A 57,671-nucleotide genomic window follows, 5' to 3' on the forward strand; every position below is an offset into this window, starting at 1 on the left:
TATGGCTGCCGGCAAAGAAAAGGGCCTTTCCCGGGCCCTGCTGGACCGCCTCCTGTTAAATGAGAAGCGCATCCAGGACATGGCCGTGAGTTTGCGGGAACTGGTAGCGTTACCCGACCCTGTGGGCGAAGTTACTTCCATGTGGACGCGGCCCAACGGCCTGCAGATTGGCCGGGTGCGGGTTCCCCTGGGGGTGATCGGCATTATCTATGAAGCCCGGCCCAACGTGACGGTAGATGCGGCGGGCCTGTGTCTGAAAACCGGTAATGCCGTTATCTTGCGCGGCGGCTCGGAGGCCTTTAATTCCAACCGGGCCCTGACCCGGGTCATCAGCCGGGCGGCAACGGCCGCCGGCATACCGGAGGGGGCCATCCAGTTAATTGAGACTACTGACCGCGAAGCTGTCAACCTGTTACTCCGGGCCAATGAATACCTGGATGTCCTGATTCCCCGGGGAGGCGCCGGCCTCATCCGGACGGTGGTGGAGAACGCTACGGTGCCGGTGATTGAGACGGGTGTAGGCAACTGCCATGTCTACGTCGATGCCGCAGCCGACCTGGAGATGGCCAGAAACATCGTTATCAATGCTAAGACCCAGCGTCCCGGCGTCTGCAACGCCATGGAGACCCTGCTGGTCCACGAAAAGGTGGCGGCAGAGTTCCTGCCTTCCCTGGCGGAGGCCCTCAAGGAAAAGGGGGTTGTTTTGCGGGGGTGCGAACGCACCCGGGAACTTGTCCCCTGGGCGGAAGCGGCTACCGAAGAAGACTGGGCTACCGAATACCTGGACCTGATCCTGGCCATCCGGGTGGTCGACAGCTTTGAAGCTGCCCTGGAGCATATCCATACCTACGGTACCAAACATTCGGAGGCCATTGTCACCAGCAATTACCAGACGGCGCGGGAATTCCTGGCCCGGGTTGACGCCGCCGCCGTTTACGTCAATGCTTCTACCCGCTTCACTGACGGTTATGAATTCGGTTTCGGAGCGGAAATCGGCATCAGCACCCAGAAGCTCCATGCCCGTGGCCCCATGGGCCCGGAACAGCTCACAACTTTTAAGTATATTATCTTTGGTAGTGGACAGATCCGTCAGTAATTGTTAAAATAACAGCGTGGGGACCGGTAGGGAATGATGATCATATTTAATAACGGCCGGCAGGTAGACGTCCGTGCCGGGACCTGTGTCCCGGCACCAGCAGGGGATGAAAAAGGCAGGAAAGCAGGCTTCAATCAAGAACTGGCTTCAGCCAGTTCCCACCAGCTTTCCACCTCCAACATCCCACCTCCTACCTCCACTTTGAGGGTAGGTATTATGGGGGGAACCTTTGACCCCATTCATTTCGGTCACCTGGTAACGGCCGAAGCCGCCCGCTGGGAATTTGCCCTGGAAAAGGTGGTCTTTGTCCCTTCCGGGCGACCTCCCCATAAAAAGGACTACCGGGTCAGTGACCCGGAACACCGCTACCAGATGACGGTCCTGGCTACGGCCAGCAACCCTTACTTTGAAGTATCCCGGAGCGAGATTGACCGGGAGGGCTATTCCTATACCGTCGATACAGTATATGAGTTTCGCCGCTTTTACGGCCCGGAAGTCCAGCTTTTCTTTATTACCGGTGCCGACGCAATCCTGGAGATCTTGACGTGGAAGGATGTCGACAGGCTCCTCAAAGAGTGCCATTTTATTGCCGCCACGCGCCCCGGTTTTCAGTTGAACCGGCTAGGGGAGTCCAGACCCATGTTACCGGTTGAGGGTAGGCACCGTATTCATCTCATCGAAGTCCCAGCTCTGGCCATATCATCTACTGATATCCGCTGGCGAGTACAAAATAAAAAACCAATTAAATATTTACTCCCGGAGGCAGTAGAAGATTATATCCACCGCCAGGGGTTGTACCGGCCCCGGGACTGTGGCGTATATGAAAAGAGCTAGGACTATATACTACTACTAACATCAAAGAAGAGGTGAAGTGCATTGGTGCGTACCCTGTACGTGGGCAACCTTCCCTGGGCCACCACCGAGGAAGAACTGGCCAGGGCGTTTGCGGCCCACGGCGAAGTGTTGAGCGCGCGGATTATTACCGACCGCCAGACGGGCCGGTCCCGGGGTTTCGGTTTCGTAGAAGTTAACGATGCCGATGCCGACCGCATGATCGCCGCCATGAATGGCGCCGAACTTGGTAATCGCGTCTTAACCGTCAACGAAGCCCGGGCCCGTTCGTAAGACCCGGAGTTGAGCCTGACCTCCTATTTTTAACAAATAGGGGGTTTTTGTTAGCTGCCCGGCGGAGGTTAAAAAAGTGAAAAAGTACCTGCAACTTTTGGCAGCACGGCTGCCCGCAGGGCGTTACCGCCATAGCCTGGGTGTAGCTGATACCGCAGCCGGACTGGCAGTAAAAAACGGTGTTGACCCGGAACAGGCCCGCCTGGCGGGCCTGTTACATGATTACGCCCGGGATTTACCGCCAGGGGAACTTCTGGACCTGGCCGGGGCTGCCGGGCTCATAACCTGCGACTTGGAAAGGCGGCTACCCGTTTTACTCCATGGCCCCGTGGGAGCCCTGCTCCTGGAACGGGAGCTGGGGATAACCGATAAAGCCATTCTCCAGGCCGTGGCCCGGCATACGGTAGGGGCGCCGGGTATGACGACGCTGGATAAAATTATTTACCTGGCGGATGTCATTGAACCCGGGCGCCAGTTTGCCGGTGTCCAGGGCATTCGTAAAGCAGCGGCAACTGACCTGGAGGCGGCTTTGTTGAAGGCCTTGGAAGCCAGTATTGTTTACGTCCTGGATAAAGAACAGCCCCTCCACCCGGCCACGGTGGAGGCACGCAACTACATTTTACTGGCCAGGGGAGGTTATTGATTAATGGATGCAGCCCGGGTAGCTGAACTGGCGGCCAGGGCAGTGGTAGAAAAGAAGGGACTGGATCCGGTCATCCTGGATCTCAGGGGGATTACCCTCATTGCCGATTACTTTGTTATCACCAGCGGTACCTCGGCAACCCAGGTCCAGGCCATTGCCGGCCGGGTAGAGGAACTCCTGGATGCAGCCGGGGTAAAGCTCTTGCACCGGGAAGGCTGGGATGCTGCCCGCTGGATCTTGCTTGATTATGGCGCGGTGGTGGTACATATCTTCCAGGAAGAAGAGCGCCGTTTCTACGACCTGGAGCGCCTCTGGCGCGATGCCGGGGTGATTAAGATAGATGCCGTTTAGCACAAGATAGCTATGCCGCTGATGCGGTACCAGCAGAAGGATTAAAATAACGGGCTGGCATTTGTTTGAAGCGAGCAAAAACAATGCCAGCTTGGTACGCAGTTATTTTAGGGTAAACTTTGGGAGTGACTGGTTATGGAAGCAAGGTATAATTTTAAGGAAATTGAACCTAAATGGCAGCGCCGCTGGGAAGCAAGCGACCTTTACCGGGTAACGGAAGATAGCGACAAGCCCAAGTTTTACTGCCTGGAGATGTTTCCCTATCCTTCCGGGAATTTACACATGGGTCATGTGCGCAATTATTCCATCGGCGATGTGGTAGCCCGCTTTAAACGCATGCAGGGCTACAATGTCCTCCATCCCATGGGCTGGGATGCCTTTGGCCTACCGGCCGAAAACGCGGCCATCCACCGGGGGATCCCACCGGCCGAGTGGACGTGGAGCAATATCGCCAACATGCGCCGCCAGCTCCATGCCATGGGTATCAGCTACGACTGGGACCGGGAGGTGGCTACCTGCCACCCCAACTACTACCGCTGGACCCAGTGGCTCTTCCTGCAGATGTACAAGCACGGCCTGGCCTACCGCAAAAAGGCCGCTGTCAACTGGTGTCCTTCCTGCGCCACGGTGCTGGCCAACGAGCAGGTAGTTGACGGCGCCTGCGAGCGCTGTCATACCCCCGTTATGCGCAAAGACCTGGAGCAGTGGTTTTTCCGCATCACTGATTATGCCGAGCGGCTTTTGAGCGACCTGCAGAAGCTGCCCGGCTGGCCGGAAAAAGTAAAAATCATGCAGGAAAACTGGATCGGCAAGAGCACCGGCGCCGAGGTTATTTTCCGGGTGGAAGGCAGCGACGAGGAAATACCGGTATTTACCACCCGCCCGGACACCCTCTACGGGGTTACCTATATGGTCCTGGCCCCCGAACATCCCCTGGTAATGAAGCTGGCAGCGGGGAAACCTCAGGAAAAGGAAGTAGCTCAATTTGTTCAGGCGGCCCGCTATTTAAGCGATCTGGACCGGACGGCTACCGAGAAGGAAAAGGAAGGCGTTTTTACCGGTGCCTATGCCATAAACCCGGTTAACGACGAGCGGGTGCCCATCTGGATTGCCAACTATGTCCTTATGGAATACGGTACCGGGGCGGTCATGGGGGTACCGGCCCATGACCAGCGGGACTTCGAATTTGCCCGCAAGTACAACCTGCCGGTCAAGGTTGTTATTCAGCCCCAGGGGCAGGAACTTGACGGCGCCACCATGACGGCCGCCTACGTCGAGGACGGCATTATGGTCAACTCCGGTCCTTTCAACGGCCTGCCCAACCGGGAGGGCATCGGGAAGGTAACTGCCTACCTGGAAAGCATTGGTAAAGGTAAGGCCAGGGTGAATTACCGCCTGCGGGACTGGCTGATTTCCCGCCAGCGTTACTGGGGCGCGCCCATACCCATGATTTACTGTAACCACTGCGGCCTGGTACCAGTACCTGAAGAAGATCTGCCAGTCATCCTGCCCGAGGGGGTAGAGTTTAAACCGACAGGGGAATCGCCGTTAAAGAACTGCCCCGAGTTTGTCAACACCACCTGTCCCCAGTGCGGTGGCCCGGCGCAGCGGGAGACGGACACCATGGATACCTTTGTCTGCTCATCCTGGTATTTCCTGCGTTACACCAGCCCCCACAGCCAGGAGCGGGCCTTTGAACGGGATAAAGTAGACTACTGGATGAATGTGGACCAGTATATCGGCGGGGTGGAGCACGCCATCCTCCACCTCATGTATGCCCGCTTCTTTACCAAGGCCCTGTACGACTTTGGCCTGGTAGGGGTCGAGGAGCCCTTCCAGAACCTGCTGACCCAGGGGATGGTCTTAAAGGACGGCAGCAAGATGTCCAAATCCAAGGGGAATATTGTTAGCCCCGAGGAAATAATTGACCGCTACGGCGCCGATACCGCCCGCCTCTTTATCCTCTTTGCTGCTCCTCCCGAGCGGGACCTGGAGTGGAGCGACCAGGGGGTGGAGGGCTGCTACCGCTTCTTAAACCGGGTCTGGCGCCTGGTAGTTGCTTACGCCGGCGCCGTGCGCCAGGCCGGCGGCTCCCCGGCCTTTGAGAAACCTGCCGACCGCGAACTTTGGCGGCTCCTCCATGCCACCATAAAGAAAGTTACCGAGGATATCGAGCAGCGCTTTAACTTTAACACGGCCATCAGTGCCATTATGGAACTGGTCAACGGCTGTTACCGTTACCAGGACGCCGTCCCGGCAAATGAACAAAACCTGCCTTTGATGGGTGAGGTTTTGCGGAAGCTGGTAACTCTGCTGGCCCCTTTTGCTCCCCACATCGCCGAGGAGCTCTGGCAGGGCCTGGGGGGCCGGGAAAGCGTCCACCTGGAGCCCTGGCCGGCCTATGACCCTGAGGCCCTGGTGGAGCAGGAGGTAACCCTGGTGGTGCAGATCAACGGTAAAGTGAGGGACCGGGTGCAGGTTCCGGCGGGGCTGCCTGAAGAAGAGGTAGAGAAGCTTATTTTAAAGCGGGAAAAGGTGGCCAGTCTCCTTGCCGGCCAGCAAGTGGTTAAGGTCATCGTGGTGCCTGATAAGCTGGTCAATGTAGTGGCCCGCCGGGCGAGCTAAAGGTGGCATTTTTTTACCCATACTGGTGGAAAAATGGTCGAACTTAGGATAGAATATTGAGCGTGTGGAGCAAAAACAGAGGAGGACGGATGGGATGAGTTTTAAAAGAGTAATGGTGTTACTGTTGCTCATGTTTACTTCTTTTTTTTCTTTGAGCGGGGTGGCCTGGGCATCTGAAGGGAGTGAACTGGGTTATCTTTTGCCCTTGTGGAGCGTATTGCCCTTTGTGGGTATGCTGCTGTCCATTGCCATCTGGCCGCTGGTGAACAGCCACTGGTGGGAGCACAACATGTGGAAGGTAAGTGCGTTCTGGTCCCTGGTTTTCTTTATTCCCTTCTTAATTGCCTATGGCAGTAGAACTGCCTTCTTCCAGGCTCTGGAAGTGTATTTGCTTGATTACTTTCCATTTATCATTCTTCTCTTTGGTTTGTTTGTAGTTTCGGGAGGAATTATTCTCCGCGGGACCCTGCAGGGGAAACCAGCCGTAAACGTATTACTCCTGCTGGTAGGTACCGCCCTGGCCAGCTGGATCGGGACGACGGGAGCCAGCATGCTTTTAATCCGGCCGGTAATCCGGGCCAATGAATGGCGGCGTTACAAGGCCCATATAATTATCTTCTTTATCTTCCTTGTATCCAATATTGGCGGCTCCCTGACACCCGTGGGCGACCCGCCCCTGTTCCTCGGTTATTTAAGGGGCGTACCCTTCTTCTGGACCATGAAATTGATCGTGCCCATGGGATTCAATGTTATAATCCTTCTGGCCTTGTATTATTTCCTGGATAGTTATTTTTATCGCAAAGAAGATGTCCCTGAGCTGAAAGCCGGGCGGGATCCCCTGCGGGTCGAAGGGCTGCAGAATCTTATTTACCTGGGCATCATTGTCGGTGCGGTTATTTTAAGCGGCATCCTGGCCAAGAATCCCGCCTTCGCCGACCAGAAAACAGGTGCCCTTTACGGCATCACCCTGTACCGGCACGGTGAGGAAGCAGTGGTGCTGCCCTATACCAATATAATCCGCGATCTGGCCATTCTCCTGGCTGCTTTCCTGTCATGGAAAACTACTCCTATGGTTATTCGTAAAGATAATCGTTTTACCTGGGGTCCTATCAAGGAAGTAGCCACCCTTTTTGCCGGTATCTTTATGACCATGATCCCGGCCCTGGCCATCCTCCACGCCCGCGGCGCTGAACTGGGCTTAACCCACCCGGCTCAATTTTTCTGGGCCACGGGAGCCCTTTCCAGCTTCCTGGATAACGCTCCCACGTACCTGGTATTTTTGACTACTGCTACCAGTCTGGGAGCGGCTACTGGTGTTCCGACTACACTGGGGATAATAGCCCCCAAGATGTTAATGGCCATATCCTGTGGTGCGGTGTTCATGGGGGCTAATACTTACATTGGCAATGCTCCCAACTTTATGGTGCGGTCCATAGCGGAGGAGAACGCCATCCGCATGCCCAGCTTTTTCGGCTACATGGCCTGGTCGGTTGGTATTTTGATCCCCCTCTTTATCCTGAATACCCTGATCTTTTTCCGTTAATTGTCTTACAGGGGTGCATGCAGGATAATAGCTTATGACAGGGCCCCTTCGGGGGCGTCTTTTTTTATCTTCTGTTGGTGGTAGAATTTGGTGGCAGTGGCAGGAATAAGACGAGACGAGTCGTATTGTATTTTTATTGGTGGAAATCTCTCTTTCGAGGTGATGCACATGTGGGAATGGGACGGCCGCGTACGCTGGCTGGCTTTAGGCCTGGTGGCGGCCCTTCTCTTTGGCGCCGGCCTCCAGTACGGCCGCTGGCAGGAGCGGCAGGTGGGAGATAAACTTCCCGCGGTTGTGGCGGGGGATGAAAAGGCAGCAGGGGCCACCAGTGGCGCTAAACCTGTTGCTGCTCCGGGGGAGGCGGCTGCTGCGACGAAGCCGGCTACCATCCAGGTCCACGTGGCCGGGGCGGTGCAGAGGCCTGGCGTCTATGAACTCCCCGCAGGCGCCAGGGTTAACGAAGCCGTGAGCCTGGCGGGGTTATTACCGGAGGCCAATCCTAATGCCCTGAACCTGGCAGCGCCTTTAAATGACGGTCAGCAGGTCATTGTCCCCCGCCAGGGGGAGGAGGCAGGGCCGGTGGGCGGTAATGGTAATTTTTCCGGGCCGGGAATTTCCGGTGGGGGTACTACCGACGGTACTGTTAAGACAGGGGGTAAGGTAAATATTAACACCGCCACCCTGGCGGAGCTGGATAGTTTACCTGGTATTGGCCCTACCCTGGCTCAGCGCATCATCGACTACCGGAACCAGAAAGGCCCCTTCCGGACGATTGAAGACCTGCAAAATGTCTCCGGTATTGGCTCCAAAAAATTTGCCGATCTGAAGGATTTGATAACGGTCCAGTAGGCAGGAGAATGCTTGACATAAGGGCAGGGTAAGGATAAACTTGCTTTGTAACGTGTATCGCCAAAGGAGAGTATTACGCAATGAATGTCGTGCAGGCAGTAATCCTGGGGCTGGTCCAGGGGCTGGGAGAATTTTTGCCCATTTCCAGTTCCGCCCACCTGGTTTTGCTTCCTTGGTTTTTTCGCTGGCCCGACCAGGGCTTAACCTTTGATGTTGCCTTACACCTGGGTACGCTAATTGCCGTGGTAGCTTATTTCTGGCGAGACCTTATAGAACTGGTTATTTGCGGTTTGTTTCAACCCAGGAGCCTGGACGGCCGCCTCTTCTGGTACCTGATTGTTGCTTCCATCCCGGGGGCCATCTTTGGTTATCTCCTGGAAGACCAGGTCGGGACAGTTTTCCGTTCGCCCCTGCTCATTGCTTTAACCCTTACCTTGATGGGTATCGGCCTCTGGTGGGCCGACCGGGTAGGCCGCAAAACCCGGCAAATGGAGGATATTACCCTGGCCGACAGCATTATTGTGGGTATTTCCCAGGCCCTGGCCATTATCCCCGGCGTCTCTCGTTCCGGTATTACCATGTCCGCCGGTCTCTTGACTGGGATGAAACGCGAGACGGCAGCCCGCTTTTCCTTCCTTATGTCGGTGCCGATTATTGCCGGGGCGGCCCTGCTGCAGTTAAAGGATTTAACCCCGGCTGCTATCAACCTGCCCTTTATCCTGGGGGTCCTGACGGCAGCCGTCGTCGGCTTTTTAGCCATCAAGTTTTTGCTCCAGTACCTGCGCTATGGGAGCTACCTCCTGTTTACCTGGTACCGGATTTTACTGGCCCTTCTGGTTGTAGCCGTTTTCTGGTGGCGCCGTTAAAAACGGCAGGTTTTGCTGTCCTCAGGCATCAATACCTGATTTCTCCACTTAAAATTTATTATTGACATCGGGATTGCCGGTGATTATAATAAAAACACAGTTAAATAACGTAAGCAATGGTGCTTACGGGGCGATGAAGCCGCTATCATTTTTAAGATAGCGGCTTTATTACTATCCTAATGTTGGGAGCAAGTAAAGGCGCTAATCAGGGTGGATTAAAAGCCCCCTGGGGTAGCGCCTTTTACTTTTTAACTCTTTAACACCAGGGAGGTGGTAGCCATGGGCAAACAGGTTAGGAAGAGCTGGTAATTTTGTTTAAAAAAGTTTTGGGGAGGTAAAACCATGCAACTTTCAGGACGTGGAATCGGTCTAGTTCTCCTCGTTGTAAGCGTAATGTTATTTCTCCCTTCTGTAGCCTGGGCCGAGGAGCCGACGGCTGCCAGCAATGCGACTGCCCTTGATACCGTCTGGACTTTAATAGCTTCTTTTCTAGTTTTCATTATGCAGGCGGGTTTTGCCATGGTCGAAACCGGCTTTACCCAGGCCAAAAATGCAGCCAATATTGTCATGAAGAACCTCATCGACTTTTGTTCCGGTTCCATCATCTTCTGGCTGGTTGGCTTTGCCATCATGTTTGGCGTTGATGCCGGTGGCTTTATTGGGACCACCGGCTGGGGTACAACAGGTACCTTCGAACACCTGGGGCTGAAGATCCCCCTCTATGCTTTCCTGATTTTCCAAACTGTCTTTTGCGCTACAGCAGCTACCATTGTTTCCGGCGCTATGGCTGAAAGGACAAAGTTTGTTGCTTACCTGATTTACAGCTTTGTGATCAGTGCTGTCATTTACCCTGTAGTTGGCCACTGGGCCTGGGGCGGCGGCTGGCTATCCCAGCGCGGCTTCATCGATTTTGCCGGTTCTACGGTAGTCCATTCGGTTGGCGGCTGGACGGCCCTGGTAGGTGCGGCCATGGTAGGTCCCCGGCGCGGCAAGTTTGGCCCCGACGGTAGTGTGAGGGCTATTCCCGGCCACAGCATTACCCTGGGAGCCCTGGGTGTCTTCTTACTCTGGTTCGGCTGGTTCGGTTTTAACCCGGGCAGTACCCTTTCCGGTACCACGCCGGACATTGCCCGTATCGCCGTCACGACTAACCTGGCCGCGGCAGCAGGGGCCTTTGGCGGCCTCATCCTGCCCTGGCTGCGTTTTGGGAAACCCGATGTCAGTTTGACTCTGAACGGTACCCTGGGTGGACTGGTGGGCATTACGGCCGGGACGGCTGCCGTCAGTCCCATGGGAGCTGTGATTATCGGTTTCCTGTCAGGTTGCGTAACGGCCCTGGGGGTCGAATTTATGGATAAGGTTTTAAAGGTTGATGACCCCGTTGGCGCCGTTTCTGTCCATGCTTTTAGCGGTGCCTTTGGGACCATTATGGTCGGTCTCTTTGCCGTCGAGGGAGGCCTTTTCTACGGCGGTGGGGTTTCCCAGTTGATCACCCAGTTAATTGGCGTGGCAGCAGTTTTTGCCTGGACTGTAGTTACAGCAGCCATCCTGTTTGCCATCCTTAAAGTTACTGTAGGTTTACGGGTATCTGAGGAAGAGGAAAGCGAAGGGTTGGATATTTACGAGCACGGTATCCAGGCCTACGGTGATTTCGTCCTGCGGGGTACGCAAGTTCACTGAGGCAGGATACTGTAGTTAAATGGAAAGGCGGGAAAAAATGAAAAAGATCGAGGCCATTATCCGGCCGGCCAGGCTGGAAGCTGTGAAAGAGGCCCTGGGTAAATACGGCATCAATGGGATGACCGTAACCCATGTTACCGGTTGCGGCCTGCAAAAGGGCAAAACTGAAGTTTACCGCGGCAGCCAGTATACTATTGACTTGTTACCTAAAGTTAAGGTAGAAATTGTTGTCCTGGATAAAGATGTAGATGAGGCGATTAACCTCATCTTGAGGGAAGCCCGTACCGGTTCCATCGGCGATGGTAAAATCTTTATTTATAACATAGAAAATGCCATCCGTATTCGTACCGGTGAAATGGGTGAAGCAGCTATTTAAGGCAGAAGCTTGCCCGTGAGTTGGAGTAACGTTTTACTTTGTTGCCAGCGGTCTCAGGTTATCCCTTCGACGAGGGTGGCCGGACCGTTTTTTTATTCCTGCCCGGATATTTAAGCCTGGCAGGCAAATGGTAAAATAAAATTATAACCGCTAAAATTAAAGAAGGTGAAGTAGTGCTTAGAGTTACAGGTATCAAGATACCCGTAACTGATAAAGTGCCGGATCTGCAGGCCGCCCTTTTGCAAAAGCTCGGCATACCGCCCCGGGATTTACAGGGTTTTACCATTTACCGCCAGTCCCTGGATGCCCGTTCCCGGGAGATGATCTACTGGGTCTATACCCTGGATGCCAGAGTAAAAAATGAAAGCCGCCTGTTGAAGAAACATGCCGGCGATAAAACCATCTCCCGGGCTGCCTACCCGGTATATCAATTCGTCAAACCGGGCCGGGAAAAACTCCCGCACCGTCCCGTAATTATCGGCACCGGGCCGGCCGGTCTTTTTGCCGGGCTGCTTTTAGCCCGCACGGGTTACCGGCCCCTCCTCCTGGAAAGGGGGGCTGATGTGGATACCCGGACCAGGGTGGTGGCCCGCTTCTGGCAGGAAGGCCACCTGGATCCCGGCTGCAACGTTCAGTTCGGCGAGGGCGGGGCCGGCACTTTTTCTGACGGCAAGCTGACGACTTTAATTAACGATCACCGCTGCCGCTTCGTCCTGGAGGAACTGGTGCGATGCGGGGCGCCGAAGGAAATCCTTTATTATTACCGGCCCCACATCGGCACCGATATCCTGCGGCTTGTAGTTAAAAATATGCGTAACGAAATAACCCGCCTGGGGGGAGAGGTTCATTTCAACACCCAGATTACTGATATCGCTACAGGAGACAATCGCCTGCAAGGCCTGGTTATAAATGGTACGGAAAAGCTACCGGCAACGGTGGCCGTTCTCGCCTGCGGCCACAGTGCCAGGGATACCTTTAAATTGCTGGTAGAGCGAGGGGTGCAGGTTGGCCCCAAACCCTTTTCTATCGGGGTACGCATTGAACATCCCCAGGACCTGATTAATGTTGCCCAGTACAAGCAATTTGCCGGCCTGGAGGGATTGGGACCGGCCGACTATAAACTGGCCTACCACGCACCCGATGGCCGCTCGGCCTATACTTTCTGCATGTGTCCCGGGGGTACCGTGGTGGCTGCCGCCTCGGAACCTGGCGGTGTGGTGACTAACGGTATGAGCACCTACGCCCGGGATGGGGAGAATGCCAACAGCGCCCTGCTGGTGGGAGTGACGCCGGAGGACTTTGGCGACGAGCACCCCCTGGCCGGCGTCGAGTTCCAGCGCCGCTGGGAACGCCTGGCTTTCCGGCTGGGAGGGGAAAATTACCATGCCCCGGTCCAGCTGGTGGGCGACTTCCTGGCCGGGCGGCCTTCGGAACAACTGGGCCAGGTGAGGCCCACTTATCGCCCGGGGGTAACCCTCCAGGATTTAAAAAAATGCCTGCCTGCCTATGTAGTGGCAACCTTAAGGGAAGCCATAACCGTATTTGACCGCAAGGTTTACGGCTTTGCCCTGCCGGAAGCGGTATTGACCGGCGTAGAAACCCGGAGTTCTTCCCCGGTACGCATCTGGCGCGATGAAAATTATGAGGCCAGTACCGGGGGCCTGTACCCGGCTGGCGAGGGGGCGGGGTACGCCGGGGGCATTGTCTCCGCCGCCGTCGACGGCCTTAAGGTGGCCGAAGCCATCATCAGCCGCTACCGGCCGCTAGAGTAGCTGCCCTTCGACGGCCTGGATCCCCGGTCGAAAAGGGAAAACATCCAGGGCGGGTATGATCCTGCTGCAGGGCAGCCCCCGGGAAATCTTTGCCCGGCCGGATATCTTACGCCAGGCCAACCTGGAACCGCCCCTCCTGGTGGAACTCTTTGCCCATCTTTCCCGGGAAGGGAACAAAAAAGGTCGCCTGCCTAGAAGGCTAGGAGCCTTTTTTACTGCAGCTCCTTATTGCTATCACTGCTTAATCAGGGGTCTGGCATGGTCAAGATAATTATCGGCGCTTTGCGACGTAAACGTTCCTGGACCCGGGGCCGCCGGGCGGTGATATCTACTGTCCGGGCCGGCTTTTGAAACCAGCAATTTTATCACTGTAACTATTAGAATAGCCAATAAATGGATTTAGTATTTAAATTTTACTATCAAAGGCTGGGGTACTATCATTATTGATAAAATCGGTTTGCAACAAGGAGGTTTTAATTTATGAATCAGGTATCCCAGTCCATGTCGACAGTACTATCTAAAAGCAGTAGTTTCAAGAGTTTTACAGTTTTATTGCCAGGTTTAACTCTTGCTGCAGCAGTGGCGGTGGTTGCCCTTTATTTAGGTCAATTCAGTATAATTATCAATGATGTTATTATTGCCATTATTGCTGGGGCATTGATACGCAATACAAAAGGAATTTCCTCAACGTTACAACCAGGTCTGAATTTTTGCCTTAAACGAGTTTTACGCCTGGCAATCATCCTCCTCGGCATGCAACTGAGCTTCCAGCAGGTTGTCAATACTGGTATCCAGTCGCTGCTGGTCATCATATTTGTAGTTATAATAGCTATACCCGTTACGTACTTTATCGGGCGCAGGCTAGGGTTAAAAAAAGAAATGAGCCTCCTTATCGGGGTAGGAAGTGCTATTTGCGGTGCTACAGCAGTCCTAGCTACAGGACCTGCTGTCCGGGCAAAGGAGAGGGATATCGCCCTGGCTGTAGGTACGATCTTTATTTTTAATACCATAGCTTTAATTGTTTACCCCATAATTGGCAATATATTACATTTATCTGATATCACTTATGGTACCTGGACCGGTGTGGCAGTCCAGGACGTTTCTTCGGTGGTAGCTACGGGCTTCGCCTATAGTGCTCAAGCGGGGCAAATTGCGACGGTAGTTAAACTTACCAGGACTGTGTTTATAGTGCCGGTAGTGTTTTTAGTAAGTCTAATATTTTCCTGGCAGTTGCACCAGACCAGTCGTAATGAAGAAGCGAAAAAGATTTCTTATGCTAATATTTTTCCCTGGTTTGTCCTCGGTTTTTTGCTGATGGCTGTCTTCAATTCCATGGGGCTTTTTTCCAGTAAGGTTACGGCTATTGTTAATCCCCTTACCCATTACTTAATCTTGATGGTCATGGCCGCAGTAGGTGCTGATCTTAACTTTGCAGAAATGAAAAAAGTAGGTTTCAATTTCCTTTATGCCGGCCTGAGTGGTATGTTAATCATGTCGGTGTTGAGCTTTGCACTGATCCGGAGGTTAGGTATATAGAAGGGTAGTTGAAAAAGGAATTACAGGCTGCCCGGAGAATATCTAAGGGTAAGAGGTGCATAGAAATGTATGACCCCCGGTTGAAAACTTTTGTTACTGTAGCTACTTTAAAAAGTTTTTCCCGGGCAGCCCGGATCTTGTTTTTGAGCCAACCCACAGTAAGCCTTCAGATTCAGAGTTTGGAGGAGCAATATGGTCTACCTCTACTTAACCGTGAAGGTAAAGAAATTACCTTGACCCAGGCTGGTGAATTGCTCTATCAATATGCCAGCGAAATAATAGGCCTTTCTCTGGAAGCAGAAACAGAAATTATTAAGCTAACTGGCCGTCTTAAAGGGAAATTGGTTATAGGGGCCACCATGACCATTGGCGAATATGTACTGCCGAAAATTGTGGGTAGCTTCAAACAACAATACCCTGAAGTAGAGATCCTAATGGAGGTTGGTAATACGGAACGGATAGTCCGCCTAGTGAATCAGGGGCGTTTTGACCTGGGGATTATTGAAGGGCCAATAAAAAATTATCACCTGGTGAAGGAAAAGTTTATGGAAGACGAATTAGTTCTGATTGTACCTCGGGGACACCCCTGGACGGAGTTAGAAGCGGTACACTTTGAGGAACTTTGTAATGCGCGCCTAATTTTACGGGAGCCTGGTTCTGGTACCCGCCAGGTTTTGGTGGAAGCGCTACTTAGCCGAGGAATAAAGTTAAGTCAACTCAATGTTTATATGGAATTAGGTAGTACCGAAGCCATTAAAGCCGCTGTAGAAGTCAATTTAGGAGTATCAATCCTGTCGAAAATGGCTATTGTAAAAGAGCTACGGTTAGGTAGTTTACAAACGGTAGCAATAAAAAATTTACGTATCATGCGCACCTTTGATTTTATTTACCAGGAAAATTATCTTACGGGACTGGCGAAAGAGTTTATCGAGTTTTGTTTAAAATGGTGCAGCAATTAAGGCCTGAAATATGAGTACCTGAATATAGAAAGGGCTTATAACATCAAGCTCTCGTTTTAACAGTTTTTCCAGCAGCCAGATCGGGAGGCCGCGGAACAGTATCTTAAGCTTTGGTATTACTGGGTTACCCATTCCAGGTTGACGCCCATAGAAGAGGTTGCTTATGCTATTAAAAACCATTGGGATGGCGTTCTTAATATGAAGCCAATGTCGGTGGTCTGTATCCTGCCGGGGAAGGGGCGGGATACGACGGAGGCATTGTCTCCGCCGCCGACGGCATGAAGGCGGCCGAAGCCATTATCAGCCGCTACCGGCCATAGAAATGACCTGTAGTAAATTAATTCCTAACACAGGCCAGTAAAAAGTGGCCATAATTAAAGTAATTATAATGGCCATAATTACCGTGGCCGTACCAGCTTTCAAGGTATCGAACATGGTATAATAACCGGTAGCATAAGAAACAAGCAGGGAGGGAGACTGGATTGGTAAAAAAAAGCACAAATCGGTACCCACTACAGAGAGTAGGCCGAGCCAAACAGGATTCATGTGTAATGCAGAAGCGATTTCAAAAGTCAATGGCAGGGTAACCGCCATGGCCCCTAAGACATTATTAAAACCTAGCCTGATTACTACGGCCACAATAATTATGGTTAAACCTGCAAGATAAGAATTATCTCCCATTACAAACACCAGAGCTATTTGCGCAAACCAGTTGATAACTCCGGTACTTTTTAAACTTGCGGCCATAGCCAGGCTTGAAGCAAAGATAGCGACCGTTCCCCATTCAACTTTAGCCATAGCTTCCTTCCAAGAATGAAGCTCCAGGCCAGGGAAGAAAGTAAGGGCGGCAATTATTAAAGCCGTTAATGCCACCGGCAGGTGATGGGTATTAGTGGTTATCCATAACAAAATCATGAAGGCGAATAAAGAAGCGACTTTTTTTTCAGCAACGGACAATGGCCCCATTGTTTTTAAACGTTCATCAATATAAGTAAGAGCACTTTTCATCTCCTCTTTTTCCGGTGGAAAGATCCAGAGAAGAACAGGCAAAATCAAAAATGAGATTAGAGCAGCACCGGGCAACATATATACCAGCCAGGTTATATAATTCCATTTGTATCCAGCCGCCTTTTGAAATAAACTTGCAGCATATATTATAGAAGGTGCGCCTGTTATTACAGCATTAGAAAATATTATTGAAACAAAAGATAAAGATAAAAAAATAGATTTGGCGATATTGCTACCCGGCTTTAAATGCATAGCTTTAACCATGCCCAAGCATATTGGCACCATCAACGCCGTACGTCCGGCCGATGTAGGGATTAAAAAGGTCATGATCATTGCCGTAAAAATCGCCATAAAAATGGTTAACCTGATCTTGCCTTTGGCTAAACGGAGCAAGCTAAGGGCTATACGTTGATCAAGACCAGAGTTGCTCATCGCTATTGAAAGAATAAAAATTGAGACCAGCAATATACAGGAAGAATCAGAGAAACCCGCAATACTTTCTTCAAAGGGAATAACACCCATTACAGGTAATAAAATTAGTATAAGAATAGATGTAAGTGCCGGAGGTAAAATTTCTGTTATCCATAGTACAAGTGCAAAAAAAACTATTAATAGACTTTTGTAACCATTTATGCTTAGTTCAAAAGGCGGGGGTAATAGCGAACTTAAATATAAGGCTATTATAAGAGGAATTAAGAAATATTTTTTCCTTAGATTTATAGATGATATAAGGGTTAATCTATTTATACCCATGATAAAAACCACCTAACAATTAAAAAATAAAAAACCAACTGTAAATCCCCTGGCGATACAGCTGGTTTTAATTTACGCTAAAATGGTATGGGCTAACATACCATAGTAAATTAACAGCCAGTATAGTGAAAAAAAGTATTTTCATTTTATACGTTAAGAAGGAATCTGCATATTTAACCCAGAGGTCGACCTTATTTTCCTAAATTTATCCTTTTTATCTTGATTGTATAATGAATATTTACGATATAGATCTTTTAAAGCAGCTATGACAGCATTTTTGGAAGTTCCAAAATACCTCTCGTTTATTTCGGCTACAATATCATCAATTCCTTGTTCCAGGCAGTAGCCAATTAACAGGGAACTAATAAATGCTCGACCGTGTTCGTTTGCTAAAGTACAGGAAGCCCGGATAATAACATTAGAATCTGGTTCGATTTCTACAGAAACTGTACATAAATCATACATATTTTTTGCGGGTACACCCTGGGGAAACTTGGATTGACCTGTGAAAAAGAGAAGTTGTTTCATTTAAGATAACCCTCCTTTCATTTCCCTGTAAAATATCCCCATTCTTTGTAAAAAGCAAATGAGTTAATCCTGTCTTTATGCCTTAATAAAAATAATATTCTACGGATGTTTATTAAAATCCTTCTTCTATTCAATATAAGAAGAAAAAATATTTAGAGGGAAAATTCGTGGCCTCATATCTTGACAGATAGCTTTATCTTTAATAAAATAAGTATTAGGTAAGGTAGAAGTTTGAATAATAAAAACAAATAACAGCTGAGTTTTTGCTTAGGGCATAGTAATTTATACTATGCAAAAACGGCAAAAAAAGCCAGCTGGTATCGGGGGATACTAGGTGGCTTTTTTATTTTAATTAGAGGTGCTAAAACTTATAGGAGCAGAAGGTGATGAAAAAACATGGAAGAAGTATTAGGAATTATTGGATTCGGGGAAGTGGGTTATAGTTTTGCTAAAGGTTTAAAGCAATCTGGTTTACAGGATATTTTAGCATATGACAAATATTGGAATCAACCACCATATAGTGAACTTATTCAGAAAAGAGCTCGAGAAGCAGGAATAAACCTAGTTACTGAAATAAAAGAGTTAGTAGAAAAAAGTGGTATTATCATTGCTGCCGTGGCTACTTCGGTGGCTAAAGAAGTAGCAATAGAAGTAGCTAAGTGGTTAGCGGAGGGGCAGATTTACATAGATGTAAGTTCTTCAAGTCCTGCTTTAAAAAAGGAACTTAACAATATAATACTTACAACTGGAAGTAAATTTGTAGACGTGGCCATTGTAGGTCCTATTCCTCTTTTCGGTCATAAAGTGCCTATGTTAGCTTGTGGTACAGGGGCTGAAATTTTTAAAGAAAATTTTTCTAAATATGGTATGGATATTACAGTTATTGGTAAGACGCCTGGCCAGGCTGCTATTATAAAAATGTTAAGAGGCGTTTTGACAAAAGGAATGCAAGCATTATTTTTGGAAATGTTACATGCTACCCATAAATATGGTATTGATGAACAAATGTTGAATTCAATTGCAGACACATTTAGTAAAGAAACATTTATCCAAACAGCCAACCGCTTTGTAACGACTGTTTCTATCCATGCTGCCCGGCGTGCAGATGAGATGGATGAAGTAATTAGAACGTTAAAGGAAATAGGGATTGAACCTATTATGACTGAAGCAACTAAAAAACGGCTGGAATGGTGTGCTAACTTAGGTTTAAAAGAATATTTTCAAGGGAAAACCCCAGCTTCTTATAAAGAGGTATTAAATGCTATACAGTTAAAAACCGAAGGGATATAAATGCAAGTGTAAGGGAGTCTATAATTATGGCGAAAAGCAATTATAGTTACCAATCAGTGAAGCAGTTTTGTATTGAAGCTTTTAGGGCTATAGGAGTACCAAACGATGAAGCTGAATTAGTTAGTGACTCTTTAGTTTGGGCAAATTTAAGAGGAATTGATTCTCATGGTGTCTTTCGTATACCCATCTATATTGATAGGATTAAGAATGGTTTAGTAAGGCCTGTAGCAAAGTTCATGGTTGTAAATGAAACAAAGATAGCGGTGGTAATTGATGCTGGAAATAGCCTTGGGCAAGTAATTGCCTGCAAAGCAATTAAAATTTGTATAGAGAAAGCGCAGCAGCATGGAATAGGTATAGCAGTTATTAGGAATACTAACCATTTTGGAGCAGCTTCGTACTTTACCAGCAAAATAGCTGCCGAAAACTATATTGGTGTTGCCCTTAGTAATGCTCCCCCGGCCATAGCACCCTGGGGCGGGTGTAAAGCTTTGCTCGGGACTAACCCTATTTCTGTTGCTATTCCGGCTGGTAAATATGGTATGGTGGTATTAGATATGGCCACAAGCAATGTGGCCAGAGGGAAAATCCGTATAGCAGCAGCTCAGGGGCAAAGTATCCCCCCTGACTGGGCTTTTGATAGCGATGGCCAGGTGACAACTGACCCCCACAGAGCTTTAAAAGGGACACTATTTCCTTTAGGTGGACCTAAGGGTTACGGCCTAGCCTTAATGGTAGATATTTTCAGTGGAGTTTTGAGTGGGGCTGCCTATGCTGACTTAATCACGCCTATGTACCTGGAAGAACCAATAGAAGAAAAAAGAAATATTGGCAACTTTCTTTGTGCCTTAGATCCAGGAATATTCCTTCCTCAGCAAGAATTTATTAAACGAATGGAGGATCTCTGTTTCAGGATTAAAGAATCACCCCTGGCGGAAGGGAAAGAAAAAATATATTTGCCGGGTGAAATTGAACAAGAAAAAATGGAAAAATACATGCGAGAGGGAATTCCCTTAGAAGAAACATTGGTCTCTAAGTTAATAACAATAGCCAGTCAACTGGGCGTAACAACCATACCCGTAAAAATTTTTAAATGACTTAGCATCTGGATTATATCATAGCAAGGAGGATAAAAAGTGACACAAACGTCAAAAAGGACAGCAAAAATTATGCAAGGAAATGATGCTTGTGTAGAAGCTGCATTACTTGTCGGTTGCCGTTTTTTTGCCGGTTATCCAATCACTCCAGCTAGTGAAATCGCGGAGGGCATGGCTCGGCGTTTACCATTAGTTGGGGGGGTTTTCGTTCAAATGGAAGACGAAATAGCTTCAGTGATAGCTATCGTTGGCGCTTCTTGGGGAGGTTGGAAAGCCATGACCGCTACAAGCGGGCCTGGTTTCTGCCTAATGCAAGAGGGGATAGGTATGGCAGCAATTACTGAGACTCCTTGCGTTATCGTAAATGTTCAGCGGGGTGGTCCAGCCTCAGGTCAGTCTACCGCACCGTCCCAAGGGGATGTTTTTCAGGCCAGGTATGGTTCTAATGGTGACTACGCAATTATTGCCCTTGCACCTTCTACTTCTCAAGAGATGTTTGATTTAACAGTAAAAGCCTTTAATCTTTCCGAGAAATATCGCGTACCAGTGATTATCCTTTCTGATGAAATAGTAGCGCACACGAGGGAAAAAGTTTTCATTCCGGCGGTGGAAGAATTGGAAATAATTAACCGCAAGAAGCCGACTGTACCACCAGAAGGATTTTTAACGTTTAAACCAGATACTGATGGTATACCTCCTATGCCAAAGTTTAATACGGGTTATAAACTTTGTGTTACAACGCAATTACACCAAGAAAATGGTTTTCGAGCTAATCCTCAAGTAGGTGCGGCCCTTATCCAAAGATTGACTGGTAAAGTCGAAAACAATGCCGATACTATATGTGAAGTAGATGAATTCTATACTGAAGACGCTGAAATGGTAGTGATTGCCTATGGTTCGGTTGCTCGTTCGGCTATTAGAGCCGTTAGAGATGCTAGGTCAGAGGGCAAAAAGGTTGGAATGTTGAAGCTTAAAACTCTTTGGCCTTTTCCTGCCAATAAGATACGTTCTATAGCTGCCCGCTCAAAGAAAATTATTGTCCCAGAAATGAATACGGGCCGCATGGTCCTCGAAGTAGAGCGTATAAGTGGTGGACTTTGCTCAGTAGAATCCCTACCGAAGCTTGGGGGTAGGTGCCACACACCGGGAGAGATTTATGCAGCTATAAAGGAGGATATAGATAATGCATAGTCTGGCGAAACGAGTTTTACGAACAGAACAATTTCCTCTCCTTTTTTGTCCAGGATGCGGTAACGGGGTCGTTTTGCAGATGGTAGCTCGTGCCATCGATGAGCTTGAAATTCTCAATCAAACATGTACAGTTGGAGCAATTGGGTGTAGTAGTTGGATTGCAACATACTTTAACGTTGATTTTATGAAAGTACTTCATGGACGAACCTTACCTGCTGCTATTGCTTTAAAATTAACAGATCCTTTAAGAAAAGTTATTGTTTTTACGGGAGATGGCGACTGCGTCGGTATCGGCGGTAACCATTTTATTCATGCGGCCCGTAAAAATATCGACTTAACCGTTATTATGGTCAACAACCAAATCTACGGTATGACCGGGGGCCAGGTAGCCCCGACTACCCCTACCGGCGCTACGACGATGACTTCTCCTTATGGCAAAATAGAACCCCCTATAGATGCGTGTGAAATAGCTAAAGCAGCCGGTGCTACTTTCATTTCTAGATGGACCACAATTCATCCCAGACAGTTACTAAAAGCCATCAAAAAAGCAATTCAGCATCCGGGTTTTGCTTTTATAGAAGTGGTCAGTCAGTGTCCAGTTCAAACCGGCAGGTACATTAGAGGTAGTGGTGACCCCCTTGAACTCGCAGGTTGGATCCAAAAAAATTGCCTTAGCCAGGCTAAAATGGCTAAATTAAGCCCTCAAGAAAAAGAAGGTAAAATTCTTATTGGTGACTTTGTAGAGGAAATAAAACCTGAATATGCTACTCAAACCTATGAATTAATACATCGACTTAAAAAGTATTCTTGTAATCAACAAGTTTAACAAGACCCTTCTATTTCATATCAGGGGGAAAAACAAATGCCAAGAATTACTATAAACATTGATCCCAATCTCTGTAAAGGCTGTAAATTATGTATTGCCAACTGTCATCGTGACGTTTTTGAAATGTCTACAGAAAGGGGTAAGCTAGGTTATCTTATGCCTATGGCACTTCACCTCGAGAATTGCACCGCATGTCTTTTATGCGAGCTTACCTGCCCAGACATGGCAATAGAAGTATTAAGCCAATCATAAGGGGGAATAAAGATGCGTCAAGAACTTGTAGCTGCTGGCTTTGGCGGCCAGGGCATAATTTTATTGGGAATAACTGCTTGTGTAGCCGCTGGCTTATATGATGGAAAAATGGTTGCCCAAACTCAGTCCTATGGTCCCGCTTCCCGAGGCGGTGCCTGTCGTACTGATGTGGTAATAAGTGATGAAGAAATTGATTATGCTAAAGCATTGTCACCTGATGTCATGGTTCTTATGTCTGAACAGGCCCGAGATAGTTATCTTAGTGAAGTTAGGCCCCAGGAAAGTATAGTAATTATCGATAGCACTTTAGTAAAAGAAGTACCTAATGAAATCAGGAATGTCTATTATATTCCAGCGACAGAAATTGCCGAAATAAAGTTCGGTCAAAGCATGGTAGCCAATATGGTAATGCTAGGAGCTATTTCGGCTATCACGGAACTTTTTAGTTATGAGGCCCTCAAAGGAGCTATTAAAGATGTAGTAAATAACAAATTTATTGATGTTAACCTTAAAGCTTTAGCAGAGGGTTATGAATACGGCAAGTCTTTAGTAGGAGGCACAGTTTAATGCGTCTTTTTGAATATGAAGGCAAAAAAATCCTTAAAGATTATGGTTTAAAGATTCCTAAGGGGGAAATAGTTACCACGCCCACCGAAGCAGAAGCAGTAGCTAAGTATTTAGGCGGAAGGGTAGCAATTAAAAGTCAGGTTCTAGTAGGTGGCCGGGGTAAAGCGGGCGGCGTTCAGTTTGCTGATAACCCTGAAAAAGCGAAGAAAATTGCTGCAAGCCTTTTAGGGAGTACTCTTAAAGGTGAGGTAATTAAAAAGCTTTTAGTTGAAGAATGCTTAAAGATTAGACAAGAATATTACCTTGGACTTACCATTGACCCTGTAGCAGGACAGCCGTTATTAATGTTTTCCAGAGAAGGCGGAGTTGATATTGAGGAAGTTAACATCCGTACACCAGAAAAAATAGGCCGTATGCTTATCAACGTGTGTGAGGGATTACATCCTTATAGCGGACGCCAATTGGCGAGGCAAATGGGGATTACAGGTAAAGCATTGATAGATATAGGACTGGCAACTGCCGGGCTTTATCAGGCCTTTCGCGATTTCGATGCCATAATTGCTGAGATCAATCCCCTTGTTCTTACGGAAGAGGGCCTTTTAATTGCAGCAGACTCTAAATTTGAACTTGATGATGATGCTTTATACCGCCATCCTGATTTTACTGTTAATGACCGGATCGAGGGCGAGACGGATTTAGAGAAGCGAGCGCGCCAATTAGGTATAAAATATGTAGAGCTTGATGGTAATATCGGAATTGCTGGTAATGGTGCTGGTTTAATGATGACCACAGTTGATATGGTGGAGAGGTTTGGCGGGAAAGCGGCTAACTTTGTCGACGGAGGTGGCGCTGGCGCCAAGGGGGGGTCGGGCGAAGGTGCGATTAATTGGTGGGACAATATAATCCAGTTAGTGTTGGCTAATCCCAAAGTAAAGGTACTTTTATTCAATATGCTTAGCGGTAACAATCGCGGTGATGAAGTGGCGCAAGGTCTTATTCGTGGATTAAGAAATAGCCGTTCGGTGCCAGTAGTCATCCGCCTTTCGGGTACCAGACAGGAAGAGGGACGGGCTATCTTAAGACAAGCAGGATACACCTCCTATGACTCTATGGAAGAAGCAATTCAAGCAGCAGTAACATTGGCTCAGGAGGTAGACTAATAAGATGGCTATTATTTTGGATAGCAAAACAAAAGTAATTGTTCAAGGTATTACTGGTAAAGCTGGAAGCTATCACACTTTAGAAATGCTATGCCAGGGAACAAACGTTGTAGCTGGTGTTAGCCCCGGGAGAGGGGGGGAAAGGATAGATAGAATACCTATCTTTGATACGGTTGAGGAAGTAGTAGCTGCTTATCAACCTGATCTTTCGCTGATCCTTGTCCCGGCCAGATTTGCCAAAGACGCCGCCCTCGAAGCCATGGCTGCTGGAATTAAGACTGTTGTTGTAGTAGCCGAAGGAGTACCGATTCATGATAGTTTAGAAATGACGGCCAGAGCTCGCCAGTATGGTTCGACACTTCTAGGGCCCAATACACCAGGTATCTTTAGTCCTGGTCAGGCTAAGGCCGGGATTATGCCAACTAATGTTTTTAAACCGGGTCATATTGGCATTGTTTCTCGCAGTGGAACTTTATCGTACGAAACAGCCAGCGAGTTATCGCGAGCCGGGCTAGGCCAGAGTACTTTTGTCGGTCTCGGTGGGGATATGGTGCGAGGGACCTCCTTCATCGATATCCTTTCTCTGTTTAAAGACGATCCGGATACCCATGGTATAGTTATGATTGGCGAGATTGGTGGCTATCAGGAAGAGATGGCAGCCAAGTATATTCAAGAAAACGTTGCCAAACCAGTTATCGCCTTTATTGCTGGACGTAATGCCAAACCGGGTCGCCGTATGGGTCATGCTGGGGCAATAGTCATGGGCAAACTAGGTAGTTATGAAAGCAAAGTCCAGAATTTAAGAGAAGCTGGAATTCAGGTAGCTACTTCTCCCGGGGAGATCGCCCGTTTAATGGCCAAAGTCCTTTAAAGAGACTAGGGGGAAAAATATGGGATTTAAGGTTTTTCGTGATAGAGATTTTATTAGTGGGTTAGCTCTATTAATATTTGCAACTTGGGTATATATTGAAACGATGAAGATCCCAGCTACGGAAAAAATGATTTTAATGCGAGCAACTTTTTTTCCTTATTTAATTAGCCTGGGATTTTTCCTTGTGGGCTTAATTTTAGTAATGCTTCCTTATTATAGAAAAACAATAGATCTATTTGAATTAGGATCAACAACCACAGATATAAAGATCCTGCTAGTGTTTATAATAATAATCTTTATTTATTTATATGTACTAGAACTGTTAGGTTATTTTACGAGTACTATTTGTTTTCTGTTTGGTCTAATGCTACTTCTAGGTGTAAAGAATAAACTATATGCCTTCTTGCTTTCAGTTGGGATAACCTTAATTATATATCTTGCTTTCGGTTGGTTCTTAAAGGTACCTCTTCCAGAAGGAATCTTAAGTTTATAGTCAGGGGGACATAAAGATGATAGAGGCATTGGCTTCAGCAGCAAGTCAGGTATTTAGCCCGCTGGGCTTAATAATAATGTTCTTGGGGTCGATCATCGGTACAATAGTAGGAGCCCTGCCAGGCCTTACGGCTACTATGGCTGTAGCCGTACTGGTACCAATTACCTTTGGTATGTCTCCCGAATTGGCCATGATGCTCCTTTTGGGTATTTATTGTGGCGCCATGAATGGAGGCACCATTTCGGCAGTTTTAGTAAACGTACCGGGAACACCGGGAGCTATTATGACAGGCCTCGACGGATATGCTATGGCCCAACGAGGTGAGGGGGGTAAGGCAATAGGCATTGCCACTGTGGGTTCTTTTGTGGGTGGTATTTTTAGTAATATTGTTTTAATTATAGCCGCTCCCCTGCTGGCTATGATAGCACTTAAATTTGCTGCTCCTGAATACTTTGCCTTAGCTATATTTGGCTTGGCCGGTGTTGCCGCCTCTACTACCAAATCGCCTATTAAAGGAATTGCTTCGGTATTCTTAGGTCTTCTTATCTCTGTAATAGGTCTGGATCCTATGACTGGAGTGGAGCGCTTTACCTTCGGCAATCCTGAGATGCAGGGCGGATTAGATTTTGTACCAGTTATGATAGGTGTTTATGGTCTTGGGGAAGTCCTTATGCAAATACACGAATCTAAGTATGGCTATATGGTAACTCAAAAAATAAAAGGTGTTTTACCAACCTGGCAAGAAATAAAATCCCTGAAGACCATCTTTTTGCGTTCTTCTGTTATTGGTACAGCTATAGGAGCTCTGCCAGGGGAAGGTGCTACAGTTGCTGCCTTTTTAGCTTATACTGATGCCCGCCAGAACTCAAAACATCCGGAAAAGTTCGGAACAGGTGTTATTGAGGGTGTAGCTTCTTGTGAAACGGCTAATAACGCTGTTGTTGGTGGTAGCTTGATACCCACTTTGACTTTAGGAATACCCGGCAGTGGTACTATGGCTATACTTATGGGTGCTTTTATGATGCATAACATTATACCTGGCCCGATGCTTTTTAAAGAGAAACCAGAGTTAGTATATGCTATTTTTATGAGCCTGGCAATTAACAACTTATTCATGCTAATTATCGGCCTGGCTGGTGCCCGCATTTTTGCTCGCATGGTTTCAATCCCTATGAATATGCTCTTGCCTATTATTGGGGTATTGTGTATTATAGGTTCTTATGCAACCACCAACACTTATTTCAGTGTTCTGATTATGATTGTAACTGGTATTATAGGCTATATCATGCGCATCTTTGCTTTCCCATTAGTCCCCATGGTTTTAGGTGTTATTTTGGGTCCACTAGCAGAAGTAAGCTTACGGAGAAGCCTTTTAATGAGTGAAGGTTCCATGGCTATTTTCTTTATCAGGCCGGGTTCTCTGATTATCCTGCTTTTTACGGGGATTTACCTCTGCTGGCCTTATATTAAAAAAATCTTAATCAGGCCGGATGAGGTTAAGATAAATAGCTAAAAAATGTTTTATGGGGGTGGGGAATAAGAATATCATTCCAATTTCGCTTTCGTGAGAGTTAAAACACATATAAGGAGGTAAAGGCTAATGAGAAAGGTATGGAAGATTGCAATATTACTTTTAGCAATGGTTATGGTTTTTTCGGTTGCCTTGGCCGGGTGTAGTAAAGGTCAGCAAGCGGCGCCTTCAAAGGAGGGCAACAAAGAAGCACCGAAAGTGCAAGAGGTAAAATTTCCAACAAAACCTGTTAGTTTGATTATTCCTTTTAGTACAGGTGGCGGAACAGACGTTGCCGGTAGGCTTCTTGCCCAACTAACAGAAAAACACCTGGGACAATCGATTGTCCCGACAAATGTTGAAGGTGGCGCCAGCGCTACGGGGTTAACTCAATTGGCTAAGAGTAAAAATGATGGCTATACTATCGCTATGTGTACATCTACTATTCATACACTTAAACCTCAGGGACGTATGCCTTATTCGTCCCAGGACTTTGAGCCAATTATCGGTTTTCAGACTAACTCCCTTGCCATTGGCGTTAATACTACTAGTCAATTTAAAACACTTCAAGATTTAATCAACTTTGCTAAGAAAAATCCTGGTAAACTTAAAGTTGGAACAAGCAGTATTGGCAGTAATAATCATCTTGCAGGCCTAGCCTTTGAATTGGAAGCTGGGATCAAGTTATCGTTTATTCCCGATCCAGGTGGAGCAAATCAAGGAATTTTAGAAGTTGCAGGTGGCAATTTGGATGCAGCAATAGGTGGACCGCTGGAGTTTCTTTCCCAGTACAAAGCAGGACGAATACGTATTCTTGGTATAATGTCTGAAAAGAGATTAGATACTTTTCCTGATATTCCAACCTTTAAAGAACAGGGTGTAAATTTGGTGTTTGGAACTGAACGCTATATACTAGCGCCTAAAGGTACGCCAGAAGAAGTTATCAAAATCCTTCATGATGCCTTCAAGAAGGGCATGGAGGACCCAAAGTGGAAGGAATATATTAAAACATCAGGGTCAGAAGAATTTTATAAAAGTCATTCTGAAGCCAAAGCATATTTAAAAGAACGTGATGAATTTTATTATAAAATATTGGAGAGCTCGGGAATGTTAAAGAAATAAAACCAAACATAATCGAAATTACGTAATTTGATAGAGAGAGCCTTTTGAGCTTTTGCATTTATACAAAGGAGCTGGCCTCCTTAGAGGGCAAGGGGGCCAGCTCGGGTGGGTTGCTTGCGCTAGTCTAGGGTAAAGCCTAACGGCCCGCTACGCGGCCCTTGACCAGGGTTGCTCCCCGCTCAGGATTGGCTGCCAGAGACGGATGGAGAAGTTAAAAGCTGAAAACGCCCAGATTCGAATTGCTATCTTAAAACAGGAGAGAGGTATTTTTGTCCCTAACTAGGTTTCGCAAAAAATTTTCGGAGGAACTTGATATGGCCATTTAATGTAATGCGTGCTGCTAAAATACTGCAAGAACTTGTAGAGGAAGATTATGAACTAGATCTTGACAGATAACTTTTCTACTGTATAATAAATTATAAGTTACAATTAAATATTTTGTCGAGGAAGCTGAGTATTTGCTTAAAGCATATTTAGTATATGCTTTTGTAGCAGCAAATATGAGCCGGCGAGTATGTTTATATACGCGCCGGCTTTTGTTTTAAATTACCTTTTTTGGAGGTGATATATGGGCTACTACTCTCATGTTTTAAGGTTTTTATATTCTTATTAATCTAAAGGAAGGGGTTTTAGAAGGTGGCTGTTTATCCTGCTGATATGGAAATTTATAAAAACCGGTTTAGTACGGAAGAAATGCGGGCTATCTGGGATGAAGCCAACCTCCTTCAAAAACGTCTCGATGTAGAAGCTGCTGTAGCTAAAGCAGAATTAGAACTGGGAATTATACCTGAATGGGCTGCCAAAGAGATTATCGAAAAAGCCAATATTAATTATATAACTCCGCAATTGGCTTCCGAGTTCAAACATGGTTCTGATATTGTTGCGATGATTAAGGCTTGCGAGAAAGTTATGGGTGAGGCGGCAGAATATTTACATTTTGGTTTGACATCTCAAGATGTGTTGGAAACCTCTCTTGCCTTAGTTTTGAGAGAAACCTGGAAGGTTATTTTCAGAGATTTAAGGGTCCTGGAAGAAATTCTCTTAGACTTTGCTCAAAAATATAAGCTTTCAGTTATGCCTGGGAGGCCCCATGGCCAGTATGGAACGGTAACTACCTTTGGTTTTAAAGCGGCAATTTGGGCTACGGAAGTAAGACGAAATATCGAGCGGTTAAAAGAATTGAAGAAAAGGTTATTGGTAGGTAATCTAACTGGTGCCCATGGAAGTTTAGCTCCCTTGGTCCAGAAAGCTGGCCCGGGAATGGGTCTAAAAGTTCAACAAAGAGCCCTTGAATTACTTGGGCTTGTGCCAGCGGATATATGTACTCATCAATCTCGCGATCGCTTGACAGAGTTTGTATCAGTTTTAGCAATGATAGGTATAAGTCTTGAGAGAATTTGCAAAACCATTTTTGAACTCCATAGACCAGAAATATTCGAACTGGAGGGACCTTTTGTTGAAGGGGAGCAAGTTGACAGTAGTACGATGCCTCATCGCAGGGGTCCAAGTGGCGTTGACTGGGTAATGGGTTTTGTAAGGATTTTAAGAGGAAATGCTTTAGTTGGTATGGAAGTTGTTGTAGAGGATGAGCGCGATGCAGCAAGGTTGCCATTTGAACATGCTTCCTTACCGGAAAGTTGCCTTATTACCGCGGCGATCTTGCAATTTATGATTAAATATTTACGGGGATTAAAGGTTCACACAGAAAATATGGAAAAGGATGTAACAGAATATATGATTGGTCGCGGTCAGGGTGGACCGTTTATTCAAGGCGAGTGTATGTTATACACAGTAGCCGAAAAAACTGGTAAAAAGCAATCGGCTCACAAAATGGTTTATCGGGTAGCTCAAAAAGCTTTCCATGATAAAATGACCTTTAGAGAAGCCTTGTTAAACGATAAGGAAATAATGAGCTATTTAACGGTTGAAGAGATCGATGCGGCTTTAGATCCGCATAACTACTTAGGTGAAATCCCAATCGTGGTTGATAGTGTTGTGGCCAAAGTTAATGAAATGAGAAGGGCTGAAGAAGAGCTTCTAAATTAAATAATCTTTAATGCAAAATCCGGGAATATAAGTAAGGGCATAGAAAACCTACCATTTAAAGTGGTAGGCTGCCCTTTACTTTTCCCGGGTGGAAAAAATGATTATGGGGATGGAGACAATTTTAAAGGGGGGTGTAATATTTAGAGGGCTCAGGGGTGTTATTGAGAAAATGACATTTTATTCAGCGGGATTTAGTCTAAGTAAGAGTTGTTGCCAGTTTTTGCGAATGTACTAATGTTCGCAAACAGGCCCTCTGAAGCTCAAACAAAGACCGTTATATTTAATTAAAAGGGTGAGGTTTATTTTAAAAAAGGAGGCTAACCCATGGTTAAATTAAAAAAAGTAAAACTTGTGGGATGCCTATTATTACTGGCGCTTACTTATTTTTTAGTAGCCTGTGGGGGAACTAAAAATGAACCTCAAGTTAGCAAACAGACTAAACAGGAAGAACCCCAAAAAGATAATACTGCTAGTAACTATCCTAATAAACCTATAACTATGGTGGTTTGGACGAGTCCGGGGTCACCAGTTGATGTTACTGGCCGGCAATTAGCAAAAATAGGTGAAAAGTATTTCAAACAATCCATTCCTGTAATTAACAAAACTGGTGGTAGCGGTGCGGTAGCAATGGCTTATGTCCAATCGCAACCTGCTGACGGTTATACTTTACTAATGACCACTTCGTCTATGGTAACAAGTATGGCCGGCGGCGAGGTTGAATTTACTCCCGATGATTTTGACTATATTATCAGAGTGGCTAAGGATCCGTATGTTATAGCCGTGAGGACTGAAAGTCCATTTAAAACTTTAAAAGATCTTGTCGATTATGCTAAAAAGAATCCTGGGAAGATTCAGATGGCAGGAGGTTTAACCGGCGGAGCCCAACACGTTTCCAATATACTTTTACAGAAAGCTGCCGGTATAGAATTAACTTGGGTACCCTTCGAAGGACAGGCGGATGCTGTTGCCGCTTGCTTAGGGGGGCATGCTGATGCGGTGCAAGGAAATTCCAACAATATTAAACCACAAGTAGAAGCAGGCAAATTGAGGGTTATTGGGGTATCAGGAGATAAACGTTTGGATGATTTTCCGGATGCTCCTACTTATAAAGAATTGGGCTATGATCGTGAAGACTATTTGTGGCGGGGCGTTATGTTAAAGGGTGGGACTCCGTCAGAAATTATAGCAAAACTACGGGCTACCTTTAAACAAATTTATGAGGATCCGGAATTCCAAACCTATTTAAAGAACACCAATCAAATACCGGGATATGTTGAACCTGCCCAGATGAAAGATTTGATCAAGAAAGAAGTTGAGGAAACTAGGTCGACTCTAATTGAATTAGGGGTTATAAAAAAGAAATAAAAAATCAATTCATCCTGGTAAGGCCCATAATAGAATTATGGGCCTTACCAGGGGAGAGGAACTATGAGAGAGAGGGTGATAGTTTTGCCTGATAAACATTTTTACGAAGAACTAGTTGAAATATCTAAGGAATTATACTTAAGGGCATTAAAAATAATCCCGCCGGATGTAAGGGCCGCACTTGTAAAGGCTTATGAAAGTGAAGAATCCGAACGGGGGAAAAACATATTGGGAGTAATACTTAAAAATATAGAGGTTGCGGAACAAAACGATCTCATAATCTGCCAGGATACAGGTACACCCATCTTTTTGGTAAATTTACCCCAAGAAATAGATTTAAATTTAACCTCTTTTAAGGATTCATTAGTAGCCGGGGTTAGGAAAGCTACAACCGAGCATCCTTTTAGATCAAGCATAGTCTCCCCCCTTACTCGTAAAAATAACCAGGATAGTACCGGATACAGGATCCCTGTATTTCACTTTGAATATAAAAATGATGCTGATGATAAAAGTATTGATATTTTAATGATACCTAAGGGGTCAGGCTCGGAAAATATGAGTTACTTAAAGATGTTGACTCCTGCTGAGGGTATAAAGGGAATTAAAAAATTTGTTCTTCAAAGTATAATGGAAACAGGTGCCAATCCATGTCCCCCTTATATTGTTGGCATAGGACTGGGTGGAACCTCAGATTTATGCATGATTAATGCTAAAAAAGCAGCAGTAAGAGAAGTAGGCTCTCATAATGGTAATCAGGAAATAGCTGAACTAGAAACAGAATTATTTACCATGATTAATAGTTTGGGCTTTGGTCCTATGGGTTTAGGGGGCAAGAATACCTGCCTCGCAGTACACATTGAAGAAGCTTACACTCATATTTCGCAAAATCCAGTTGGAATTAATATTCAATGCTGGGCTGCGCGGAGATCTCGCGCTAAGATTGATCCCCACGGCAATGTGGAGTATGGATTTTAATTATGGAATGAAGAGGTGATTTTTCATTGAAACTATATAATATTAATCTGCCTCTGGCAAAAGATGATCCTATTGTCTCGCAATTAAGAGTTGGCGATATGGTCCAGATAAACGGGTACATCTTCGGCGTAAGGGATGCAACCTTGATCAGGATCTTTGATAAAAAAGTGCCTCCACCAACTAGCTTACAGGGTGGGGCCTGCTTGCATACAGCTCCGAGTGTTAAAAAGATTGGTGAGGGAAAATACGAAAAAGTTTGCGTAGGGACAACAACAAGTACCAGAATGAGCCGTTTTACTGAAGGGTTACTTGGAACTTATGGCGTAAACTTTATAATTGGCAAAGGCGGCTTGTATCGTGACGGGGTAGAGGCCCTGAAAAAGTATGGGGGTTGTTATCTTTCAATTGTTGGTGGCGCTGCTGCCTTGGAGACAACCCAAATAGAAGAAATCGAAGAAGTATGGTGGGAAGATTTAATGCCCGAGTGTTTGTGGAAATTCCGTGTCAAGGATTTTGGTCCTTTAATTGTATCTATTGATTCCCATGGCGGGAACCTTTATACGGAAGTTAAAGCAAAAGCTGAGGCTACTTTAAAGGAACTATTTATTATCAAGGAATTAGTTTGATTTAATTGTGGTTTATATTATTATAGTATTTAGTATCCTTCTATGATAAACTAACCCTGACCTCCCTTTTCCGAACTGGAAGAACCCCAAAAGCGGCGAGGGAGGTCAGGGCTAAAGTTTTTAACTTATTTATGGGAGGTATAGTTATGCCCATGTGGGTAGGGGAAACTATCATCTCTGTCGCCTTAATTATTTTGTCAATGTTTTTTTTAATTTATAGTAACGACTTTCCGAAAGCCATTAACCCGGCCGATGTGGGACCAGCAGCATTTCCCCGCCTTCTTTCAAGTCTGGTGATACTTTTTGCTTTGACTCAAATTGTTTTATCCTTGAGGAAGAAAATAACAGATAAGATTAATATTAATGAGCCCTTATTAGTTATCCTGGGAATAGCCTTAAGTTTCCTTTACCCTATTTTAATATCATCTTTTGGCTACTTTTATGTCACACCCTTCTTTTTGATAATACTCATACTTTTACTTGGCAATAAAAACTGGATCCATATTCTGGGTGTGGGGATAGGTTTTACTTTATTTATTTACCTTGTGTTTTACAGATTTCTCCAAGTAAGCCTTCCTGTTTGAACCTAAAAAGGAGGATTTTATTATGTGGCAAAATCTCCTTATGGGTATAAGCCTTGTTTTTCAACCGACTAATTTTTTAGCTATCCTGGCAGGAACCATTGTCGGCTACTTTGTCGGTGCTATGCCGGGTCTGACTCCCACTATCGGTATTGCTCTTTTAATCCCTTTTACTTTTGGGATGGACCCGACTGCCAGCCTGGTAATGCTAGTAGCCCTCTACATGGCTGCGGAGTATGGTGGCGGGATAACGGCTATTCTTATCAATACCCCGGGGACGGCAGCAGCTGCTGCTACAGCTATCGAGGGTTATCAGCTTACTAAACAAGGTAAGGCTGGTAAAGCCTTAGGAATGTCGATAATAGCCTCAGCTTTTGCCGTTTTGGTTGGCACCATTCTTATGATTTTTACTAGCATTCCATTAGCTAATTTTGCTTTAGACTTTGGGGGGCCAGAATATTTTGCCCTCGCTGTTTTAGGCTTAACAATGGTTGCTGGATTGTCAGGAGATTCCTGGCTTAAAGGCTTTCTGATGGCTGCTTTCGGGCTCTTAATTACCACCATAGGCATTGATACTTTTACTGCCACCAAACGTTACGTATTTATGCCAGATTTAATGGAAGGTATTCCCTTTGTACCCAGCCTCTTAGGCCTGTTTGCTATTTCGGAAGTTTTTATCATGTTCGAGGAAACCAAATTGGGTCAAGGAATTGTAGAAAAATTTACTGGTGGACTGCCAACGTGGCAAGAGATTAAAGCTTCTTTTATGGCTATGCTCAGAGGAACAATTATTGGTTATATAATGGGTGTTATACCTGGTGCGGGGGCGACTATTGCTTCGTTTATCGCTTATAATGAAGAAAAAAGAGTTTCCAAACATCCGGAAAAATATGGTACAGGGGTAATTGAAGCTGTGGCCAGTGTTGAAGCGGCCAACAATTCTGCAGTTAATGGTGCCTTGGTGCCTTTATTAACATTGGGTATACCGGGTTCGGCCAGTGCGGCTATTCTCATCGGGGCGCTGATGATCCATGGGCTGCAACCAGGTCCTTTGCTTTTTACCAGAAACCCTGAAATTCCCTATAGCATCTTTGCCTCTCTGCTAGTGGGTACACCCATTATGCTGGCAATTGGTCTTTTAGGCGTTAACATGTGGGGTAAAGTAACTTTAGTACCCCGGAGTATAATGGCGGCAGTAATTTTAGGTATTTGTGTGGTGGGTGCTTATACTTTTGGGAATAGCATGTTTCCGGTGTGGATAGCTTTGATTTTTGGTGTTATCGGTTATATTTTACGTAAATTTGGTTTTCCTACCGCACCGATTGTTCTGGCAATGGTTTTAGGATTTATGGCGGAGACTAATTTCCGCCGGGCATTAGTTATGGGCAAGGGGAGTTATGCTATCTTTTTCACCCGGCCCCTAAGCCTGGCAATATTGATAATTGCAGCTCTATCATTTAGCGCTCCTTTTATTCGTAAATGGTTAATGCAACGTTGAAGCTGGCCACACCTATGAAAGCGTGGAGGCGTGCTTCAGAGAGTTCGCCCGGGTCGTTACCCTGGCAGACCAATGTAAGCATAATGACCTGAGTCTTAACTGGTCTTGTAATGGAGAGCCAGGTGCGGTAAAAATCGCAAGCCCGGTCGGGAAGGGGCATGGGAAAAACTGGCTTTAGCCAGGCGTCCCATGCCTACTTCACCATGTACAAGTGCCTGCTAATGTATCAAATAGCAGTTGTTGAGGAAGGAGTGCCTGAATGGTATCTTTAATCGTCTTAGTTGTTAGCCTGGCAGTAACTATCTACCTCGTTCAAAAAGGGCACCAACTCTATTGGGGATTGTTAGCAGGGTCGGTTTTTTTAAGTATAACAAAGGGTAACAATTTAAAAGCAACAGCTCAAGTATTCTGGCAAGGCTTATCCTCTAACAAGGCGATTGAACTTATCGCTGCTGTAACTATTATTACCATTCTCACCTCGGTTCTGACCAAATGCAACCTGCTGGAGGGCATGGTAAAGAGTTTATCTAATTTTTTAAATAACCCCAAATTAACTATTATGGGGATACCCGCTCTAGTGGGCGGCATTCCTGTAACAGGGGGGGCGATTATTTCGGCTCCTTTAGTAGACCAACTTGGTTCCCAACTAGCCCTGAGCAACGCCCGTCTGGCAGCTATTAACGTTATCTTTCGGCACGTGTTTATCTTTGTAACTCCTTTTCGCACCCATTACATTTTAGCCGCCAGCCTTTCTGCTATACCAATATTTACTATGGTTAAGACCCTGGCCCCATTAACGGTTTTAGGGCTGATTAGCGGTTACTGGGTTTTATTACGCAAGGTCCAGGCAAACAAGCAAGACAACCTAAATCTCCGTTGTCGTTTAGCTGCGGGATTTAATTTTTTACTTTTAGCCTCACCCTTAAGCCTCATCTTTATTGGGATAATTATTGGCCTGAGGTTAGATTTGGCGTTAAGCTTGGGTTTGATGTTAGCCCTTTTGTTAGCGGTTGGCAACCCTAATTTAAATTTTAACACCATAATTAAAGGAATAAACTATCAGCTGATTATAACGATAGCCTCAATAGCTGTCTTTATAACGGTGGTTGACGACCTTGAAGTGTTACCTAAATTACTAAATGAGATTATTACGTATGGTATCTCCCTAAAGTTATTAGTCTTTGTGGTCCCCTTGATCATCGGCTATATAACGGCGGATATTACCGCCTGCATAGCCCTTGTTTTACCCTTAATGTCGCCCCTTTTACCCCTTGATGAAACGAGGCTTTATTACGTGACAACCATGTATGCCGCCAGCTTTATTGCCTATATAATCTCACCTTTACACTTATGCCAAGTGCTTACTATTGATTATTTTAAAATAAATCTTATGCAAATATACCGGGAATACTGGTCTATTATTCTGATCCTTTTCATTGGTATCCTCGTACTTTTTTTCTTAAACATCCGAGTTGTATAGACTCAGTTTTATTCTGATACAATCCCATCCCTAGCGTGCAAGTTCAACTCTACCGGGACAAGTTCGCATACAACGGCAGATAACGAATTATTAGGGATTGCTGCGGCGCCGGATTTCTACGGCGGCGTAATTGAAGGTCCCGGGCAGGGGTGCCCGGGGCTTTTTTACCCGCACCAGCACTTCCTCCACCGGGAAGCTGGTGAGTATCTTTTGAGCTACAGCCTCTGCCAGGGCTTCCAGGAGTTTAAAGCGCTGCCCGGTGACGGTTTCCCGGATCAGGCGATAAACCGCATCGTAATTAACCGTGGCCTGCAGGTCATCAGCCTGCCCGGCCGGGGCGAGGTCCAGGTAGAGCTCGGCATCGACGATGAAGGGCTGGCCGAGCTCTTCCTCGGCAGGGTGGCAGCCGTGGAAGGCATAGAATTCCAGCCCGTCCAGGATTATTTTATCCTTACTCATAACGTCCTCCCTGATGGCAAGTTTTTCACCACTTATTTGCCCCGGATCAGTGCCATGGCTTCCGCCCGGGCGGCCTGGTCGCGGCGGAAAAGGCCGCGGACGGCGGAGGTGATGGTTAGATGGCCTGGCTTTTTGACCCCGCGCATGCTCATGCATAAATGCTCGGCTTCAATGACGACTACCACGCCGTAAGGGTCCAGCTTCTCCATGATAATATCGGCGATTTGCGATGTTAAACGTTCCTGGACCTGGGGCCGCCGGGCGGCGATATCCACTACCCGTGCCAGCTTGCTCAGGCCCGTGATTTTACCCCGCGGTATATAGGCCACATGGGCTTTCCCCAGGAAGGGGAGAAAATGGTGTTCGCAGACGGAATAGAGGGGAATATCCTTGACCAGTACCATTTCTTCGTGGTGCTCATCAAAGACGACCGTCAATTCTTCACCCGGGTCGCGGTCGATACCGGCGAAGATCTCGGCATACATATCGGCAATACGGCGCGGCGTTTCCCTCAAACCCTCCCGCTCCGGGTCTTCGCCTACAGCCTCAATAAGCATCCTTACCGCCTGGCGGATTTTTTCTTTATCCATGATCTTTCCTCCCCGGCGATTTACCGCTGTTTTTTGTCATTAAAACATATATCTTACGGCCAGTCAATTGTACTTAGAAGGAAAATGGCTTTCAAAAGCGAAATATGTTTCATCCAGGAGAATGCGGGGGTGGAAATATGACCATCGCGGCTACCTATGCCGAACAATTGCGTTTTTTGGGTATTGGCGAGGCGGAACTAGCCCTGATGCACGCGGAAAGAGATATCTTTATGAAAGAAGCCGATACTGTAGTTAAAAACTTTTATGACCAGCTTGTCCAGTATCCTTACCTTGATGCTATGATAAAAAACCACAGCACGATAGAGCGACTCTCCCAGACGCAGAAGGCCTATTTTATCAGCCTTACCTCCCCGGCCATAGATGAAGAATATATATCCTGGCGCCTGCGCATTGGCAAGAAGCACCAGGAAATCGGCCTCTATCCCAAGTGGTACCTGGGGTCCTATCGCCTTTACTTCAGTGAGCTTCACCGCATTATCTGGCACTACCATGGTGATGATCCTGATTTGGCCCTGCGCTTGCTGGAGGCTTTTACCAAAAGGCTTGTCTTTGACATGCAGCTGGCCATTGAAAGCTATATTATTGACCAGCTCCAGCACCTGACCCGTTTCCATGATGAAATCGCTGCCGTAGCCAGGATTATCGGCGATATTGCCGAGCAGACGAAGATTCTATCCCTTAATGCTTCCATAGAAGCGGCCCGGGCCGGGGAGCACGGCCGCACCTTCTCGGTGGTGGCCCAGGCGGTACGGGACCTGGCGGCCCGGACTTCCCAGTCGGCTAAAGATATCACCCAGAAGGTCCAGGAGAACCACCGGGTCCTGGCCAGAATGCAGCAAACGGGGAAGTGATCAAGAACATTGGCCCATGAGGATTTACAGGCTTACCTAGCCTACCTGGAACAAAAGGGGATGCTCCACCGGGTGAAGGTAGAAGTCGACCCGGTCCTGGAAATTGCTGCCGTAGCCGATCGGGTGGTGAAAAAAGGGGGGCCGGCCCTCCTCTTTGAACGGGTTAAGGGTTCCCCTTTGCCTGTAGCCACCAATCTTTTCGGTAGTGTGGAGCTGGTGAAAGCGGCCCTGCAGATTGCCGACCTTGAGGAACCGGCCGGTAGGTTAAGGGCTTTACTTGATTTACCTGCGACGGCCGGCGGCTGGCTGGAAAAACTAAAACACCTGCCGCGCCTGGCCGAGCTGGGCCGTTTTCTTCCGCGCCGGGTCAAAACCGCCCCCTGCCAGGAGGTGCGGGTTGACCCTCCTTCCCTGGCGGAACTGCCGGTACTGCAGCTCTGGCCGGAAGACGGCGGTCGCTTTATTACCCTGCCCCTGGTTTTCACCCACGACCCGGTTACCGGCCGCCGCAACGTAGGCATGTACCGCATGCAGGTATTTGATGACCGCACCACCGGCATGCACTGGCAGATCCACAAGGACGGGGCGGAACACCTGCGCAAGAGTGGTGACCGCCTGGAAGTAGCCGTAGCCCTGGGGGCCGACCCGGCCGTGATTTATGCCGCTACTGCCCCCCTGCCCCCGGGATTTGATGAAATGCTTTTCGCCGGGTTCTTACGCCGGGAACCGGTGGAGATGGTCCCGGCCTTAACGGTGAATGTCGAAGTGCCGGCCCGGGCGGAAATCATCCTGGAAGGTTATGTGGACGTCCGCGAAAGGCGCCTGGAAGGCCCCTTCGGCGACCATACGGGTTACTACTCGCCGGCCGACTATTACCCGGTTTTTCACCTGACTTGTCTGACCAGGCGGCGCCAGGCCGTTTACCCGGCCACGGTGGTGGGGCCGCCGCCCATGGAAGATGTCTATTTAGGCAAGGTAACGGAACGGCTCTTTTTGCCCCTGATCCAGCTCCATCTGCCGGAGGTTGTGGACATTAACTTTCCAGCCGAGGGGGTATTCCACAACTGCGTTATTGTCTCCATCCGCAAGAGCTATCCCGGCCAGGCGCGCAAGGTCATGCACGCCCTCTGGGGCATGGGGCAGATGATGTTTACCAGGTTGATCATCGTCGTTGACGACGACGTAAATGTGCATGATCCTGGTGAAGTGCGCTGGCGGGTCCTGGGTAACATCGAGCCCCGGCGGGATGTGGTAATCGTGGACGGGCCGGTGGACGCCCTCGATCATGCCTCGGCCTATACGGGTTACGGCAGCAAGATGGGCCTGGACGCCACCCGGAAACTACCGGAGGAAGGGTACCCGCGGCCTTGGCCCCGGGAAGCGCGCATGAGCCAGGAGATTTTAGAACTCATCGACAGGAAGTGGCATGAATATGGCCTGCCGTAAGTTAAAGATCTTCCTGGAAATGATCAAGTTTGAGCATACTATTTTTGCCCTGCCCTTTGCTTACCTGGGGGCTTTCCTGGCGGCCGGCGGCAGGCCGGCCCTGGCCCAGCTCGGCTGGATCACCCTGGCCATGATCGGGGCGCGGACGGCAGCCATGTCGTTAAACCGCCTCATTGACCGCCATATTGATGCCTTGAACCCGCGCACGGCCGGCCGGGCCCTGCCCCGGGGACTTTTGTCCGTGGCCGAAGTGTGGCTGTATACGCTTCTTTCCTTTGGCCTTTTATTGTATGCCGCCCTGCAGCTCAACCGGCTCTGCGTGCAGCTGTTGCCCATTGCCGTTTTTGTCCTGGTGATCTATTCCTATACCAAACGCTGGACCTGGGCCTGCCATCTGGTCCTGGGGCTGGCCGATGCCCTGGCCCCAGTGGGAGCGTGGGTGGCCGTCCGGGCGGCCATTGACCTGCCGGCCATAGTCTTAGGCCTGGGCATGGGGAGCTGGGTGGCGGGGTTTGATATTATCTACGCCTGCCAGGATTACGATTTTGACCGGCGTTACGGCATTCACTCCATACCGGCCCGTTTTGGCAAGGCCAGGGCCCTGATCATAGCCCGCTACCTGCACGCCCTGGCCATCTTGATGCTGGCCCTGGTGGGCTTGCTCCTGCACCTGGGCTTAATCTATTTCCTGGGGGTATTACTGGCGGCCGTAATCTTAATCTATGAGCACCGTTTAGTTTCCCCGGAAGACCTCTCACGCTTAAATTTGGCCTTCTTAAACTTGAATGGCTATTTAAGCGTACTCATGTTTGTTTTTACCTTTCTGGCGTTAACCTGGCGCTGAAAGGAAGCTGGAAAAAGGAGCAAAAAAATGGGCGGGAAACGATTAATCTTCTTTTTGCTTATCCTGTTCCTGGCTTTGATGGCAGCCGGCTGCAAGGCACCGGCAGGTAAGGGCCAGGGAGAGGAAAGCCTGAAGCTGGGCCTGATCCCGGTGGAAGACAACTTCCCCTTTTTTGTAGCTGAGCAGGAAGGCCTTTTTGCCAGGGCCGGGCTGGAGGTCGAGTTAGTCCCCTTCAATAGTGCCCGGGACCGCGACCTGGCCCTGCAGGCTAACAACATCGACGGTGAAGTGGCGGACATTGTGGCCACGGCCCTCCTGCGGAAAGGCGGGACGCCGGTCAAAATCGTCTCCCTGACCATGGGGGCAACACCGTCCGAAGGGCGCTTTGCCCTGGTCGCCCGGCCTGGTTCCGCTGTCAGCCGCCCGGAACAGCTCAAGGGAGCGACCATGGGCATTTCGGAAAATACCATCATTGAATATGTCGCCGACAGGCTCCTGCAGGGCGCGGGGGTAGAACCCGGCAGCGTGCAGAAGGTGGCCGTGCCCCAGATTCCGGAACGCCTGCAGCTGCTCCTGGGGGGCAGGCTGGAAGCAGCCCTCCTGCCTGATCCCTTTGCCACCCTGGCCGAGAAAAAGGGCGGCCGGGTCATCCTGGACGATACGAAAATTAACCGGAATTTATCCCAGGTGGTCCTTATCTTCCGGGAAGAAACCATCAAAGAAAAAGCGACAGCCATCAAGAAGCTGCTGCAGGTTTATGCCGAGGCGGCCGGCCTGGTAAGCAGCCAGCCGGATAAGTACCGGGAGGTGTTTATTACCAGGGCCAGGATTCCCGCAGAGCTCAAGGATACGTACCTGGCGCCTAAATTTTCACCGCCCCAGGTACCTGGAAAAACCGAAGTGACCGATGTCCAGGAATGGATGGTGGCTAAAAAATTATTACCGGCGGCGTACAGCTACGAAGAACTGGTGGACCCCACCTTTGTCCTTGGCGGCAGGGAGAATAAGTGATCCGGGTTTTTAACCTTGATTACACTTATTATACCGGCGGGGGGGCTGTACCGGCGCTGGTGAACATTAACCTCACCGTGCCGGCGGGGCAGACCTGTGTCCTCATAGGCCCTTCAGGTTGCGGTAAAACAACCCTGCTCTACCTGCTGGCCGGTCTTCTGCAGCCTGCCAGGGGGGAAATATGGATCGGCGGGGAGAGAATAACAAAGCCGCGGCAGCGGACGGCGATTATTCTCCAGGATTACGGCCTCTTGCCCTGGAAAACGGTGTGGGAAAACGCGGCCCTGGGCCTGGCCCTGCGGAAGTTCACCGCCCGCCAGCAGCAGGAGCGCCTGCAGCCTTTGCTGGCCGGCCTGGGGCTGGCCGGCCTGGAGAAGCGTTACCCGGCCCAGCTGAGCGGGGGACAGAAACAACGGGTGGCCATTGCCAGGGCCCTCTCCCTTGAACCGGACGTCCTGTTGATGGATGAGCCCTTTTCGGCCCTGGATGCCCTGACCCGGGAGAGTTTACAGCAGACCCTGGTAGAAATACAAAACCAGCGCCGGCTGACTACCGTGCTGGTTACCCATAACATCGAGGAAGCCGTTTTCCTGGGACAGCAAATTATTGTCCTGACAGGAGCGCCGGGACAGGTAAAGGCGATCCTGGCTAACCCGGGAGCAGGGAGCGGGGACTACCGCTTTACCAGCAAGTTCCATCACCTCTGCTCCCGGGTGCGCCAGCTCCTGCAAGAGTAAGCATCTCGCAGTGCCCCGCCCTCGCTTCGGCTTTGCCAAGGCCGCTTCGCCGCTCGGTAGAAGCTCGCTCCAAACAAAAGCCATCCTTTTAGTGCAGCAATCTTTTACGGAGGTGCGCCCAGCTGCCATGCGCGACTCCCGCCAAGCCCTGTCCTATATTTTGTCTATCCTTTTTTTATTTAGCCTCTGGTGGCTTGTGGCCGTATGGATCAACAACCCGGGCCTGCCGGGTCCTTTGCCGGCCCTCCAGAGCCTGGTTAAGGTGTGGTGGCCGGAACTGGCCCGGCACCTTTATATCAGCACCTACCGGGTGCTGGGGAGCCTGGCCCTGGCCCTTATAATAGCTGTACCTTTAGGCCTCCTGGCCGGCCGCCACCCGGCTTTTGATTCCTTCCTGGCGCCCCTGGTCTATTTGCTTTACCCGGTTCCCAAGGTGGCCCTGTTACCTGTAGCCATGGTCCTCTTGGGCATTGGTGACGCCACCAGGGTGCTGGTCATTTTCCTGGTCATTGTCAACCAGATCCTGATTACGACCCGGGACGCAGCGCGGCAGATCCCTCACCAGTTGCTGCTGTCCGTTGCTTCCCTGGGGGCCGGGAAAATCAGCCTCTACCGCCAGGTAATTTTACCTGCCTGTTTGCCAGAGATCATTACTGCCAGCCGCATTTCCCTGGGCAGCGCCATTTCCGTTCTTTTTTTAAGTGAAACCATTGCCGGCAACAGCGGCGTGGGCTATTTTATCCTTGACGGCCTGTTCCGGGCCGATTACGGTGCCATGTTTGCCGGGATCCTGGCCATGGCCGGCATGGGGCTGGTGCTGTATATGTTGCTTAATTTCCTGGAATATCTCCTTTGTCCCTGGCAGCGGCTGTAATCAGCATTGCGGGGCCGGCAGGGGAGGCAAAGCTTCGGCGTAATTATGGTTGTAGAGCCAGGCGAAGGGCGGCAGCAGTATAAAAGGAGCCTTCTTCCTGCCCGGCACCTGCCGGGCGGGCCAGGCGCCGGGCATCCTGGACGACTTGCCAGGCGGGGTCGTCCAGGACCGTCTCCCCGGCGGCGATAATCTTTACCGTCTGTTCAATAATGTCTGGTTCGAGGCCAACCCTGGTCATGATCTCCCGGGCCAGGGCAGCGCTGCCTGCCTTTTCTCCGCCCGCACCCAGGTCGTAGAAGAGGCAGGCCGCGATGGCCACCAGGGGTTGCACGCCTTCTTCCCGGGCTATTTTTTCGGCAAAGCCAGCGGCCTTTAAGGCCAGGTTTAGCAATTCCCGGTGGTGGAAGAGATTTTTCCGGGCTTCCACTTCCAGCTTATCGCGGATTACCCGGGGCTGGCGCTGGTAAACGGCGGCCATTTCTCCCAGGCACTTGCTGGCGTAGGAACACCAGGCGGCACAGCCGGGGTCAAAGCGGGGGTTGGTTACCAGCTTGCGGCAGTGGGGGCAGCGCAAGGTGACGTCGTCTTTCCAGAACTCAATCAGGCCGCCGCAGTGGGGGCAGGGTTCCTCGAAAATATCGTCAGGCTTCCAGTAGCGCCGGTCCTGGCCGGGGCAGCGTCCCAGGCTCATTTTTGGGTCCCCCCCTTCAAAAATGTTACCTGCATACTAATACACAGGCTTCCAGGCTGCTATGATGGAGATCACATCTTATGTAAAATTTACCTTGCGCCAAATTGTAGCTCCGGTAGGAAAATTGGACCAGGGCGTAGAAAAAGTTTCAACAAGAAAGGGGATTTACCAGGATAAATGCCACCTGCAGAGATAGTGAAAAAAATTTCTCTCCTGATTATTACCAGCTTGCTCCTCCTTTTCACCGGAGCAATACCCGCACTGGCTGCAGACGCTGCCGGCCCCCCCGGGCTTACGGCAGCGGCAGCGGTACTGATGGATACAGCTACGGGAAAGGTGCTCTTCGCTAAAAATCCCGACGAGCGCAAGGCCCCGGCCAGTACCACGAAAATCCTCACCGCCATGATTGCCCTGGAAAAGGGCCATTTAGATGATGTGATTACTGTTGGACCAAACCCGCCCCGGGTGGACGGTACCCGGGTCTACCTGGTGGAAGGGGAGAAAGTCACCCTGGAGAACCTGCTTTACGGGATGCTCCTTAACTCCGGTAACGATGCCGCCCTGGCTATAGCCGAACATTATGGTGGTTCTATGGAAGGCTTTGCCCGGCTGATGAATGAAAAGGCCGCATCCCTGGGCGCCTTAAATTCCCACTTTGTAACGCCCAATGGCCTGTCAGACCCTAACCATTATACCACGGCCCGGGACCTGGCCATCATTGCCCGGGCCGCCATGCAGGATGAAACCTTTCGCCGCATAGTAGCTACCAGAACCCGGCCCTGGCACGGCCAGGAATGGGAAACAACCCTGGTCAACCAGAACAAACTCCTCTGGAACTATGAAGGTGCCGACGGCGTCAAAAACGGGTATACTTCCGAGGCCCGCTTTACTCTGGTAGGCTCGGCCACCCGGCAGGGGCAGAGTTTTATTGCCGTTGTTCTGGACGAGCCCGGTGCCCGGGCGGCCGAGCAGGACGTGGCCGCTCTCCTGGATTATGGCTTTAAGGAGTTCCGTTCTTTTCAACTGGTCCGACAGGGTGAGATAGTAGCCGTAATTGACCCGGGCAACGGGAAAAAGATAGAACTGGCTGCGGCCGGTAACCTGGCTGTAGTCCGCAAAAATGATAATAGTAGTCCCCCCACCGGGCAACTGCAATTATCTCCCCTCAAAGGGCCTCTATCCGCTGGTACCCGCGTAGGGGAGATGGTTTTCCGGCAGGATGGGGAAATAGTAGGCCGCGTGGACGTAATTAACCGCCAGCCCATCCCGGCCCGGCCCCTCAGTCTCAGTGACTGGTGGCTGCGGCTGAGCCTGGCTCTGGGGGCCTTCTTCCTTTTATACCGCCAGGCGCAGGTTAAGCGGCAGCGCCGGCGGGTCTTCCGGAGCCGGGTTTTCAGCGATTACCCTTGAGTCCACTAATACCACCCAGGCCGCAGCCAGCCCCCGCTGGTCGCACAGCTACCCGGCTATATCAGGAGAGGAAGCCGCTTCTAGCCCGGGTAGCCAGGGGAATACCTAAGGCCCTGGCCGTTACCGGGTCCAGGGCAGCCAGGTCGGTCTTGTTGACCTGCCGGACGGATTTCTTGCCCAGGGCGCGTACTCCTGCCATGATTTCGGCGTTACAGGCCCTTAAGAAATTGGCCAGATTATGGGCCGCCTTGTCTACATCCAGCTGGTCCTGATAGCGGCCCTGGGCAAAGACTACCTGTACCGGAGGTTCCCAGGGCATGGCTTTTAAGACCTGGGTGTGGGTAAGGGCGAAGAGGGCTATGGTACCGATATATACGGCGTTGGCCCCCAGGGCCAGGATTTTTAAAAAGTCGCCCGGGGTAACCAGCCCGCCGCCGGCTATCAGGCTTACTTTGTCTTTTACCCCATGTTTTTTTAGAAAAGTGGCCGCGCGGTTGACGGCATAGACCGTGGGCACGCCAAAGTCATCCTGGACAATGGGCGGTGAGCCCTTGGTGGCCGCCCCGGCTCCATCTATGGCAATAAAGTCGACGCCTGCTTCCAGGAGGATGGCCAGGTCCTTCTCCAGGTCATTGCCGGCACCGATTTTAGCACCAATGGGAACGCCCCCGGTCAGGTGGCGTAACCTGGTGACGAGGGGTGGCAGGTCTTTTTGAGGATCTTTGATACCGGGCATACGGGCATGAGTTACAGCCGCCTGGCCGGGCTTGAGCCCGAGAAGGTGACGGCCTTTCGGAGGAATCTCGTCATAATTGATGCTGTGGCCCAGGCCGCCTCTGGCTGCCTGGCCAAACTGGATTTCCACCATGTCGGCCTGCTTGAGTATGCGTGGGTTATGATTCCAGCCGCCGCGGTTGTACTGGACGATGAGGTGCCTGGCAGCCTGCCTTTCGGAAGGCAAGAAAGGCCCTTCTCCGGTATTGGTGGCGGTACCGGCCAGGCTGGCTCCCCTGGCCAGGGCTATCTTGGCCTTTTCGCTTAAGGCCAGTCCGTAAGCCATGCCGGAAACGATGATCGGCATGCTTATTTTCAGGGGCCTGGCCGCTTGGGGCCCCAGGGTTACCTTTGTATTAACGGGAACACTTTCCTCAACAGGAAGCTTTGCCAGCTGCGCCAGGTTAAAAACAAGGCCGTCCGTACCGGGGAAACGCCAGGGGCTACCAAAAGGCCTCTGGATGAGTTGCCCCTGCTGGGCACGCAAATTGGTCTCAACAATTTTCTGGAGGCCGGTACGCGTTGAGGCTGAGACAAACTCCCAGAAATTCTCCTCATAGGGATCGGTCATCACGGTTTTAAGAAAAGAATCGTGAATGCGGTTAAGCAGGGGACGGCTGAAAAGCCATAGCCCCAAACAGGTCAGACCGGCCGAACCCAGAGCCATTTTCCAGATAACGGTAGTCCCGGCTTTTCTATTTCCCATCTGGCGACCCGTTCCTTTGTGGACAATGTATTATCAGTATTTGCACCCTGTATTTAAAATATCCAAGAACTTAGCAAAATCAAGGCAGGACGGTATTTAACAAAAAAAGGAAGTTCAAAATAGTGCAGATGAAAATAGCAATTTCAGGGCTTCAGAAACAGTCCGTTAGCAAATGGTTAGCATACGGTTAGCAAAGCAAGGAAGGTGATCGTATGGCTGAAGCAATGAGCTATATTAAGCTGGGATGAAAAATTATGGTAGCCGTTCCGGTGGTGGATTGTACCCGTCCAGCAGGGCTTGACCATGAAAGACTATAGAAGGGGTTAAGCAATACTTTATTGTGAAAATAGGCACAAAAGCGGAGTGAAAGCGGAGGGATCCCGGAGAAGAAAGGGAAGATTCCGGGTTAAGGGTAATTTAAACTGCGCCCCCTACGAGCCGGCGCAGGCCTTACGTGCTGATGTAACCCGGCATTATTCCAGGATTTTGTAGCGGTTCAGCTTCCTTACGATGGTGGATTGATCTACTCCCAATACTTTGGCCGCTTTGTAAGTACTCCCGTATTCATCGATGGCCTTCTCAATGAGCTGCTTTTCAACTATGGCCGTAGCCTCCCGCAGGGGAATAAGTTTGGCAATGATAATTTCGGAGACATGGGAGCGGGAAGCGCCATCCACCAAAAGTTCTTCCGACAGGTCGTTTTTCGTTATTTGTTTATCGTCAGACATTACCACCAGCCTCTCTACGACATTTTCCAGTTCACGTACATTTCCGGGCCACGAATATTTGAGCAATCTCTCCATGACTTCCCGTGTCAATTCCCGGCTCTTATGATATTTTTGGTTAAATTTCTCTAAGAAATAGTAGGCGAGAATAGGGATGTCCTCCGGTCTTTCCTGTAAGGGCGGGACCACCAGGGGTATTACGTTTAAGCGATAATACAGGTCGCTGCGGAACTTGCCCTCCTGTACCAACTCCTTTAAATCTTTATTGGTAGCCGCCAGTATTCTTACGTCCACGCTGACGGGCTTTACCCCACCCACTCTTATAAATTCCCGTTCCTGCAAAAACCGCAGCAATTTAACTTGCAGAGGAAGGGGCAATTCGCTTATTTCGTCCAGAAGCAGAGTGCCTTTGTCCGCTGTTTCTATCAGGCCGGGTTTCCCCTCATTGCGCGCACCGGTAAAGGCTCCCTTTTCATATCCGAAAAGCTCGGCTTCCAGGAGATTTTCCGGGATAGCACCGCAGTTAATCCGGACAAAGGGTCCCTTATTTCTATCGCTTATATTGTGAATGTATTTAGCGATTACTTCCTTGCCTACGCCCGTTTCTCCGTAAATTAAGACCGTGGAATCTACCAGGGCAATCTTGTTTATCTTTTCAACCAAAGCCTCCATTTTTTTACTGCGATAGACGAAGTTGAGGTTTTTCTGTTGCTCTAGGCGAAAATTGGCCAGCTCTTTTTCATAGCGTTCGATAATGGTTTTGGTCTTGGCCAATTCCTGGCGCAATTTTTCTTCATCGGTTATATCTTTAGAAATACTGACTACCCTTTTAACAACTCCGAACTCATCGACTACGGGTGTGGCGTTGACCATCAGCTTTCTCCCTGTTTTGGTCGTCTGAACTATGGTGACCTCTTTCTTTTCCTCAAGGGCCAGTCTGGTGGCGGAAGGGAAGTAAATGCCTAACCTTTCCACATCCTTAATATTCATGCCGATTAAATTTTCCGCCTTGACCCCATAAAGCTGTTCACAGGAGGAACTGATGCGGGTTTTAAACCCTTTGCTGTCGGTAATGCAAACCAAATCCTTAGTGGAGCTTAAGAAAGCTTCCATATCGGTTTCTATACGCTCCAGCTCCAAAGACAATGAATGGCATAGATGAACTAGATAACCGATGACTTCCCTCCATGACACCACACCCCGGATTTTAGTGCGGTTATTATCCCCAGTTACCAGAAGTGGAAAGGTCGCTTTGGCGATATCTATTGTCTCTGCCCCTTGGCCATTCACTATGCGGAATTTGGGATAATGGACCTTGTCCCGTGTAGAATAAATACTCTTCGGAATGCCCCCTGTTGCATTAAAGAAAACTATATAATCATAATCGGCATTTGACGTCTTGACAAGATACTCCATATCCTCGCCTGGAGCTACCATAACCCGGCTATTTAAAACTTCTTCGAGCCGAGGGTTCACAGGTACCTGCTCTGAGCTTTTCCTTTTCGGCATGCCGCTGCCCCTCCCCGGAGAGTATACCAATTGAGGTTACCTAGTCTAAGTAACATTATATCTTATATTCCGGCCTTTTTTAACCCGGGAACAATTTTATCTACACCTGGTTTGTTGCCATGCAAACTTTTTGCCAGCCGTCAAGGAGGCATTATGCGATTGCAGAGGCAGTAATGTTGCGTTGCCTGTGCCCCGTCATAATGTAGGCCTGCATAAGAATTAATGTCGAGATGCATTAAAAACAGGAACCCCATAAAAGTCCGGCATCAAAGAAAAGGGCCGAAGGCGGTAACAGGGCTATTTCCGTATCCTTTACGCAGTTGCCCCGGCCGGTACGGGTGGCATGAAAATTGCTTAAAGTTAATTTAACAAAGAGATGCCCATCCCTTTAAGAGAATAGGCCAGGCAGGTCGAAGAACAAAAAAGCGAACCTCACCCATTAGGTTACAGCAAGTAGCCGGCCGCGAGCGATTTGGCCAGCAACCTTAGCGAAGCCGAGGAGTGGAGGTGGGCTGACGCTAGGGAGACGAAAGGACGGCCTTTAGACTGGGATGACGGATGAACCGCAGGGCTAATTTTTGGAATGGTCCGCGAGCACCAGTTCGCGATCAAGAAAACCCCGGTTTGTGAAGAAGTTATTTTGGCGGCAGCTGGAGGATGAATACAGATATCCTTGGTCATATCATACAAGTGGTGAGGGTAACTGGTCAAGACTTAAAAGATCTAAGCCAGCGTCTTGTTATTGTAGATGATGAAGGGGGCTTAGTCTGCCCTCTTGGACTTCATCATAAAAAATGAAAATCTAAGAGAGCAGGCGATTTAACGAGCTAGAAGCAAATTATTGAGATAGGAGGGACAAAATATGCAATATGTGGTCAACGTGCAGGGGAAAAATCCCGATGAGGATCCACGCTCTTTAAGGGCGCGGGTGGCCAACAGGGACAAGGCGGTGCTACGGGATACTTACATCCTAATCGAATGTGAGAAGGGGCCTTCCCAGAGCCTGAAGATGGGATATACGGTGATTTATCCTACAGGGACAACCACAGGGCATTCCCATGATGAGGAGGAGGTATACTTTGTTATTTCGGGGGAGGGCATCATGCAAGTCGGTAATGATAAATACGAGATAAGACCGGGGGATGCCCTCTACGTGCCGCCCGGCGAATTCCATACAACTTATCAGAAAGGGAATATTCCCCTAACTGTCGTCTGGGTGACGGGAAAGGTCGTAAAGGAGGCTCGTGATTAGTGGTTCGCGGGGAGATCTTGATCGGCGGGAAATGGATAGGCGTCGAGGAGAGGGAAGCGCTGGAGGTCGTCAATCCAGCGACGGAAGAGGTATTTGCCTTTGTTCCTAAGGCGACGAAAGAGGATGTGGAGGCGGCAATTTATGCTGCCGATGCGGCCTTTAAGTCCTGGTCGCGGCTTACCCCTTTTGCAAGAGGAGAATACTTGCGGAAGGCCAGCGAGATTGCCGTAGAGCGGTCGCGGGAAATCGCCAGGCTGATGACCCAAGAGGAGGGGAAGCCCCTTAAAGAAGCCGAGGGCGAAGTCCTCAAAGGAGCAGAAATCCTCAGATACTATGCCGAAGAGGGGGAAAGGGTTTACGGGAGAATCATCCCCAATGCCGAGGCGGATACCGAGAGCAGGGTTATCTATCAGCCGGTGGGCGTCGCGGCGGCCATCTCCCCCTGGAATTATCCAGTGGAGCTCCTGGCGTGGAAGTTGGGCGCAGGTCTTGCTGCCGGATGTACGGTGGTGGCTAAAGTACCTTCGGAAACCCCCCTGTCGCCCCTGGCCTTCGTCAGGTGTATCGTGGATGCGGGTGTCCCCGCAGGCGTCGTCAACGCCCTTACCGGTCCAGGGTCGGTAATCGGCCCCATGTTATTCGAAAACCCCCTCATAAAGCGGGTGGCCTTCACCGGGTCCACGGATGTCGGCAAGGAAGTATTGCGCCGGTGCGCCGGCACCTTGAAGAGGGTGTCCCTGGAACTGGGCGGCAGCTTGCCCATGATAGTTTGCGCCGACTGTGACCTGGAAAGAGCAGTAGCCGGAGCCGTCAGAAGGTCGTTCCGCAACATGGGGCAGATATGTATCGCCATAAACCGCATCTATGTTGATAGGAGGATCTACGAGGATTTTCTCGATGGCTTCGCAGCGGCTACTAAAAGGCTCACCATAGGCAACGGCCTTTTGGAGGGATGCGATCTGGGGCCCATGTGTACCCGCGAGGGGCTCGCGAAGGTGATCTTACACGTTGAAGACGCAGTAAATAAGGGAGCCAGGGTCGTCTGGGGCGGGAAAAAACCCCAAGGGGAAAAGTACCAGAAGGGGTACTTCTTCGAGCCAACGATCATAAGGGACGTAACCCACGACATGCTGTTGATGAAAGAAGAGACCTTCGGGCCGGTAGTCGGGGTGATGCCTTTCGACACCATTGATGAAGCCATCGCCCTGGCCAATGATACCGATTACGGATTGGCGGCAATTATCTTTACCAACAGCTTGAGCCTTACAGAGCGTTTATCCCGTGAGCTCAATTTCGGCAATGTGGCAGTCAACAATGTCGATGCCGGGGTAATTAATGCTCCTTATGGCGGATGGAACATGAGCGGGTTCGGCCATGAACATGGTCGGGAGGGGCTTTACGAATACCTGCATATCAAGCATGTCAGGATCCGCTATCTTCCTTAAGGGGGCAATGAGGGACGGAGGCAGGAGGGCAGGTTCTTAGGTAATGGGGGGATGGATGTTGGCGAGGAGGTTTCTCCTGGGAATAGATGTGGGTACCTCAGGATGTAAGTCCATCCTGGTGGATGAAGAAGGCAGCGTCATCGCCAAGAGCGTGGCGGAGTATCCCCTTTACACCCCCTATCCGGGATGGGCGGAACAAGAACCCGAGGATTGGTGGAGAGCGACCGTTGCCACGATTAATCGCCTATTGCGCGAAAGTCAAGTAAATCCCAAGGGAATCGTGGGAATAGGGCTATCGGGGCAGATGCACGGCATGGTGCCGCTGGATGCGGAGTACCGGGTCCTCAGGCGCGCGATCCTGTGGAATGACCAAAGAACAGCTCCCCAGTGTCAAGAAATAGTACAGGCTGTGGGTGGCGAGGATAACCTACTCACTTATACCAATAACGCGATGCTGCCCGGTTACACCGCCGGCAAGATTTTATGGTTACGCGAGCATGAACCGGAAGTATTCGATAAGACTCGCATTATACTTAATCCCAAAGACTATATCCGCTTCCGCCTCACCGGTCAATTCGCTACAGAGGTTTCCGATGCTTCTGGTACCGGCCTGTTTGATGTAAAGAACCGCCGTTGGAGCGATAAACTTCTTGCCATTCTGCAGATCTCCACCGATCTGCTCCCCCATTGCTTCGAGTCCGACCAGGTGACGGGGTGGGTTACGAGACAGGCAGCCGAAGAGACGGGATTGCCGGCGGGTTTGCCGGTGGTTGGCGGGGGCGGCGACGCCGTCATCCAAACAACAGGAATGGGCGTTACCAAGGAAGGCATCCTGGGGCTGATAATCGGTACGGCGGGTATAGTGGCCATGGGCCTAGAAAGCTTCAAGGAGAATCCCCAAGGAAAACTCCAGATATTTTGCAATAATGCGCCGGGAACGTGGCACGCCATGGGGGTAACGCTGGCCGCCGGCGGCTCATACCAGTGGTATACGCAAACGCTGTGCGAGGGGGAAAGGATACGGGCAGAGGACACGGGAGAGGACGTGTACGCCTTACTCGAGGGCAGCATCATGTCTGCTCCGCCCGGAAGTAAGGGGCTTGTTTTTCTTCCCTATCTCAGCGGCGAGAGATGCCCTTACGCGGATCCGGCGGCACGGGGTTCATTTATTGGATTAACCCTGCTGCATACCAAGGCCGACATGACCAGGGCGGTGATGGAGGGAGTTACCTATAGCCTGTATCATGTCTTTGAACAGCTCCGGGAACTGGACAAAGATATGAAGGTCACGGCAGCAATAGTTTCGGGCGGAGCCTCCCGAAGTGCTGCCTGGCGTCAGATTATTGCCGATGTTTTTCAGTTGCCCACAAGGACCGTCACCGGAAGCAGCGAAGGCGGTGCGTATGGTGCCGCCCTGGTGGCGGGAGTAGGATGCGGCGTCTGGACTAGTATTGAAGAGGCGGTGGGCTTTATGCAGATCGAAAGCGAAACAGAACCCAACGGGGCCCTGGGCGATATATACGGGGAGATGCTGGAGATTTACAAAGGATTATATCCGGCCCTGCGCCAGACCTTTACAAGGATATCCGGGGTCAAATTTTAATCGGTTCCCGTTGCGGGAGAGGAGGCAGGAGGTATGAACAAAAAATTAACGGGAGTGTTCGCACCGGTTACCACACCCTTCGATGCCCGGGGCGAGGTTTTCTATGACGCCCTGGCGAAAAACATGGAATTCTATGCCCGGTCAAGATTAAACGGTTACTTGGCCTTAGGCTCAAATGGCGAGAACAAGTCCTTGACCAGCCTGGAGAAGGAGAGGGTGCTGAAGACGATAATTGAAGGCAAAGGTGCCGATCAGGTGGTGATCGCCGGCTGCATATTTGAGTCCACCAGGGAAACCATCGAATTTGCCCGGACTGCTGAGAAACTGGGGGCAGACTACATATTGCTCTTACCTCCTTCTTACTTTAAATCGCAAATGACCGATACGGTCCTATACAAATATTTCACCGATGTGGCCGACGTAGTAGATGTTCCCTGCCTAATATACAACGCGCCGCAGTTTGCCGCCAGTATCACCCTTTCTGTCGACCTGGTGAAGAGGCTTGCCGATCATCCTAATATTGTCGGCATCAAAGATTCGTCCGTCGGCAATATCGACAATTACCTGCTGGCGGTAAAGGAAAGGTGCCACGTTTTGGCAGGTTCTGCCAACTTCTTCCTGAGCGCGCTGCTGATGGGGGCGACGGGTGGCGTCCTTTCCTTGGGGAATGTTTTTCCCGATCTGGTTTGCAATTTGTATGAATTGGTTGCGAATAAGGAATACGAAAGGGCCTTTGCCCTGAATGAAAAAATCCTCCACCTGAACAAGGCCATATCGGGACGGGGCGGCGTGGCTGCCGTCAAATATGCCATGGACCTGGCGGGATTGTATGGCGGCGCGCCCCGGTTACCCTTACTGCCCCTGGCAGAAGAGCAGAAGAATAATTTAAAGAAGATACTAGAAGAAGAGGAAATGATATGAAGAAGGTAGTGCTTTCCCATAGGATCAGCCGGGAGGCCATAAAAATCCTGGAAGGTGTGGCCGAGGTTGTGGTTACCCCGGAAGGAGATGCGGATAGGTTCGCAGAGCTATTGGAGGAGGCTACGGCCGCCATCGTGGGGACGTCGATTAAGTTTACGGCGGCCCTCATGGACGGCGCTCCCCAGTTAAGGGTGATCAGCCGGACCGGCGAGGGTGTGGATAACATTGATGTGCACGCCGCTACCGCGAGAAGTATTCTGGTGCTGAACACGGTAGGGGTTAATACTGCGTCCGTTGCCGAACACACGGTGGCTCTGATTGTTGGCATCTCTAAACAGCTTGTATTTTTGGATGCCCAGGTAAGGAAGGGGAATTTTCAGGCGCGGCGCTTGTACCTGCCGGTAGATTTAGAAGGAAAGACCCTCGGGCTTATCGGGTACGGGAAAATAGGGAGGATGGTGGCGCAAAAGTGCCTGCAAGCCTTTAATATGCGAGTTATCGCCTACGATCCCTATATATCGCCGGCCGATGAAACTGACAAAATAGAATTCTGCGAAACGATAGAAGAGGTCTTTAAAGAGGCAGACTACGTGTCCATCCATGTTCCCCTCACGGATAGCACGAGAAATTTGGTCGATAACAGGCTGCTTTCCCTTATGAAACCCACGGCTTACTTGATCAATACCTCGCGGGGCGGTGTGGTGTGCGAGAAATCCCTGGCGGAAAAGCTGAGAAAGAACGAGATTGCCGGGGCAGCCATAGACGTTTTTGCCGAAGAGCCGCCTGGGCTGGAAAATGAGCTGCTAAACTGTCCCAATGTTATCCTTACGCCTCATACGGCAGCTTTGACAAAGGAGTGCGTAACTAAAGTTTCTATGGCGGCTGCCGAAGGAGTTCGCGATTATCTAATAGGGAAGCGGCCCCGGTCCGTAGTGAACCCGGAGGTTTTGCCTAGCCATCCCTTGCTTAGCGGCGATTGCTGACCGCGATAAGGGGGATATTGGCAGGTCACCCCATTGGGGTAAACAGAAAAATATTGCAACATATCTTGGCAAAGGGGGTGAGGGGAAGAACCTAAAGCGGGAAAGCAGGGGCGTTAAGGGGAAAACGTGAGCCAAAACTGATTATCATTAGGGAGGTGCGATTAATGAAGAGGTCCATGCTACTGGCCGCCTGTGGGGTGCTAATAATGGTATTGGTGGCCACGGCCGGTTGCGGAGGGAAGGGGAAACCCGAGGCTGAAAAGAAGGAGGGAACCGCCCCCCAGACTGTCCAAACTCAAGGGGGTAGATTCGGGTTAGACCAGATACCGGAGATTCGCAATAAGCAACCCATCACCATGGTTTTGGAAACCGGTGAAGGCTACTCGAAAATGCTACCGGCTATCGAAAAGTTTACCGCAAAGACGGGAGTTAAGGTGAACGTCGAGAGGGTGGCGTCCTCAGGCGTCTATGCCAAGGAGAATGTCGAACTAAAGGCTGGCACCGGCTACTACGATCTCGTCTATGTGGAAACTTCATGGACGACAGAGTGGTCAGATTATCTTTACAAATTGAATGAACTGGCCGATAAGTATGATCCCGGTGGAAGGCAGGCTTTGCAAAAAGAATTAGAAAATATGGCGCCGTCCATTCTAGCCTGCGGCCAGGCGTACGGAGAACAGATGGTTCTCCCCTTCTATACCTTTGACATGTGCATGTGGGTGCGCCAGGATGTATATGACGACCCGACGGAACAGGCCAATTTTAAACAAAAATACGGCTATGATTTAAAGCCGCCGACTAACGAGAAGGAGCTAAGGGATCAGGCCGAGTTCTTTACGAGGAAAAAGGGAGAGCTTTTGAAGGGCAAACCCCTTGATCATGACGTGTTCGGGGTTTCCATGCAGGCCGGCGCCTACCAGTGTAACGATGAGACTACCGCCCGCCTTTGGGCCATGGGCCAGGACTGGGTGACGGTAGTGCGGGATGAAGCAGGCAAGGTAAAAGAATTTGTCATAACAAAACAGAACAAGGAAGCGCTGAAGAAGGCGCTGAGCGATTATAAGGAACTGCTTAAGTATGATGCGCCAAGTGCCACGACGGCCAATTTTGACTTCGTAGTGGCCCAGCTGGGCAACGGCAACGCCATCATCGTCCCGACGATATGGGCGAATTGCACGGTTTGGGCCGACAGCGTCCTGAAGACCAAGGTGCCGGAAGGGCGTATCGGCGTCTATCCTTCTCCCGGCGGTCGGCCTTACACAGGGGCCTGGTCTTACGGCGTTGCCAAGGCCTCCAAGAACCCGGAGGCTGCTTACTGGTTGCTCCGTTACCTTACATCTTACGAGTGTGGCAGGGTAATCTTCAAAGAGGGTGGTATGATCCCGGCGCGGATCGACGTCCTGTCTGATGTCCTAAAGGAAGAACCGCGTTATCCCTACGGCATGCTGGCAGAATATCACATTAACATTTGGAAACAGATGGCACCATATATTCGTAACTATTTCTACTTTAATACCAAAGCCGGCGGCAAAGTTTATGACATGCAAATATACGCGGTGGCCAAGGCCCTCACCGGCGAAAAGAGCATTGATGAGACGGTAGATTACATTACCCAGCAAACGCTAGATCTAGTCTCGAAGTTCGACACCGTTCCTATCAGGGAGGAAAAGTGAGGAAATAACGGCGTCTTTCGGTTCGGACGGATATGGCAGGGCGCCGGGCGTTGTAAGGTGACGGGGCCTGGTGCCCTGCCGTAATTAAGGAGGCGGTTACTGCTTGGAGCCGCCTCAGATTTGGTTAAGGCCGCAAGTATTAGTCGCTTTCCTGAGACGGCCGGACTCGTTACGCCGCAAGCGCCAGAACCTTTAAGAGTATCGAAGATTTGACGGAGGTAGGCTGTGATGGCGAGTAAACCGGAAAGCATGCACCTAGATGGAACGCCGGGTAGCAAGAAAGCAAGCATTTGGGTGACCCTTACCAATGAGAAAAACTTTAAATGGACGCTTTTAATTCCTCTGCTGGCGATTCTGTTAGTATTCGCCTTTTATCCCCTGTTTTACAGCATCTATCTCGGCTTTCACGACTGGGGAATGGAAGGAAAACCGATCTTTAGCGGGCTGAAAAACTATCGGCAGTTGGTCCATGATCCCGTGTTTTGG

General features: G+C 49.3%; 54 protein-coding genes (2 of these 54 cut by a window edge). 47 read left to right on the forward strand and 7 right to left on the reverse strand.

The genetic code is table 11. The features are described 5' to 3' along the window. The 15 genes from MOST_RS02840 to MOST_RS02910 all read left to right on the forward strand — a co-directional run. Window positions 1-1,096, forward strand: partial view of a glutamate-5-semialdehyde dehydrogenase gene (locus tag MOST_RS02840; RefSeq protein WP_054936251.1) — the 3' portion only. 161 nt of this gene lie to the left of the window's left edge; the window shows 1,096 of its 1,257 coding nt (coding positions 162-1,257); its start codon lies beyond the left edge, outside the window; the stop codon is at window positions 1,094-1,096. 216 nt (window positions 1,097-1,312) lie between these two features. Then, window positions 1,313-1,930, forward strand: a complete 618-nt coding sequence (gene nadD / locus MOST_RS02845; RefSeq protein WP_054936378.1) for a nicotinate-nucleotide adenylyltransferase — start codon at window positions 1,313-1,315, stop codon at window positions 1,928-1,930. A gap of 45 nt (window positions 1,931-1,975) precedes the next feature. Continuing rightward, window positions 1,976-2,221: an RNA recognition motif domain-containing protein gene (locus MOST_RS02850; RefSeq protein WP_054936377.1), complete on the forward strand. Its 246-nt coding sequence runs from the start codon at window positions 1,976-1,978 to the stop codon at window positions 2,219-2,221. A gap of 76 nt (window positions 2,222-2,297) precedes the next feature. After that, on the forward strand, window positions 2,298-2,864 hold the full coding sequence (yqeK, locus tag MOST_RS02855) for a bis(5'-nucleosyl)-tetraphosphatase (symmetrical) YqeK (RefSeq protein WP_054936250.1): 567 nt from the start codon (window positions 2,298-2,300) through the stop codon (window positions 2,862-2,864). A 3-nt stretch (window positions 2,865-2,867) separates the two neighbouring features. Beyond that, on the forward strand, window positions 2,868-3,215 hold the full coding sequence (gene rsfS / locus MOST_RS02860; protein ID WP_054936249.1) for a ribosome silencing factor: 348 nt from the start codon (window positions 2,868-2,870) through the stop codon (window positions 3,213-3,215). Between the two features lie 135 nt (window positions 3,216-3,350). Next, entirely contained in the window at window positions 3,351-5,840 is a 2,490-nt protein-coding gene (gene leuS, locus MOST_RS02865) for a leucine--tRNA ligase (protein ID WP_054936248.1), read from the forward strand. Between the two features lie 94 nt (window positions 5,841-5,934). After that, on the forward strand, window positions 5,935-7,383 hold the full coding sequence (locus tag MOST_RS02870) for a sodium:proton antiporter (protein WP_054936247.1): 1,449 nt from the start codon (window positions 5,935-5,937) through the stop codon (window positions 7,381-7,383). Between the two features lie 168 nt (window positions 7,384-7,551). Beyond that, the gene (locus MOST_RS02875) at window positions 7,552-8,232 is read left to right on the forward strand and encodes a ComEA family DNA-binding protein (protein WP_054936246.1); all 681 of its coding nucleotides are present in this window, start codon (window positions 7,552-7,554) and stop codon (window positions 8,230-8,232) included. An 80-nt stretch (window positions 8,233-8,312) separates the two neighbouring features. After that, window positions 8,313-9,098: an undecaprenyl-diphosphatase UppP gene (uppP, locus tag MOST_RS02880; protein ID WP_054936245.1), complete on the forward strand. Its 786-nt coding sequence runs from the start codon at window positions 8,313-8,315 to the stop codon at window positions 9,096-9,098. A gap of 393 nt (window positions 9,099-9,491) precedes the next feature. Beyond that, window positions 9,492-10,778, forward strand: a complete 1,287-nt coding sequence (locus tag MOST_RS02885) for an ammonium transporter (protein ID WP_244266998.1) — start codon at window positions 9,492-9,494, stop codon at window positions 10,776-10,778. Window positions 10,779-10,815: 37 nt separating this feature from the next. Continuing rightward, on the forward strand, window positions 10,816-11,154 hold the full coding sequence (locus tag MOST_RS02890) for a P-II family nitrogen regulator (protein ID WP_054936376.1): 339 nt from the start codon (window positions 10,816-10,818) through the stop codon (window positions 11,152-11,154). Between the two features lie 173 nt (window positions 11,155-11,327). After that, window positions 11,328-12,926 carry an NAD(P)/FAD-dependent oxidoreductase gene (locus tag MOST_RS02895; protein ID WP_054936243.1) on the forward strand — a complete coding sequence of 533 codons (1,599 nt, stop codon included), beginning with the start codon at window positions 11,328-11,330 and terminating at the stop codon, window positions 12,924-12,926. A gap of 55 nt (window positions 12,927-12,981) precedes the next feature. Then, complete coding sequence (locus MOST_RS02900) at window positions 12,982-13,197, forward strand: hypothetical protein (RefSeq protein ID WP_054936242.1); 216 nt, start codon at window positions 12,982-12,984, stop codon at window positions 13,195-13,197. Window positions 13,198-13,406: 209 nt separating this feature from the next. Continuing rightward, a complete protein-coding gene (locus MOST_RS02905; RefSeq protein WP_054936241.1) occupies window positions 13,407-14,462 on the forward strand; it encodes a YeiH family protein in 1,056 nt (351 codons plus the stop codon). A gap of 65 nt (window positions 14,463-14,527) precedes the next feature. Continuing rightward, window positions 14,528-15,421 carry a selenium metabolism-associated LysR family transcriptional regulator gene (locus MOST_RS02910; protein ID WP_083476538.1) on the forward strand — a complete coding sequence of 298 codons (894 nt, stop codon included), beginning with the start codon at window positions 14,528-14,530 and terminating at the stop codon, window positions 15,419-15,421. Window positions 15,422-15,721: 300 nt separating this feature from the next. Here the strand turns inward: MOST_RS02910 and MOST_RS02920 are convergent, their stop codons facing one another. Further along, the gene (locus MOST_RS02920) at window positions 15,722-17,182 is read right to left on the reverse strand and encodes an SLC13 family permease (RefSeq protein ID WP_054936240.1); all 1,461 of its coding nucleotides are present in this window, start codon (window positions 17,180-17,182) and stop codon (window positions 15,722-15,724) included. 153 nt (window positions 17,183-17,335) lie between these two features. After that, on the reverse strand, window positions 17,336-17,710 hold the full coding sequence (locus MOST_RS02925) for a DUF3870 domain-containing protein (RefSeq protein ID WP_054936239.1): 375 nt from the start codon (window positions 17,708-17,710) through the stop codon (window positions 17,336-17,338). 396 nt (window positions 17,711-18,106) lie between these two features. On the opposite strand from MOST_RS02925, the gene MOST_RS02930 reads away from it, so the two are divergent. The 18 genes from MOST_RS02930 to MOST_RS03015 all read left to right on the forward strand — a co-directional run bounded on the left by MOST_RS02930 (window position 18,107) and on the right by MOST_RS03015 (window position 36,660). Further along, window positions 18,107-19,000, forward strand: a complete 894-nt coding sequence (locus tag MOST_RS02930; RefSeq protein ID WP_054936238.1) for a DUF1932 domain-containing protein — start codon at window positions 18,107-18,109, stop codon at window positions 18,998-19,000. Window positions 19,001-19,026: 26 nt separating this feature from the next. Then, the gene (locus MOST_RS02935) at window positions 19,027-20,097 is read left to right on the forward strand and encodes an Ldh family oxidoreductase (protein WP_054936237.1); all 1,071 of its coding nucleotides are present in this window, start codon (window positions 19,027-19,029) and stop codon (window positions 20,095-20,097) included. A gap of 39 nt (window positions 20,098-20,136) precedes the next feature. Then, window positions 20,137-21,288 carry a 2-oxoacid:acceptor oxidoreductase subunit alpha gene (locus MOST_RS02940; protein ID WP_244266993.1) on the forward strand — a complete coding sequence of 384 codons (1,152 nt, stop codon included), beginning with the start codon at window positions 20,137-20,139 and terminating at the stop codon, window positions 21,286-21,288. Continuing rightward, entirely contained in the window at window positions 21,281-22,114 is an 834-nt protein-coding gene (locus tag MOST_RS02945; protein ID WP_054936236.1) for a thiamine pyrophosphate-dependent enzyme, read from the forward strand. The genes MOST_RS02940 and MOST_RS02945 overlap by 8 nt, the downstream gene beginning before the upstream one ends. 36 nt (window positions 22,115-22,150) lie before the next feature. Then, the gene (locus MOST_RS18410; RefSeq protein WP_083476536.1) at window positions 22,151-22,366 is read left to right on the forward strand and encodes a 4Fe-4S dicluster domain-containing protein; all 216 of its coding nucleotides are present in this window, start codon (window positions 22,151-22,153) and stop codon (window positions 22,364-22,366) included. Window positions 22,367-22,378: 12 nt separating this feature from the next. Beyond that, a complete protein-coding gene (locus tag MOST_RS02955; RefSeq protein WP_054936235.1) occupies window positions 22,379-22,933 on the forward strand; it encodes a 2-oxoacid:acceptor oxidoreductase family protein in 555 nt (184 codons plus the stop codon). After that, window positions 22,933-24,093 (forward strand): ADP-forming succinate--CoA ligase subunit beta, encoded by a 1,161-nt coding sequence (gene sucC / locus MOST_RS02960; protein WP_054936234.1) that lies wholly within the window; start codon window positions 22,933-22,935, stop codon window positions 24,091-24,093. Before MOST_RS02955 ends, sucC begins: the two co-directional genes overlap by 1 nt. A 4-nt stretch (window positions 24,094-24,097) precedes the next feature. Beyond that, window positions 24,098-24,964 carry a succinate--CoA ligase subunit alpha gene (gene sucD / locus MOST_RS02965; RefSeq protein ID WP_054936233.1) on the forward strand — a complete coding sequence of 289 codons (867 nt, stop codon included), beginning with the start codon at window positions 24,098-24,100 and terminating at the stop codon, window positions 24,962-24,964. Between the two features lie 19 nt (window positions 24,965-24,983). Further along, the gene (locus MOST_RS02970; protein ID WP_054936232.1) at window positions 24,984-25,457 is read left to right on the forward strand and encodes a tripartite tricarboxylate transporter TctB family protein; all 474 of its coding nucleotides are present in this window, start codon (window positions 24,984-24,986) and stop codon (window positions 25,455-25,457) included. A 16-nt stretch (window positions 25,458-25,473) separates the two neighbouring features. Next, a complete protein-coding gene (locus MOST_RS02975; RefSeq protein ID WP_054936231.1) occupies window positions 25,474-26,970 on the forward strand; it encodes a tripartite tricarboxylate transporter permease in 1,497 nt (498 codons plus the stop codon). Between the two features lie 87 nt (window positions 26,971-27,057). Continuing rightward, a complete protein-coding gene (locus MOST_RS02980; protein ID WP_054936230.1) occupies window positions 27,058-28,089 on the forward strand; it encodes a Bug family tripartite tricarboxylate transporter substrate binding protein in 1,032 nt (343 codons plus the stop codon). A gap of 636 nt (window positions 28,090-28,725) precedes the next feature. Next, window positions 28,726-30,135 carry a lyase family protein gene (locus tag MOST_RS02985; RefSeq protein ID WP_054936229.1) on the forward strand — a complete coding sequence of 470 codons (1,410 nt, stop codon included), beginning with the start codon at window positions 28,726-28,728 and terminating at the stop codon, window positions 30,133-30,135. Between the two features lie 324 nt (window positions 30,136-30,459). After that, complete coding sequence (locus MOST_RS02990) at window positions 30,460-31,500, forward strand: Bug family tripartite tricarboxylate transporter substrate binding protein (protein WP_054936228.1); 1,041 nt, start codon at window positions 30,460-30,462, stop codon at window positions 31,498-31,500. Window positions 31,501-31,563: 63 nt separating this feature from the next. Continuing rightward, on the forward strand, window positions 31,564-32,475 hold the full coding sequence (locus MOST_RS02995; RefSeq protein WP_054936227.1) for a fumarate hydratase: 912 nt from the start codon (window positions 31,564-31,566) through the stop codon (window positions 32,473-32,475). Between the two features lie 26 nt (window positions 32,476-32,501). After that, window positions 32,502-33,101: a FumA C-terminus/TtdB family hydratase beta subunit gene (locus tag MOST_RS03000; protein ID WP_054936226.1), complete on the forward strand. Its 600-nt coding sequence runs from the start codon at window positions 32,502-32,504 to the stop codon at window positions 33,099-33,101. A 146-nt stretch (window positions 33,102-33,247) separates the two neighbouring features. Further along, window positions 33,248-33,685: a tripartite tricarboxylate transporter TctB family protein gene (locus tag MOST_RS03005; protein ID WP_054936225.1), complete on the forward strand. Its 438-nt coding sequence runs from the start codon at window positions 33,248-33,250 to the stop codon at window positions 33,683-33,685. A 22-nt stretch (window positions 33,686-33,707) separates the two neighbouring features. Next, window positions 33,708-35,180, forward strand: a complete 1,473-nt coding sequence (locus tag MOST_RS03010; protein WP_054936224.1) for a tripartite tricarboxylate transporter permease — start codon at window positions 33,708-33,710, stop codon at window positions 35,178-35,180. Between the two features lie 259 nt (window positions 35,181-35,439). Next, window positions 35,440-36,660, forward strand: coding sequence for a DUF401 family protein (locus MOST_RS03015; RefSeq protein WP_054936223.1), 1,221 nt, complete (start codon window positions 35,440-35,442; stop codon window positions 36,658-36,660). Between the two features lie 90 nt (window positions 36,661-36,750). On the opposite strand, the gene folB is transcribed toward MOST_RS03015, so the two are convergent. Both folB and folE read right to left on the reverse strand, forming a co-directional pair. Further along, on the reverse strand, window positions 36,751-37,119 hold the full coding sequence (folB, locus tag MOST_RS03020; protein ID WP_054936222.1) for a dihydroneopterin aldolase: 369 nt from the start codon (window positions 37,117-37,119) through the stop codon (window positions 36,751-36,753). Between the two features lie 32 nt (window positions 37,120-37,151). Next, window positions 37,152-37,709: a GTP cyclohydrolase I FolE gene (gene folE, locus MOST_RS03025; RefSeq protein WP_054936221.1), complete on the reverse strand. Its 558-nt coding sequence runs from the start codon at window positions 37,707-37,709 to the stop codon at window positions 37,152-37,154. A 137-nt stretch (window positions 37,710-37,846) separates the two neighbouring features. Between folE and MOST_RS18140 the strand changes: the two genes are divergently transcribed. From MOST_RS18140 to MOST_RS03055, 6 genes are all read left to right on the forward strand, one after another. Then, complete coding sequence (locus MOST_RS18140) at window positions 37,847-38,581, forward strand: globin-coupled sensor protein (protein ID WP_054936220.1); 735 nt, start codon at window positions 37,847-37,849, stop codon at window positions 38,579-38,581. A 9-nt stretch (window positions 38,582-38,590) separates the two neighbouring features. Beyond that, complete coding sequence (locus MOST_RS03035) at window positions 38,591-40,027, forward strand: menaquinone biosynthesis decarboxylase (protein ID WP_054936219.1); 1,437 nt, start codon at window positions 38,591-38,593, stop codon at window positions 40,025-40,027. Then, window positions 40,014-40,871, forward strand: a complete 858-nt coding sequence (locus MOST_RS03040) for a UbiA-like polyprenyltransferase (RefSeq protein ID WP_054936218.1) — start codon at window positions 40,014-40,016, stop codon at window positions 40,869-40,871. Before MOST_RS03035 ends, MOST_RS03040 begins: the two co-directional genes overlap by 14 nt. A gap of 27 nt (window positions 40,872-40,898) precedes the next feature. Next, window positions 40,899-41,882: an ABC transporter substrate-binding protein gene (locus MOST_RS03045; RefSeq protein ID WP_054936217.1), complete on the forward strand. Its 984-nt coding sequence runs from the start codon at window positions 40,899-40,901 to the stop codon at window positions 41,880-41,882. After that, window positions 41,879-42,619, forward strand: coding sequence for an ABC transporter ATP-binding protein (locus tag MOST_RS03050; RefSeq protein ID WP_054936216.1), 741 nt, complete (start codon window positions 41,879-41,881; stop codon window positions 42,617-42,619). Before MOST_RS03045 ends, MOST_RS03050 begins: the two co-directional genes overlap by 4 nt. A 127-nt stretch (window positions 42,620-42,746) precedes the next feature. Then, on the forward strand, window positions 42,747-43,493 hold the full coding sequence (locus MOST_RS03055) for an ABC transporter permease (RefSeq protein ID WP_106007017.1): 747 nt from the start codon (window positions 42,747-42,749) through the stop codon (window positions 43,491-43,493). A gap of 43 nt (window positions 43,494-43,536) precedes the next feature. On the opposite strand, the gene MOST_RS03060 is transcribed toward MOST_RS03055, so the two are convergent. Continuing rightward, on the reverse strand, window positions 43,537-44,184 hold the full coding sequence (locus MOST_RS03060; protein ID WP_054936215.1) for an HD domain-containing protein: 648 nt from the start codon (window positions 44,182-44,184) through the stop codon (window positions 43,537-43,539). Window positions 44,185-44,361: 177 nt separating this feature from the next. On the opposite strand from MOST_RS03060, the gene MOST_RS03065 reads away from it, so the two are divergent. Beyond that, entirely contained in the window at window positions 44,362-45,594 is a 1,233-nt protein-coding gene (locus tag MOST_RS03065) for a D-alanyl-D-alanine carboxypeptidase family protein (protein WP_083476534.1), read from the forward strand. A gap of 61 nt (window positions 45,595-45,655) precedes the next feature. On the opposite strand, the gene MOST_RS03070 is transcribed toward MOST_RS03065, so the two are convergent. Together MOST_RS03070 and MOST_RS03075 are read right to left on the reverse strand one after the other, a co-directional pair. Then, window positions 45,656-47,074 (reverse strand): FMN-binding glutamate synthase family protein, encoded by a 1,419-nt coding sequence (locus MOST_RS03070; protein WP_054936213.1) that lies wholly within the window; start codon window positions 47,072-47,074, stop codon window positions 45,656-45,658. A 473-nt stretch (window positions 47,075-47,547) separates the two neighbouring features. After that, window positions 47,548-49,308: a sigma-54 interaction domain-containing protein gene (locus tag MOST_RS03075; protein ID WP_054936212.1), complete on the reverse strand. Its 1,761-nt coding sequence runs from the start codon at window positions 49,306-49,308 to the stop codon at window positions 47,548-47,550. An 862-nt stretch (window positions 49,309-50,170) separates the two neighbouring features. Between MOST_RS03075 and MOST_RS03080 the strand changes: the two genes are divergently transcribed. The 7 genes from MOST_RS03080 to MOST_RS03110 all read left to right on the forward strand — a co-directional run. Next, complete coding sequence (locus tag MOST_RS03080; RefSeq protein WP_054936211.1) at window positions 50,171-50,560, forward strand: dimethylsulfonioproprionate lyase family protein; 390 nt, start codon at window positions 50,171-50,173, stop codon at window positions 50,558-50,560. Beyond that, complete coding sequence (locus MOST_RS03085; protein ID WP_054936210.1) at window positions 50,560-52,005, forward strand: NAD-dependent succinate-semialdehyde dehydrogenase; 1,446 nt, start codon at window positions 50,560-50,562, stop codon at window positions 52,003-52,005. Before MOST_RS03080 ends, MOST_RS03085 begins: the two co-directional genes overlap by 1 nt. Before the next feature lie 55 nt (window positions 52,006-52,060). Continuing rightward, entirely contained in the window at window positions 52,061-53,608 is a 1,548-nt protein-coding gene (gene xylB / locus MOST_RS03090; protein WP_054936372.1) for a xylulokinase, read from the forward strand. Window positions 53,609-53,641: 33 nt separating this feature from the next. After that, window positions 53,642-54,529: a dihydrodipicolinate synthase family protein gene (locus MOST_RS03095; RefSeq protein ID WP_054936209.1), complete on the forward strand. Its 888-nt coding sequence runs from the start codon at window positions 53,642-53,644 to the stop codon at window positions 54,527-54,529. Beyond that, window positions 54,526-55,512 carry a hydroxyacid dehydrogenase gene (locus tag MOST_RS03100; RefSeq protein WP_054936208.1) on the forward strand — a complete coding sequence of 329 codons (987 nt, stop codon included), beginning with the start codon at window positions 54,526-54,528 and terminating at the stop codon, window positions 55,510-55,512. Before MOST_RS03095 ends, MOST_RS03100 begins: the two co-directional genes overlap by 4 nt. Before the next feature lie 164 nt (window positions 55,513-55,676). Continuing rightward, on the forward strand, window positions 55,677-57,185 hold the full coding sequence (locus tag MOST_RS03105) for an ABC transporter substrate-binding protein (protein WP_054936207.1): 1,509 nt from the start codon (window positions 55,677-55,679) through the stop codon (window positions 57,183-57,185). A gap of 228 nt (window positions 57,186-57,413) precedes the next feature. Next, window positions 57,414-57,671 carry the 5' end (the start) of a carbohydrate ABC transporter permease gene (locus MOST_RS03110; protein WP_054936206.1) on the forward strand. The gene runs 672 nt beyond the window's last position, so only the first 258 of its 930 coding nucleotides appear in the window; its start codon is at window positions 57,414-57,416; its stop codon lies beyond the right edge, outside the window.

This window comes from Neomoorella stamsii (assembly GCF_002995805.1).
Taxonomy (GTDB): Bacteria; Bacillota; DSM-521; order Neomoorellales; family Neomoorellaceae; genus Neomoorella; species Neomoorella stamsii.

Bases quoted from the DNA above. Each gene is read 5' to 3' on its own strand.
- nadD (WP_054936378.1), top strand. From the start codon at position 1,313: ATGGGGGGAACCTTTGACCCCATTCATTTCGGTCACCTGGTAACGGCC.
- rsfS (WP_054936249.1), top strand. From the start codon at position 2,868: ATGGATGCAGCCCGGGTAGCTGAACTGGCGGCCAGGGCAGTGGTAGAA.
- leuS (WP_054936248.1), top strand. From the start codon at position 3,351: ATGGAAGCAAGGTATAATTTTAAGGAAATTGAACCTAAATGGCAGCGC.
- MOST_RS02870 (WP_054936247.1), top strand. From the start codon at position 5,935: ATGAGTTTTAAAAGAGTAATGGTGTTACTGTTGCTCATGTTTACTTCT.
- MOST_RS02875 (WP_054936246.1), top strand. From the start codon at position 7,552: ATGTGGGAATGGGACGGCCGCGTACGCTGGCTGGCTTTAGGCCTGGTG.
- uppP (WP_054936245.1), top strand. From the start codon at position 8,313: ATGAATGTCGTGCAGGCAGTAATCCTGGGGCTGGTCCAGGGGCTGGGA.
- MOST_RS02885 (WP_244266998.1), top strand. From the start codon at position 9,492: ATGTTATTTCTCCCTTCTGTAGCCTGGGCCGAGGAGCCGACGGCTGCC.
- MOST_RS02890 (WP_054936376.1), top strand. From the start codon at position 10,816: ATGAAAAAGATCGAGGCCATTATCCGGCCGGCCAGGCTGGAAGCTGTG.
- MOST_RS02900 (WP_054936242.1), top strand. From the start codon at position 12,982: ATGATCCTGCTGCAGGGCAGCCCCCGGGAAATCTTTGCCCGGCCGGAT.
- MOST_RS02905 (WP_054936241.1), top strand. From the start codon at position 13,407: ATGAATCAGGTATCCCAGTCCATGTCGACAGTACTATCTAAAAGCAGT.
- MOST_RS02910 (WP_083476538.1), top strand. From the start codon at position 14,528: ATGTATGACCCCCGGTTGAAAACTTTTGTTACTGTAGCTACTTTAAAA.
- MOST_RS02920 (WP_054936240.1), bottom strand. From the start codon at position 17,182: ATGGGTATAAATAGATTAACCCTTATATCATCTATAAATCTAAGGAAA.
- MOST_RS02925 (WP_054936239.1), bottom strand. From the start codon at position 17,710: ATGAAACAACTTCTCTTTTTCACAGGTCAATCCAAGTTTCCCCAGGGT.
- MOST_RS02930 (WP_054936238.1), top strand. From the start codon at position 18,107: ATGGAAGAAGTATTAGGAATTATTGGATTCGGGGAAGTGGGTTATAGT.
- MOST_RS02935 (WP_054936237.1), top strand. From the start codon at position 19,027: ATGGCGAAAAGCAATTATAGTTACCAATCAGTGAAGCAGTTTTGTATT.
- MOST_RS02945 (WP_054936236.1), top strand. From the start codon at position 21,281: ATGCATAGTCTGGCGAAACGAGTTTTACGAACAGAACAATTTCCTCTC.
- MOST_RS18410 (WP_083476536.1), top strand. From the start codon at position 22,151: ATGCCAAGAATTACTATAAACATTGATCCCAATCTCTGTAAAGGCTGT.
- MOST_RS02955 (WP_054936235.1), top strand. From the start codon at position 22,379: ATGCGTCAAGAACTTGTAGCTGCTGGCTTTGGCGGCCAGGGCATAATT.
- sucC (WP_054936234.1), top strand. From the start codon at position 22,933: ATGCGTCTTTTTGAATATGAAGGCAAAAAAATCCTTAAAGATTATGGT.
- sucD (WP_054936233.1), top strand. From the start codon at position 24,098: ATGGCTATTATTTTGGATAGCAAAACAAAAGTAATTGTTCAAGGTATT.
- MOST_RS02970 (WP_054936232.1), top strand. From the start codon at position 24,984: ATGGGATTTAAGGTTTTTCGTGATAGAGATTTTATTAGTGGGTTAGCT.
- MOST_RS02975 (WP_054936231.1), top strand. From the start codon at position 25,474: ATGATAGAGGCATTGGCTTCAGCAGCAAGTCAGGTATTTAGCCCGCTG.
- MOST_RS02980 (WP_054936230.1), top strand. From the start codon at position 27,058: ATGAGAAAGGTATGGAAGATTGCAATATTACTTTTAGCAATGGTTATG.
- MOST_RS02990 (WP_054936228.1), top strand. From the start codon at position 30,460: ATGGTTAAATTAAAAAAAGTAAAACTTGTGGGATGCCTATTATTACTG.
- MOST_RS02995 (WP_054936227.1), top strand. From the start codon at position 31,564: ATGAGAGAGAGGGTGATAGTTTTGCCTGATAAACATTTTTACGAAGAA.
- MOST_RS03005 (WP_054936225.1), top strand. From the start codon at position 33,248: ATGCCCATGTGGGTAGGGGAAACTATCATCTCTGTCGCCTTAATTATT.
- MOST_RS03010 (WP_054936224.1), top strand. From the start codon at position 33,708: ATGTGGCAAAATCTCCTTATGGGTATAAGCCTTGTTTTTCAACCGACT.
- MOST_RS03015 (WP_054936223.1), top strand. From the start codon at position 35,440: ATGGTATCTTTAATCGTCTTAGTTGTTAGCCTGGCAGTAACTATCTAC.
- folB (WP_054936222.1), bottom strand. From the start codon at position 37,119: ATGAGTAAGGATAAAATAATCCTGGACGGGCTGGAATTCTATGCCTTC.
- folE (WP_054936221.1), bottom strand. From the start codon at position 37,709: ATGGATAAAGAAAAAATCCGCCAGGCGGTAAGGATGCTTATTGAGGCT.
- MOST_RS18140 (WP_054936220.1), top strand. From the start codon at position 37,847: ATGACCATCGCGGCTACCTATGCCGAACAATTGCGTTTTTTGGGTATT.
- MOST_RS03040 (WP_054936218.1), top strand. From the start codon at position 40,014: ATGGCCTGCCGTAAGTTAAAGATCTTCCTGGAAATGATCAAGTTTGAG.
- MOST_RS03045 (WP_054936217.1), top strand. From the start codon at position 40,899: ATGGGCGGGAAACGATTAATCTTCTTTTTGCTTATCCTGTTCCTGGCT.
- MOST_RS03055 (WP_106007017.1), top strand. From the start codon at position 42,747: ATGCGCGACTCCCGCCAAGCCCTGTCCTATATTTTGTCTATCCTTTTT.
- MOST_RS03060 (WP_054936215.1), bottom strand. From the start codon at position 44,184: ATGAGCCTGGGACGCTGCCCCGGCCAGGACCGGCGCTACTGGAAGCCT.
- MOST_RS03065 (WP_083476534.1), top strand. From the start codon at position 44,362: ATGCCACCTGCAGAGATAGTGAAAAAAATTTCTCTCCTGATTATTACC.
- MOST_RS03070 (WP_054936213.1), bottom strand. From the start codon at position 47,074: ATGGGAAATAGAAAAGCCGGGACTACCGTTATCTGGAAAATGGCTCTG.
- MOST_RS03075 (WP_054936212.1), bottom strand. From the start codon at position 49,308: ATGCCGAAAAGGAAAAGCTCAGAGCAGGTACCTGTGAACCCTCGGCTC.
- MOST_RS03080 (WP_054936211.1), top strand. From the start codon at position 50,171: ATGCAATATGTGGTCAACGTGCAGGGGAAAAATCCCGATGAGGATCCA.
- xylB (WP_054936372.1), top strand. From the start codon at position 52,061: ATGTTGGCGAGGAGGTTTCTCCTGGGAATAGATGTGGGTACCTCAGGA.
- MOST_RS03095 (WP_054936209.1), top strand. From the start codon at position 53,642: ATGAACAAAAAATTAACGGGAGTGTTCGCACCGGTTACCACACCCTTC.
- MOST_RS03100 (WP_054936208.1), top strand. From the start codon at position 54,526: ATGAAGAAGGTAGTGCTTTCCCATAGGATCAGCCGGGAGGCCATAAAA.
- MOST_RS03105 (WP_054936207.1), top strand. From the start codon at position 55,677: ATGAAGAGGTCCATGCTACTGGCCGCCTGTGGGGTGCTAATAATGGTA.